The organism is Deinococcus koreensis, from assembly GCF_002901445.1.
GTDB classification, from domain to species: Bacteria; Deinococcota; Deinococci; order Deinococcales; family Deinococcaceae; genus Deinococcus; species Deinococcus koreensis.
Window position 1 is genome coordinate 112755 of sequence record NZ_PPPD01000004.1, and the last position, 42358, is coordinate 155112.

The 42358-nt window shown below is 68.5% G+C and carries 36 protein-coding genes and 1 pseudogene; 17 read left to right on the top strand and 20 right to left on the bottom strand.

Annotation, left to right across the window (positions count from 1 at the left end; all coding sequences use genetic code 11):
• Positions 1–14 precede the first annotated feature (14 nt).
• Positions 15–956, bottom strand: a complete 942-nt coding sequence (locus tag CVO96_RS21735; RefSeq protein ID WP_165795462.1) for a response regulator — start codon at positions 954–956, stop codon at positions 15–17.
• A 298-nt stretch (positions 957–1254) separates the two neighbouring features.
• On the opposite strand from CVO96_RS21735, the gene CVO96_RS19845 reads away from it, so the two are divergent.
• Positions 1255–1812, top strand: a complete 558-nt coding sequence (locus CVO96_RS19845) for a chemotaxis protein CheB (protein WP_103314205.1) — start codon at positions 1255–1257, stop codon at positions 1810–1812.
• Positions 1809–4928, top strand: coding sequence for a PAS domain S-box protein (locus CVO96_RS19850; protein ID WP_133161886.1), 3120 nt, complete (start codon positions 1809–1811; stop codon positions 4926–4928). The genes CVO96_RS19845 and CVO96_RS19850 overlap by 4 nt, the downstream gene beginning before the upstream one ends.
• A gap of 226 nt (positions 4929–5154) precedes the next feature.
• Here CVO96_RS19850 and CVO96_RS19855 read toward each other — a convergent pair whose 3' ends face one another.
• Entirely contained in the window at positions 5155–5700 is a 546-nt protein-coding gene (locus CVO96_RS19855; RefSeq protein ID WP_103314207.1) for a TetR/AcrR family transcriptional regulator, read from the bottom strand.
• Between the two features lie 129 nt (positions 5701–5829).
• On the opposite strand from CVO96_RS19855, the gene CVO96_RS19860 reads away from it, so the two are divergent.
• From CVO96_RS19860 to CVO96_RS19885, 5 genes are all read left to right on the top strand, one after another.
• Positions 5830–6714, top strand: coding sequence for an alpha/beta fold hydrolase (locus tag CVO96_RS19860; protein ID WP_103314208.1), 885 nt, complete (start codon positions 5830–5832; stop codon positions 6712–6714).
• 10 nt (positions 6715–6724) lie between these two features.
• On the top strand, positions 6725–7018 hold the full coding sequence (locus tag CVO96_RS19865) for a hypothetical protein (RefSeq protein ID WP_165795463.1): 294 nt from the start codon (positions 6725–6727) through the stop codon (positions 7016–7018).
• A gap of 132 nt (positions 7019–7150) precedes the next feature.
• A complete protein-coding gene (locus CVO96_RS19870; protein WP_103314210.1) occupies positions 7151–7735 on the top strand; it encodes a DUF305 domain-containing protein in 585 nt (194 codons plus the stop codon).
• Positions 7736–8091: 356 nt separating this feature from the next.
• Positions 8092–8880, top strand: coding sequence for an alpha/beta fold hydrolase (locus CVO96_RS19875; RefSeq protein ID WP_103314211.1), 789 nt, complete (start codon positions 8092–8094; stop codon positions 8878–8880).
• Positions 8881–9288: 408 nt separating this feature from the next.
• Positions 9289–11805 (top strand): GAF domain-containing protein, encoded by a 2517-nt coding sequence (locus CVO96_RS19885; protein ID WP_103314213.1) that lies wholly within the window; start codon positions 9289–9291, stop codon positions 11803–11805.
• A 163-nt stretch (positions 11806–11968) separates the two neighbouring features.
• Here the strand turns inward: CVO96_RS19885 and CVO96_RS19890 are convergent, their stop codons facing one another.
• From CVO96_RS19890 to CVO96_RS19905, 4 genes are all read right to left on the bottom strand, one after another.
• Positions 11969–12679 (bottom strand): IS6 family transposase, encoded by a 711-nt coding sequence (locus CVO96_RS19890; protein WP_103314243.1) that lies wholly within the window; start codon positions 12677–12679, stop codon positions 11969–11971.
• 721 nt (positions 12680–13400) lie between these two features.
• Complete coding sequence (locus CVO96_RS19900) at positions 13401–14342, bottom strand: tyrosine-type recombinase/integrase (RefSeq protein ID WP_243398529.1); 942 nt, start codon at positions 14340–14342, stop codon at positions 13401–13403.
• Positions 14339–14599: a hypothetical protein gene (locus tag CVO96_RS20875; RefSeq protein ID WP_133161887.1), complete on the bottom strand. Its 261-nt coding sequence runs from the start codon at positions 14597–14599 to the stop codon at positions 14339–14341. The genes CVO96_RS19900 and CVO96_RS20875 overlap by 4 nt, the downstream gene beginning before the upstream one ends.
• A 143-nt stretch (positions 14600–14742) precedes the next feature.
• Entirely contained in the window at positions 14743–16932 is a 2190-nt protein-coding gene (locus tag CVO96_RS19905) for a KAP family P-loop NTPase fold protein (RefSeq protein ID WP_165795464.1), read from the bottom strand.
• Here CVO96_RS19905 and CVO96_RS21200 point away from each other — a divergent pair.
• Positions 16900–17265, top strand: a complete 366-nt coding sequence (locus tag CVO96_RS21200) for a hypothetical protein (protein ID WP_165795465.1) — start codon at positions 16900–16902, stop codon at positions 17263–17265. The two genes, CVO96_RS19905 and CVO96_RS21200, sit on opposite strands and share 33 nt — an antisense overlap.
• Positions 17266–17389: 124 nt before the next feature.
• On the opposite strand, the gene CVO96_RS19910 is transcribed toward CVO96_RS21200, so the two are convergent.
• The 3 genes from CVO96_RS19910 to CVO96_RS19920 form a co-directional block, all read right to left on the bottom strand.
• A complete protein-coding gene (locus CVO96_RS19910) occupies positions 17390–18088 on the bottom strand; it encodes a hypothetical protein (RefSeq protein ID WP_103314216.1) in 699 nt (232 codons plus the stop codon).
• Positions 18081–18392, bottom strand: coding sequence for a PadR family transcriptional regulator (locus CVO96_RS19915; protein WP_103314217.1), 312 nt, complete (start codon positions 18390–18392; stop codon positions 18081–18083). Before CVO96_RS19915 ends, CVO96_RS19910 begins: the two co-directional genes overlap by 8 nt.
• Positions 18393–18831: 439 nt before the next feature.
• Entirely contained in the window at positions 18832–19476 is a 645-nt protein-coding gene (locus CVO96_RS19920; RefSeq protein WP_133161888.1) for a winged helix-turn-helix domain-containing protein, read from the bottom strand.
• A gap of 72 nt (positions 19477–19548) precedes the next feature.
• On the opposite strand from CVO96_RS19920, the gene CVO96_RS19925 reads away from it, so the two are divergent.
• Positions 19549–20784 (top strand): MFS transporter, encoded by a 1236-nt coding sequence (locus tag CVO96_RS19925; protein ID WP_103314219.1) that lies wholly within the window; start codon positions 19549–19551, stop codon positions 20782–20784.
• Positions 20785–21358: 574 nt separating this feature from the next.
• Here the strand turns inward: CVO96_RS19925 and CVO96_RS19935 are convergent.
• The 5 genes from CVO96_RS19935 to lexA form a co-directional block, all read right to left on the bottom strand.
• Positions 21359–22423 (bottom strand): spore photoproduct lyase family protein, encoded by a 1065-nt coding sequence (locus CVO96_RS19935; RefSeq protein ID WP_103314221.1) that lies wholly within the window; start codon positions 22421–22423, stop codon positions 21359–21361.
• Positions 22424–22639: 216 nt separating this feature from the next.
• Positions 22640–25792 carry a DNA polymerase III subunit alpha gene (gene dnaE, locus CVO96_RS19940; protein WP_243398530.1) on the bottom strand — a complete coding sequence of 1051 codons (3153 nt, stop codon included), beginning with the start codon at positions 25790–25792 and terminating at the stop codon, positions 22640–22642.
• Positions 25792–26031 carry a hypothetical protein gene (locus tag CVO96_RS19945; RefSeq protein ID WP_103314223.1) on the bottom strand — a complete coding sequence of 80 codons (240 nt, stop codon included), beginning with the start codon at positions 26029–26031 and terminating at the stop codon, positions 25792–25794. Before CVO96_RS19945 ends, dnaE begins: the two co-directional genes overlap by 1 nt.
• Positions 26028–27272 (bottom strand): Y-family DNA polymerase, encoded by a 1245-nt coding sequence (locus CVO96_RS19950; protein WP_243398531.1) that lies wholly within the window; start codon positions 27270–27272, stop codon positions 26028–26030. The genes CVO96_RS19945 and CVO96_RS19950 overlap by 4 nt, the downstream gene beginning before the upstream one ends.
• Positions 27273–27274: 2 nt before the next feature.
• Positions 27275–27910 carry a transcriptional repressor LexA gene (lexA, locus tag CVO96_RS19955; protein ID WP_103314225.1) on the bottom strand — a complete coding sequence of 212 codons (636 nt, stop codon included), beginning with the start codon at positions 27908–27910 and terminating at the stop codon, positions 27275–27277.
• Between the two features lie 150 nt (positions 27911–28060).
• Between lexA and CVO96_RS19960 the strand changes: the two genes are divergently transcribed.
• The 4 genes from CVO96_RS19960 to CVO96_RS19975 all read left to right on the top strand — a co-directional run bounded on the left by CVO96_RS19960 (position 28061) and on the right by CVO96_RS19975 (position 33536).
• On the top strand, positions 28061–28324 hold the full coding sequence (locus CVO96_RS19960; RefSeq protein ID WP_103314226.1) for a hypothetical protein: 264 nt from the start codon (positions 28061–28063) through the stop codon (positions 28322–28324).
• 123 nt (positions 28325–28447) lie between these two features.
• Positions 28448–29215, top strand: a complete 768-nt coding sequence (locus tag CVO96_RS19965) for an endonuclease NucS domain-containing protein (RefSeq protein WP_103314227.1) — start codon at positions 28448–28450, stop codon at positions 29213–29215.
• Positions 29216–29394: 179 nt separating this feature from the next.
• Positions 29395–32169 carry a GAF domain-containing protein gene (locus CVO96_RS19970; RefSeq protein ID WP_103314228.1) on the top strand — a complete coding sequence of 925 codons (2775 nt, stop codon included), beginning with the start codon at positions 29395–29397 and terminating at the stop codon, positions 32167–32169.
• 392 nt (positions 32170–32561) lie between these two features.
• Positions 32562–33536 (top strand): ABC transporter substrate-binding protein, encoded by a 975-nt coding sequence (locus tag CVO96_RS19975; RefSeq protein ID WP_423739386.1) that lies wholly within the window; start codon positions 32562–32564, stop codon positions 33534–33536.
• A 460-nt stretch (positions 33537–33996) separates the two neighbouring features.
• Here the strand turns inward: CVO96_RS19975 and CVO96_RS19985 are convergent, their stop codons facing one another.
• The 5 genes and pseudogenes from CVO96_RS19985 to CVO96_RS20000 all read right to left on the bottom strand — a co-directional run bounded on the left by CVO96_RS19985 (position 33997) and on the right by CVO96_RS20000 (position 37471).
• Positions 33997–34326 (bottom strand): cyclic-di-AMP receptor, encoded by a 330-nt coding sequence (locus CVO96_RS19985; RefSeq protein ID WP_103314230.1) that lies wholly within the window; start codon positions 34324–34326, stop codon positions 33997–33999.
• A 9-nt stretch (positions 34327–34335) separates the two neighbouring features.
• On the bottom strand, positions 34336–34671 hold the full coding sequence (locus CVO96_RS21740) for a DUF1648 domain-containing protein (protein ID WP_423739387.1): 336 nt from the start codon (positions 34669–34671) through the stop codon (positions 34336–34338).
• A gap of 49 nt (positions 34672–34720) precedes the next feature.
• Positions 34721–35149 (bottom strand): NAD-binding protein, encoded by a 429-nt coding sequence (locus tag CVO96_RS21645; protein ID WP_279327029.1) that lies wholly within the window; start codon positions 35147–35149, stop codon positions 34721–34723.
• Positions 35150–35263: 114 nt separating this feature from the next.
• Positions 35264–35989, bottom strand: a pseudogene (locus tag CVO96_RS21650) (cation:proton antiporter domain-containing protein); the annotation flags it as partial.
• A gap of 108 nt (positions 35990–36097) precedes the next feature.
• Positions 36098–37471 (bottom strand): sensor histidine kinase, encoded by a 1374-nt coding sequence (locus CVO96_RS20000; RefSeq protein WP_103314232.1) that lies wholly within the window; start codon positions 37469–37471, stop codon positions 36098–36100.
• Between the two features lie 705 nt (positions 37472–38176).
• Between CVO96_RS20000 and CVO96_RS20880 the strand changes: the two genes are divergently transcribed.
• Both CVO96_RS20880 and CVO96_RS20010 read left to right on the top strand, forming a co-directional pair.
• Positions 38177–38629: a hypothetical protein gene (locus CVO96_RS20880; RefSeq protein ID WP_133161889.1), complete on the top strand. Its 453-nt coding sequence runs from the start codon at positions 38177–38179 to the stop codon at positions 38627–38629.
• A 365-nt stretch (positions 38630–38994) separates the two neighbouring features.
• Positions 38995–39903: an intradiol ring-cleavage dioxygenase gene (locus CVO96_RS20010; protein ID WP_243398532.1), complete on the top strand. Its 909-nt coding sequence runs from the start codon at positions 38995–38997 to the stop codon at positions 39901–39903.
• Positions 39904–40483: 580 nt separating this feature from the next.
• On the opposite strand, the gene CVO96_RS20015 is transcribed toward CVO96_RS20010, so the two are convergent.
• A complete protein-coding gene (locus CVO96_RS20015) occupies positions 40484–41167 on the bottom strand; it encodes a response regulator transcription factor (protein ID WP_103314234.1) in 684 nt (227 codons plus the stop codon).
• A 282-nt stretch (positions 41168–41449) separates the two neighbouring features.
• On the opposite strand from CVO96_RS20015, the gene CVO96_RS20020 reads away from it, so the two are divergent.
• Positions 41450–41866, top strand: coding sequence for a hypothetical protein (locus CVO96_RS20020; RefSeq protein WP_103314235.1), 417 nt, complete (start codon positions 41450–41452; stop codon positions 41864–41866).
• Positions 41867–41922: 56 nt separating this feature from the next.
• On the top strand, positions 41923–42358 hold a 436-nt coding region (locus CVO96_RS20025), incomplete at its 3' end, for a DUF3500 domain-containing protein (RefSeq protein ID WP_133161890.1).

The window sequence follows — 42358 nt, forward strand, 5'->3', positions numbered from 1 at the left end:
CTCCAGCCTCCGTTTTAGCTCGGGTTTGTGTAAGGCTCTCCACTCCTTCTTGTGCTGCTCACTGAGCATGTGCGGTGGCTGGAGCGTGCTGGTGCGGCCGGCTGGACTGGGGAATGGGCAGCCAAGGCGTTGCAGGTGATCACCTCCTTCTCCGGCACCGAGATCCCACAGTGCCCCACACCCACCTTCGCTCCTCCTTCCGCTGCTGCCCCCTGCGGGAGCTGAGGGTCAGGAGGGGAGGTTAGCCCCGGCTGGGAAGTCTGTTCGTCACGATGACGCTGGTGGCCAGGACGCCATCGCGCACGCTGGACGCTCTCCACATCCCCGACCGAACTGCGGCCAAGCCTCTGAAGCCCCACGTTTCGACGCTCAGGGAACGCCGGCCTGGGACGGCGGGGAAGAAGAACCTGGCTCGAGATCATCACGCCGTCTCCGCGTCCTGCGCCTGGCCGGGCTGCCGAGCTGGGCCGCTCCGCTTCTCCGCAGATCCCACGGCATCTGGCGTTTGGCAGCGCCCCAGGCGCTCCCGGGTTCCGGCCCTCAGGTGAGGGAAGTGGAGACGCCGAGCCAGGTGCGCACGACCTCGCGCATGGCCTGGATGTAGTCCGGAAGGGTGGTCGACTTCTGAACGAAGGCGTCCGCGCCGCCCCGCAGGCTGGCCTCCCGGTCACGGGGCTCCGCCGAGGTGTCAGGATCACGATCCGCAGCGCGGCCCAGCGCGGCGTGGCCCTGACCTGGGCCAGCACCGCCAGCCCGTCCACGCCGGGCATCTTGAGGTCGAGCAGCAGCAGTTCCGGCAGTTCGGCAGCCCGCAGGCTGCCGAGGTAGTCCAGTGCTTCCTGACCCCCCAGGGCGACGTGCACGGTCGAACTGAGCTTCTGGTCGTTCAGGGCCAGGCAGGTGAGTTCGGCGTCCAGAGGAGAATCATCGACGAGCAGGATGCGGTGGTGGGTCACGGGTGACCTCCGGAGCAGGAGTGCGGGTGCGCCGGGTCGCGGACGTGCGTGGCGGTCACGTTCGCGGTGGGGAGCAGAAGGGCAGTGTAGGCGTTGGAGGTCAAGGGGATGTCTGGGGGTGGGGGGGGAATGAGTGGAGGGGGCAGATAGCTTTCATATATCAAAAGATATACCTGAGGAATGCTGTGTTCCCTGACGCCACTGGCCCCTTTCATGCACCTCGCCAGTGCATGGTCGCTCACTGGTGTGGGTCAAGCCCCCCCCCGGACGGGGGAAACGCCTACACTGCCCTCACCCTATGCACCGCGCTGCCCCCTCCCAGGCTTTCGACGTCCTGGCGCTGACGGGTACCACGGCGCAACTGGACGTCCTCCAGGCGGTGCTGGACGAGTTGCCCCAGGCCCTGTCCGTGGCCTTGATCGTGACCGCGTCGCCCCTCCTGGTCGGCGCCCTTGGATCACGCCTGCGCTGGCCGCTGCGGCCGGTGGAAGCCGGCGAGGCCCCTGTGTCAGGCCACGTCTACCTCTGTCCCCCGGACACCGTGGTGGACGTCGGCCGGGATGGGTGCTGGGCGCGGCGGCCGGCCCGGGGGGAGGCCAGCCCCTCCGACCGCCTGCTGGCCTCCCTGGCAGCGCACTACGGCGCGCGGGCGCTGGCCGTGGTGCTTTCCAGTGCAGGAGACGATGGCGCCGCTGGCGCGCAGGCGATCATCGGGGCCGGCGGCACCGTGCTCGCCCAGCGTCCGGACGGCCCCACAGGCCAGCTCGGCCGCGCCGCGGCGGCCCTGATCGGCGGTCGGCTGGAGGGGATGCAGGACACCTCCCGCGCGCTGTTCGACGCCATCGACGAGGGGTGACCAGCCTTGAGTTGATCCTTGACGAGTCCGGGAGGGTGGTCGACTCCCACATCCTGGAGACCAACCCGGCCATGGAGCGGATGACTGGCCTGCGCACCGTGAGTGGCCGACGCATCCGGGACGTCCTGCCCGATCTGGAGAGCTCGTGGTTCGGGCGCCTGGAGCGTGTCTTCACGACCGGCAGGGCGGAGCGCTTCGAAGATCACATCGCCGCTCTCGACCGGTGGTTCGATGTGCATCTGGGCCGCCTCGGCGGCGAGGGCAGCCGGAGGATCGTCGGTGTCTACCGCGACATCACCGAGCGCAAACGGCGCGAGCACCACGCCGCCTTTCTGGACGAGCTGTCGCAGGCGCTGGCCTTGGATGACCGTCCGGACGAGATTGTCCGTGCCACCGGCGAGCGGCTGGGCGCGCATCTGGGGATCGAGTTCCTCAACGTCTGCGACGTGAAGCTGGCGGACGGGAACGATCCGGCTGAAGCGCGCTTCACCGTGGCCTACGCCTGGGAGCGCGAGGGGCTGCCGGGCCCGCGCAGCACCGACCGGGCGGGGGACGCCCTGAGCCCAGAATTCCTGCGCGCCGCCCGCGCGGGCGAGACCATCGTCATTCGCGACACGGACACCGACCCGCGCGTGGACGCGGGAACCTACCGCGTCATCGGCATGAGGGCCTTTGTGGCCGTGCCGATTCTGCAGGGCGGCGCGTGGCCGGGCCTGGTCTCGGCCTTCACGCCGACCCCGCGCGACTGGCGGCCCGACGAAGCCCAGCTCATCGCGGAGGTGGCCCACCGGGTCTTCCTCCGCATCGAACGCGCCCGCGCCGACGAAGCGCTGCGCCGGTTCGAAGCCCGACAGACCTATCTACTCACCCTCGGCGACGCGCTGCGGCCCCTGGACGATCCGCTGGACATTCAGCGAACGGCGATGCGCGTGTTGGGCGAGCATCTGGGGGCGGATCGCGTTCTTTACGCGGAAATCGCACCGGACGACCGGCAGTTCGTCATCGCCGACAATTACGCGCGCGCGAACGTGCCCAAAATGATCGGTCGGTTTCCCCTGAGCGATTATGACCACGCGCAGAATTCGCAGCGCCGGGGTGAAACGCTGGTGTTGCCCGACATCAGAAGCGCGGGCGAATCGGACGAACACGCCGCCTTTCTCGCCATCGGAGTGGAGGCGATCATCGGCATGCCGCTGCACAAGGGCGGGCGGTGGGTCGCCAGTCTGAGTGTGCATCACGGCCGCCCGCGCGCGTGGTCGCCCGAGGACACGGCGCTCGTCGGCGAAACCGCTGAACGCACCTGGGCGGCGGTCGAACGCGCGAGGGCCGAAGCCGCGTTGGCAAGGTCGGAAGCAGAGTACCGCACGCTGTTCAACTCGATGGACGAGGGCTTCACCGTGGTCGAGGTGCTGTTTCAAGAAGGACAGGCCAGCGATTATCGTTTTCTGGAGATCAACGCGGCTTTTGCACACCACACCGGATTTGTCGGCGCAAAAGGCAAAACCGCGCGCGAGTTGGTGCCCGATCTGGAAATGCACTGGATGAAAACGTACGAGCAGGTGGCTTTAAGCGGCAAGCCAGTGCGTTTTGAGAACACGGTCGACGCGATTGGACGTGTGCTGGATGTCAACGCTTTTCGCGTCGGCGCGGCGGGTGAACATCGCGTGGCGCTGTTGTTCACCGACATCACCGAGCGCAAGCAAGTCGAAACGGCCTTGCGCGAGAGCGAAGAACGACTGCGCGCCCTGATCGAGAACCTGCCGGGCGGCGCAGTCTTCGTGGTCGACCGCGACCTGCGGTATCAGGTGGCCGAGGGCGAGGCGCTGACCAGCGCCGGAATGAACGCTGGGCAGTACGTCGGACACACGGTGGCCGAGGTGGTGATTCCCGAACTGGCCAGGGTCTACGAGGCGCACTACCGGCAGGCCCTCGCGGGCCAGCCCTTTGAACTCGAACACGATCAGGGCGGGGCGTCGTATGTCACGCGCGGCGTGCCCCTGCGCGGCCCCGCGGGCGAGGTCACGGCGGCGCTGACCGTGTCGTACGACATCACCGATCGCAAGCGTGCCGAGGTGGCCCTGCGCGCCTCCGAGGAACGCTTCCGGGCCGTCGCCAACCTGGTGCCCGACCTGCTGTGGGAGAGTGAACCGGACGGCTCCACCACCTGGTACAACGGGCGCTGGCTGGCGTACACCGGGCAGACCGCCGAGCAGGCCACGGGCTGGGGCTGGGTGGACGCCATCCACCCAGGAGACCGGGACGCCTCGACCCAGCGGTACCGGCAGGCGGCCGCCGCAGGCCAGTCACTGCGGCAGGAGCACCGGCTCCGGCGCCGGGACGGCGAGTACCGCTGGTTTGCGGTCGACACCGTACCGGTCAAAGGCGAGCGCGGCGAGACCATCAAGTTCTACGGCGCGGCGACCGACGTGCACGAGCTGCACACGCTGAACACGCGGCTTGAAGCGCAAGTGGAGCGCCGCACCCGTCGCCTCGCCGACCTGAACAGCGAGCTGCGCGCGCTCGCCACCGCCTCCTCCCAGGAACTCATCGAGCCGCTGCGCCGCTTGCGCAGCGTGCTCGGCCTGCTCGAGCGCCGCATCTCCGCACACCTCGACGAGCCGGCACGCAAATGGCTGGCGATGATGCAGAACGAGGCCCAGCGCGCCGAGGTGCTGTCCGAGAACTTCCGCTCCCTGGCCCAGCTCGAGCAGCGCGACCTGAAGTGGGGGGTGGTGGCGCTGGCCCCGCTGGTGGTGCAGGTGCGCAGCGACCTGGCCCCGGGCCTGGGCCCACGCACCGGACGCTGGACGGTGGGCGAGCTGCCGGTGGTGAACGGGGACAGCCTGCTGCTGCGCCAGGCCTTCAGTGATCTGATCCACCACGCCCTGAGCGTCGTGCCCCCCGGCCGCGAGGCCCACGTGGAGGTCGCCGCCGCGGCTTCGGGCCTGCCCGTCACGGTCGATGTGTGGCCCCTGGCGCCGGGCACGGCCAACTTCGAGACCGACGGCGTGGTCAACGCGCGGCGCATCGTGCAGCGCCACGGCGGCACCCTGGGTGTGACGCTGCAGGGTGAGCGCGTGCGCTTTGAGCTGCACCTGCCCGGGCGCCAGCCGTAGGACGGCCCGATCACGGGGCAGGGTGACCGCGGCCAGGGGCCGGTACTGGGGAAACAGGCCAGACAGCCGGCACGTCATCTGTCCCTCCGCCCTACCTTCGCTTCTTGCCCCCCGCCCTGACCACGGCGGCGGCCGGGCCAGGCGGGGCACCCTGTGACGCGGCCAAGCCGTCTGCCCGTCACGGTGGCGCTGATGGCCAGGGCGCCGACTCCCGTCATCCTCGCCATCACGCTTCAGCCCCCAGTGTGCTGTCCCGCAACTCCTCCACACTGCGCCGGAAGAGCTCCGGGTCACCCAGCACCCGGGCGACGGTATACGCCCCCTGAATCTCCAGGAAGATGGAGCTCCGGATTCCGGCGGCGCTCGCCTGAGTGGCCACCGCGTCCTGATAGGCGAGCACGATCCCGGCGGCCCGGGGCGCGGCCGGGTCACCCAGGGCACGCAGTTCGGCCGCCAGGGTGCCGAAGGGACAGCCAGCGTCGGCGGCGCCAGCGGGATCTTCGAGCAGCCACGCAAAGTAGCCGGCCAGCCAGGTGCGGGGCTCCAGGGGTGCGAGCCGCCCGAGCAGCGCCCGCAACTCCCGCTCGCACTCGTCCAGCACTGCCAGTACGAGTTCCTCCCGGGTTTTGACGTGGTAGTAGAGGTTGCCCAGTCGGAGGCCGGCCTCCTGGGCGACATCCCTCAGGGTGGTGCCGCCGATGGCCCGCCGCCGGTAACACCGCAGGGCGGCCTGGATGATCTGCGCGCGTGTGCTGGGCTGGCCCGTCTCCATGGGCCAAGATGTCATGAAGTCCGGCAGAACCGCACGTCCCTCTGTCCCTCTACGCTCAGTCAGAAGGTTGACTGAATGGAGCAGTGAGGGGTTCGGCGCCGCATCTGAGCGCCGGGCAAGGGAGCACGCATGAAGCACGGCATCTTGGTGACAGTGATGGTGGGACTGGTCTCTGGACTCGCGCAGGCGGGGGGAGCACAGGGTGAGCGGTCGGAGGGGATGCTGGACGTGAACGGCGCCCGTATTCATTACGTCTCGCAGGGCAGCGGCACGCCGATCTTGCTGATCCACGGGTATCCCCTCTCCGGCGAGCTGTTCGCCCGCAACCGTGACGCCCTGGCGGCCGCCGGTTACCGCGTCATCACCATCGACCTGCGAGGGTTTGGCCAGAGCAGCGCCCCAGCAGGCGATCCCGGCAGCCTGTCCACCTACGCCAAGGACGCCCTGGCCGTGCTGGATCAGCTGAACGTGCCCAGGGCGATTATCGGCGGCATGAGCATGGGCGGCCCGATCACCTTCGAGCTGTGGCGCACGGCGCCCGAGCGTTTCCTGGGCATGATCCTGATCAATACGCTGGCCAACCCCGCCGGGATCGTGGAGCAGAACATCTGGAAGGGCATGGCGCAAAAAGCCAGCACCTTCGGCCCGCAGTCGCTGGCGCCCGAACTGCTCAAGGACATGCTCACGGGCGAGACCCGTGTGCGCCGCCCGGCCGACGCGGCCTTCCTGACCGGCATCGTGAGTCAGGCCAGTGTGGCCGGGGACGTGGCGGGCGCGAACGTGCTGGCGACCCGGCCGGACTCCATCCCTACCCTGAAGACCATCACGGTGCCCACCCTGATCCTGGAGGGCCTGGAGGACACGGTATACCCGCCGGAATTCAGTCAGAAGATGCAGCAGAACATCGCGGGCTCCAAGCTGGTGATCGTTCCGGGCACGGCGCATGCGGCCATCTTCGAGAAGGCGGACGCCATGAATGCCGCGATCATCGCCTGGGCGAAGACCATCCGCTAGGGTGATGGCCATGGGGGCGCTTCCTGTCCCTGATCCGGTGCCCACACGCTGGGCTGGACAGGAGGACGCCGCCGTCCTGGGTGGGCTGGCCCAGCAGGATGAGGCCGCCATGCGCGAACTGCACCGGCGCTACGCCCCCGCACTCTATGCCCTGGCTCACCGGGCCCAGGTCATTGATCCCGATCGGTGCGTTCAAGACGCCTTCATGGCGATCTGGCGGCACGCGGAGTGCCACTCCCGGAGCCGTTTCGACGGCCGCACCTGGATGCTGATCCTGGCCCACCAATCGCTGCGCACCGGCTGAACGGCGAATGGCGCCTCAGCATCCCCTCCAGACCCTCATCCGCCTTCCTTCATCACCCGTCCGTCCGCCGGGGCTGTGTCCTCACTTTCCCACGTCGTCCTGCACCCTGTCGGACACGTTTCAAAGGACACCATGACCAAGCCTGAATCTGCCAATGACACCACCGATCGCCGCACCGTTTTAGGACGCCTGACCGCCGCCGGTTTGGGCCTGGGCCTGCTGGGTCTGGGCACGTCCGCGCGGGCCGGCGGCGCCGGCACGGCCATGAAGACCGGGATGACGGAAAAGGACTTCCGCATGGGCGTCATCGGGCCGGCCACCCTCTCCAGGATGGTCAGTCAGCTGGCGGTGGAGCGGGCCACCAACGCGAACGCCCGCGAGTTCGCCCGCTTCGAGCTGCGCGAGGCCATCGCCGTGACCACGGTGCTCAGGGAACTGAAGACCCCGGTGCTGCCGATGAACGCTCAGGCGCGGGCCACCCTGACAAAGATTGAAACGGCGGCGCCGGGACTGGACTTCGACCGGGCCTACATCACGGCCCAGTATGAGAACCACGTCTTCCTGCGTGACCTGGCCACCGCGTACCTGGCCAACACCACCCCGAGCGAGCCGACCTTTCCCGAGCAGCAGGGGCGGCACCTGGCCACGCTGGCCCTCAACCAGTTCACCGAACACGTCGAGCTGACGGCCCGCATCCTGCGCGAACTCGGGAGCTGAGCGGCGTCTGAGGGTTCTCCCGGATTGACCCGCCCCTCGCTGCTCTCCGCATCGTCCAGCGCCCCCCTCTGTGCCGGAGCCAGCCCCGTCTGCCGCGTTCCCGGGACAAGGTCAACGAGAAGACCGCGCCCTCGCCCGCTGAGGGGTAACGGCAATCATGCGCCCAATCCCTAAAGAGAGAGGCGAGCAGTGGTCGGGGTCAACCGCGTCTGCCCTCCTGGTACAGCCCAAGTTCACCAGACATCACACCCGACGTGACCACCGACCCGGGCGACGGCCCGCCGGAACCCTCCTCTTCTGAACCTGACCACGGTTCCGGCCTGGCACCTGAACACCCTGTTTTCAAGGAGCGTCCCATGCGCATATCCCCCGTTCTGCTCGGCATTATCGGTGCCCTGACCCTCTCCAGCTGCGCCCTGAGCGCCTCCCCCAAGCGCACCTCGCAGACCTATGTGCTCGTTCACGGCGCGCTGCTGGGTGAATTCTCCTGGAACCGCGTCGAGCGCCGTCTGGTCGCCAACGGCCACACCGTCATCACGCTCGATCTGCCCGGTCACGGCGCCGATCAGACGCCCGTGGAGCAGCTCAGCCTGAACGGCTACCGCGACGCCGTGGTAAAGGCCATCGGAGACCAGACGAACGTCGTGCTGGTCGGTCACAGCTTTGGTGGCATGGTCGTGTCCCAGGTCGCCGAGGCCATTCCCAGCAAGATCTCTAAGCTGGTGTACCTCGCGGCCCTGATTCCCCAAAGCGGCGAGAGCGCCAACGACCTCGCCGGCCGCGACAAGGACTCGCTGTTCGGCAAGTACGTGATGCCCACGCCGACGGCGCTGGTGTTCAGCCCGGACGGCCTCGGGCCGGTGTTCTGCAACGACTGCAGTGCCGACGACGTGGTCATGCTCCGGGCCAAGTTGCGCCCCGAGCCGCTGGCTCCCTTTGCCACCCCCGTGACCCTGACGGCGGCGAACTACGGCTCGGTGCGCAAGTACGATGTCCTGACAAAGCAGGACAGAGCAGTCAGTTACGCCTTCCAGAAGACCCTGCAGGCGCGGCTGAACTTCGTCAAGAGCGTGGAACTGGACACCGGGCACCTGCCCTTCTTCTCGCGGCCCGATGAACTTGCAAAGGTGCTCGAAGGGCTCTGAGCTGGGGTGGGGCTCCCATTCCCTCCTCATGGGGTATGAGGTCAGCGCCCGAGAAACCGGGGCATCAACGCCTGGCTCGCCGCTCGGGTGGGCGAGGGTCAGGCGGCTGGAGCCGTGACCGTCAACTCCTCAGCTCGGAAAGCGTCGCATCTACCGGAACGGGAAGCCGCTCAAGTGCACGCTCCTGTCACTCCCCCACGTCCAGATTTCGCGAACGCACCACGTGTGGCGGCCCAGCCAGCCACGTTTCAAAGCTCGCACTGAACACGCGGTAGTGCCCACTCTGCCCATGGGCCTGCATCGCCGCGTCGTCCACAAAACGCAGGCGCTGACTGGGCCGCCAGCACTCTGTCGCCCCGCGTCCGGTCACCGCCTCCAGCCCTGCTACGATGTGGGGCAGGTTCATCCATGCTCCCGTCCCCTCACCCCGCTGCTGCGCTGACCCTGCTGGACGCGCTGCCCGATCCCCTGATCACGGTGGACGGGGCTGGCCGCGTCGTGACAGTGAATCAGGCGGGGGCGAAGCTGCTGGGTGAGGCGTCTGCGGCCCTCGTGCACCGCCCGCTGCTGGACGTGCTGCTGGCCGCTGGACTGGTGTTTCTGCGCCCAGACGGCGCCGCCACCGGACAGCCGCTCCCCCCTGAGTTCGAGCTGCGCGACCGGGCGGCGCAGCGCTGGTGGTCGGGACGCACGTTTCCCCATGGCGATGGTCTCGCGGTGCAGCTGCAGGACATCACGGAACGCCGGCGGGCGCGGGGCCGGCGCGAGGCCCTCCTGAGCGTCACGCTGGCGCTGGGGGGGACGACCACGGGTGAGGAGGTCGTCCGGGCCGCGCTGCAGGTCGCCCTGCCGGCCGTGGGCGCGGCCGCCGGCGCGGTGCTGCGCCTGACCCCGGACGGCGAGGCGCTGGAGATCATGGGCGCGCAGGGCTACCCGGGCGACGTGCTCGCCCGCTGGAAGCGGATTGGGCTGGATCACCCCTTCCCCGCGCTGGAGGCCTGGCGCCGCCAGACGCCAGTGTACCTGCGAATCGCCGACCAGCCGGCCCCCTTCCCGGTGCCGCCGGAAGACCGCCGTCCCACCACCCGGGCACTGGCCGCCCTGCCGCTGCGCTCGGAAGGGGCCATGGTGGGCGTGCTGGCCCTGTCATTTGACTTCGAACCCACCTTCAATGAGTCCGAACGGGATTTTCTCGAACTGCTCGCCGGCCAGGTCGCGCAGGCGCTCGGACGGGCCCAGTGGCTGGGCGAACGCGAGGGGCTGGCCCGGCAGCGCGAGCGCGCCTTGAACGAGCTGACCCGGGAACGCGCCCGGCTCGCGGCCATCCTCGACCAGATGCCGGTGGCGCTGTGGGTGGCCGAGCTGCCCGGCGGCCGCTTAATCGGCGGGAACGCGGCCATCGACCGCGAGCTGGGGTTGAGCTTCCTCCCCGCCGAGAGCACCGAGGAGTACGCGGTATACACCGGCTTTCATCCTGACGGGCGACCGTACGCCGCTCACGAGTGGCCGATGGCCCGCACCCTCCGTACCGGCGAGGCGGTGACGGGCGAGGAGATCGAGATGGAGCGCAAGGATGGGACTCGTCTGCGCGCCCGCTTCTCCACCGCCATCATCCACGACGCGGACGGCACGCCGGCGCTGGCGGTGGTCAGCGGCACGGACATCACCCAGCTTCACGATCTGAACGTGCGCCTGGAGGCGCTGGTGGAGCACCGCACCGCCGCGCTGGACGCCTTTGTGCAGTTCACCGAGGCGGCCGCGACGACCACCGATGGCCTGACCCTGGCCGGGGTGGCGGTGGGGGTGCTGCGGGCCGCGCTGGGGGAGGTCAGCGTGGCGTACTACCTCCGCTCGGGCGACCTCTGGCAGGCCCGGGTGCTCTCCGACGACTTTGCCCCGGAGGTGGCGGCGGCGCTGCGCGCGGGCGTCTCCGTGGACAGCCCCAGCTATGCCCAGGCTGCGCGTTCGGGCGAGCCCGTCTTCGTGGCCGGCTGGGACGCCGCCGCGCAGGGCGTGGCGGTCACAGAGTCCTACAGCGCCGGCGCCTTCTTCCCCTGCGTGGTGGCCGGTCAGACAGTTGGGCTCCTGGCTGTGGGCAGCCAGCAGGCGCAGGCCTTCACCGAGCGGGAGTGCGGGGTCATTCGCGCGGTGGGTCGCTCGCTGACCCTGGCGCTGGATCGCGCCGAGCAGGCTGGGGCGCTGCGCTCACAGCGCGACGCCCTGGACGAGCGCGCCCGGGCCCTGAGTGCGGCCAACGAGCAGCTCGACGCCTTCGCGCTCTCGGTCTCGCACGACCTGCGCACCCCCGTGCGCCACATCCTGGGCTTCACCGAGTTGCTGAGCCGGAATCTGGGCGGGAGTCTGGACGGGCGCGACCGGCGGCATCTGGGCGTGATCGGGGAGGCGGCCGGGCGGATGAACGCCCTGATCGACGCGTTGCTGGCCTTCTCGCGCACCGCCCGGCATCCCCTGACGCGCCAGGCGGTCAATCTGGGCGCGCTGGTGGCCAGCGTCCAGGCGGAGGTGTCGCAAGATCAGACAGGGCAGGCGGCGCAGTGGCTGATCGGAGATCTGCCCACCGTGCCCGGTGACGCGGCCCTCCTGCGCCAGGTGCTGGTGAACCTGCTGGGAAACGCCCTGAAGTACAGCCGTACGCGCGCCCCGGCCCGCATCGAGGTCTGGGCGGAAAGGCAGCCGGAGCACTGGCTGATCGGTGTCCGGGACAACGGCGTCGGCTTTGACCCCCAGTATGGAGGTCGGCTCTTCGGGGTCTTCCAGCGGCTGCATCCCGAGTCGGAATTCGAGGGTATCGGCGTCGGACTTGCCAACGTGCGCCGCATCGTCGAGCGGCACGGCGGTGAGGTCTGGGCGCAAGGGGTGCCTGGCGAGGGCGCCACCCTGCGGTTTACCCTCCCCCGGACGTGAGGGAGGGATCAGCGCGGATGTTGAAACAACCGGGGTCGGGATGCGTGGCGCTCACCCCCGGCGCCGTGGCCGGCCGGGCCGCCCCCCTGTCTGTGCGGGAGTTGTGGCAAGTTATTGACGTCAGGGCTATGAAAGTGCCTCAGTGACGCAGGCGGCCTGAACTTCAGGCCGCTTCCTGTACCACTGTGCGCCAGACGTCGAACGCCTGTTTCTGGTGGTGACGACGGTGATGAGCAGGAACAGTACAGCGGGCCGGGTGGTGCAGATTCGTGATGCGGGCGTGCAGGTCGAGGAATCCTTGTGCTCGTCGTCTTGACCTGAACCCGCGTTGCTGACGCTCCTGTCGGCGTGTGGGACGATGGGACTGCTCCATCAGGTTGTTGCAACGGGCCGTGGACACGACTTGGATGTGCTCCACACCGTGAAGCACGGGAATTGTGCGCAGGGCAGCACCGTAACTCCACAGCTTGTCGGTGTGCACCGTGACGGGGACGCCATATTCACCCAGCAGCCGGACGAAGAAGGACTTGGCCGCTTCAGTGTCCCGGTGACGCTGCAGGAAAACGTCCAGCACAACGCCGTGCTCATCGACGGCCCGCCACAACCAGTGGGTGACGCCACCGACATCCACGTGCATTTCGTCGAGATGCCACCGGGAACCCCGTCGGGGTTCCCGGTGGCGCAGTCCCTGGGCAAACAGGTCGCTGAACTTGATGCACCACGTGCGAATGGATTCGCGGGTGACGGCAATTCCGCGCTCCAGTAAGAGGTTCTCAACGTCCCGATAACTCAGCGTGAATCGGTGGTAGAGCCAGACGGCATACCCGATGACCTCAAGCGGGAACCGGTAGCCGGGAAGCTTGTGACCACTCAACACCGCGCCACCCTACCAAACCAACTTGCCACAACCGTGTCGGTACTTTCCGGCCCGAACCACGCAAAGGTGTCGGTAGTCGACGCCTGAACCGCGAGATGCCGGAATACGCGAGTGACACAGTATTTTTTGCCATATTTCGAACTGGAGCCCAGCCGGGTCACGCAAAGGTGTCGGTAGTCGAAACCGCCCGGATTCGGCTTTCAAGGTGGCGCGTCACGAAAAACTGGCAGACGTCCCAGGCCACCTCCACCTTCAGTCGGCCGGAGATTTTGTGGCGGGTACCCATGACCTGGATGGCGTAGTCCTCCAACCTCTCGGGATGGGGGAAGGCCGAGAAGGTCAGGGCTGGGGTGTCTGCGAGTCCGCTTTTGGCGGGGAAACGCTCGTACAGCAGTGGGAGTACCACGCTCGCATAGCAGGTCTGTGAGCTGTAAACACAGTCGAGAACGGCGTACACGCCACTGGGTCAGGGCTGTCACTCTGGATCGGGTTGAATGGCCTCGGTGCGCACGAACTCACGTAGGTCATGCACGAGCGGCTCAAAAGCGGGGCAGGTCATGCATCAGCTGGGGTGGCCGCCTGCACCTGCCGCCCGACACGGTCGTACCCGGCATGTGGAAGGTGGAGCATCAATAGTCGCCAGGTACCGGTCGCTATGCGGCGTAAGCACGCTCAAGGCTGGCTGGGACGATGGCGGCAGATGTATCAGCAGATCCTCTTACCACCCCTTTAGGGCGTCCTTGAGCGACGTGTCGGCCCATTTGGCGTAGACCCTGGTGGTTTCGATGCTGGCGTGGCCGAGGTGCTGCGCTGCAGTTTCCAATCCGAGTTGGGCGGCAGCCCGGGTGCCGGCGTAGTGCCGGAGCGCATGCCAGCCCTTGTAGGTCACGCTGGCCCTGACACACAGCCGCCGCAGCCGTTCCCGCGCCGCCGTCTGCGTGCTTCCTATCACCGCCCCGTCCACGGTTTCCTCCCGCCACGCCGCCAACGCCGCCCTCAGCGACCCAGAGACTGCCACACGCCGGAGTTTCCCGCCCTTGCCGTGCTGCACGATCAGCAAATCCCCCTCGCAGTCGGCCCACGTGAGCGCGAGCGCCTCACTGATCCGCAGGCCCCCGTGCGCGCACAGCAGGAGCAGCACGCGGTCACGTGGCCCAGCCGCCGTGAGGAGCGCCTGCACTTCCGCGTGGCTGTACGGCTGCCGCTTGTCCCACGCGGCCGTCCTGTCCTTCGCAGCCTTTGTGTCGCTGAAAGGATCCAGGGCAGTGACGCCGGCCCAGCGCAGCGCCCGGTAGAGTGCCCGCGCAGCGGCCAGGTTCACGCGGACGCTCGATGGCGTGAGGCCCTGGGTTTCGAGGGTGCGGGCGTAAAGAGGCCCGTCATCCCGGTCGGGGCGGATGACGCTTACCCCAGCGTGTTCCGCATGCTGCAGGAACTTACCGACGCCCTCGCGGTACGCCCGGGCGGTACGGGGCGAGAGGGCTCCTCCGGCGGCACCATATAAATAGGTGTGCGCTTCTGTCAGTGACCACAGGCTGGCCGCGTCCAAGTGCTGGGCGGCGAGCAGGGCCCGGCGCCGGCGTTCCTCGGGATTGAGGTCAGCCCACTGGCGGGCGCCGTCGAGCGCCCCGGCCCGGAATACGTCGAGAGCGAGGGTCACTTGGTTACCGGGCGTTTAAAATAGTAATTTGTTGCATCTCCAAACTGAGAGCTTCCATTCACGGAAACCAATTCCCAGCCCAGATTGCCCCAATAGTTGAGGAAAAGATTCAAGTTTAAATTTTCCTTGGAAGTTTTTCTATCCCAAGTCTTTTTAGTTACGTACTGCCAGAAATCGTCCATATCATTGGCAGTCACTGCCCTGCCGGGTTCAACCCAATAGAATGTCCTACCATCACTTGCGGTGACTATCGTCATAGTTCCGTACTCCCACCGGGCTGCTCCTGCGCCTCCAGAGCCCAACACCACGACCAGTAGAGCTCCCCTAGCTATTCGCTTCACACCCTTACGCTAACACCGATTAGCGTAAGGGGCGGGAAGGTTTGAGACGCACTGTGCGGCTACTCCTTGCCTACTCTTAAGACTCCGGCGGCCGCTCGCCGCGTCAAGATCTCCTGCGCATCCGGCTGCAGTTCCTGAAGGCGTTCCAACATGATCCTGGCGATCGCAGCGTCGTCAAACCGCATACCCTCCACATGAGGTACCAGCGGCTCCAGCTGGGTCAGGAGGGCGTCCATGTCAACCACCCGGGTCAGCTCCAGATATTGCTCGATGCCAAACTGGGACGGCAGAGGCCCACGTTCCCCCCGCACCTGTCTGGCCAGCGTGAGCAGCCACGCCTGAGCCCGCGCCGGCCGGTCGCCGACGAAGTCGAGCACGAGCGAGTTCGTCAGAGCCTCGCCACGGTGGTCAGCGAGCAGGAGCAGACCGGTGACCGCCTTCGCACGGGGTTCCGCCAGAAGTTCCGACTGGTGTGTCTCCAACACGTCGGCCAGCCAGGCCCGCGATTGCTGGGCTGGTACGGCACCACCCGACCGGGCCTCCCGGATGAAGAGAGAGGACGAAGCCCGGTACAGGTCGAGCATCATCCACCACGCCGGCAGAATCTCGAGCACCCGCTGCAACACGACGCCACGCCCATCGGTGGATCCACCGCTGACGTGCTGCTCCAGCAGATCGACGACCGTCGACCGCATCTCCTCCAGCACGGCCGGCAAGCCATCCGGCCCGTACTGATCGTAGAGGAAACGCGCCAGAAAGCGCATGAGGGCCACCCGCTCGTCCACATCCAGTCGGCGTGCGTAGTGCTTGACCTTGCTCAAGAGCCGGCGCCGCCGCCGATCGTCCAGGCTCCGCAACAGGGCGTCGGCCGCACCCTCATCAGCGGCCGTATTCCGGATAAAGGCCTGCACGGCGGCGTCCTCGACATCTTCACTGCCGATGGCGTACTGCACGTACCGCCTCAAGTATTCCGGCTGCGCCGCGGCGAACTGACCACTGTAAGGGTCTGGTTCACGCCGGCCAAACTCGGCAGCGACGTTCGGAAAGGTGATGGCCAGCAGTTCCAGGGCCGGCCCGGTCACGTCCTTGAACACGTCGTAGACCGCGCTCCGGGGTTTGGGTGGCAGCGCCCCACCCAGCTGATTGATGCCGCCTTGACGTTCATAATGTTTCCGGACAACGATCTGCGTAGCGATGGCCGGAGAGGTCAGGTCATCCGCATGGCGCACCACCAGATCGAAGATGTCGGGAAACAGCACCCGCATCGCCTCGATGCGGCATACGTCGACCGGGTTGGTCTCCCCCCGCAGGATCGGCAGGGCGAACCGCACGGCGTTCCCCAGTCGGCGGATCTCGCGTGGCGTGGTGATGTGTGCCGACAGCACCCTGGCCAGCTGCCGCACGCCCACCAGTTCGTCGGCATCTGGCGGCAGGTCGTTCTCCGTGAAAGCCCGAGTGAGGTTCTCGAAAAGATCCTCCTCCAGGTCGATCTGGTCGAGGGCCGGTAAGGCCAGGGGCAGCTGGACGATCTTTTCGAGATAGCGGCGGCCCGAAGGCCTTCCGCGCGCCTCGAAGTGCGTTTCCAGGGCCGACGCGATGATGGCGGGGTCGTACGCGAGAATGTACGTGAAGGACGGCAGGTCGAACACCGCCTTGAGCAGCCGGAACACCGTGCGGATCGCCTCGTGATCGAGCCGGTCGAGGTCGTCCACTAGCACGACCACCTGCACGCCGGCCTCGTTGAGCTTCCTCTCCAGGGAAGCCTTCTGCTTCGAGAAACTGGCCTCCTGTCTAAGCGCCCCAGCCACGGCCTTTCCCGCAGTGCCAGCGTCTTTGAGATGCCCCAGACCGGTCGCCGTACCGGCCCATTCAGCGGCACTGCCGACAAGGTGCAGGATTCCTGCGGCCACATCCTTGACAGACGGAACCTTGCTGTCCTCCAGCGCTTCTGCCACGACCCTGACCAAGCCGAGCATCATCTGCTCCTGCGACGGGTATGCCCAGGGATTGAACCGCACCAGGATCACGTCTTTGTGATGCTCGGCAAGTTCCTGTGCCATGTACTCCAGGACGGTGCTCTTCCCCTCGCCCCAGGTGCCCTCGATGCCGATGATGAACGGTGAAGTCTCGACACGGGCGGCGACGGCCTGAGTGAGTCGCCGGACGAACAGCCGGCGGTGATACCGGTCTTCACTTAAGGTGCTGGGACGGTCGGCATGCAGCGCAATTCGCCGGTGGGTTTCGGACATACACCATCGTCGCAGGGAGACAGGCCTCATGGATGGCGACATAACGACCCGACCGCCACCGTGTCTGCTGAATCCAGAAATATTCCCGTCCCAATTGATGCACCAGATGCGGTCTGCCAGCAGGCCATCCCGATGTACGGTGGCGGGATGGACAACGGGGCATTGGAAGAGACGCATATCGCGCACCAGCAGGCGAACGCTGAACTGATCGAGGTGCTGGCCGGGCAGTTGCGCGCCACAGGTGTCGCCCTGCCGGACGAACACAGGACACCACAACCTGTACTTGAGATACCCAATGAAGAAAGCGGCCTTGCGGCCGCTTTGACTCCTTAATTGTAGCCTGGTATGCACGGAAACGCAACCGAAATCAACTGTCCCGCTCAACGACGTTCCAGACGACATTTTAGCCTGGCTATCTCAATAGGATGCATAACCCCTGACGCTGGAGCACGGGCGATTACTGACGCGCCTTCCTCCAGCCCAGCAGGCCGCGTCTGGGCAGGGGACGGGTCGTCGCCCAGTAGCCCTCCCACGCCCAGAGGACGTACAGCGTGACCACCCAGATTTCACCGAGCAGCGTTGACGTCGCCTGCCCGACGAAGGGCACCACAAACAGCGGCCAGGTGCTCAGGACGAGCAGGATCCCCGCACCTGGCGGCGTGGTGCGCAGCCAGGGCCAGTCGACCCCCAGTCCCCGCCAGTTGAGCCAGTACAGGAATACGGCCAGCACGTGGAATCCCAGCAACCCCAGTACGGGCGGCGTGGAGGCGCTGAACAGGCCGAACAGCAGCCACGTGCCGTCGACGAAGGCGACGGCACCAAACACCACGAGGGCCTGCAGTCTCGTGAAGCCGAGCAGGAACCGCATGCTCCGGGACACGCGCGGTGCTGCGATGGCCTGCGCCGGCGTGTGCCGCCGGATGGCGATCACGGCGGGCACGAAGGTCAGGGCACGAAACAGCTTGCTCCACTGCCCCGGTGTGGCCTCCAGGGTGGCCAGCCACTCGTGTTCGCGGCGAGCGGCACGGGTGGGAAGCTGGTGGGCCAGCGTCCGTACCAGCCACTCCGACAGCCGCGGGATCCACCCCCCGAGTTCCGAGGCGATTGCGGCCAGCACGAGCGCAACCAACACTTCCGGCCAGTTGATGTCAGGCATGGCGCACCGCCCCAGCCTCCGGGAACAGCAGGGCGCGTTCCGCCTCGTACCGGCGGACGCCTTCGCCGGTAAGGTGGTAGTACCAGCGGGGACGGCGGCCCTCGCCGCTGGGGGGCTCCTGCTCGGCCGCGATCAGACCCCAGGTCTCGAGCTTGTCGAGGATGGGGTAGAGGGTGCCGTTGCCCAGCTGGAGTTCCTGGCCGATGCTCAGGCCGTAGTGCTGCCGCGCCGTGTCGTGGTACAGCAGCCCCATCACGCGGAGGGCGTTGCGATTAAGCTGGGCGGTCGGCGGCATTGGTCGCATTTTCGACTATTGAGAGTGAGCTGTCAAGCGGAGGTACACCGAAGCGCCAGATGCCTGAGGAAGAGACAGGAGAGCGCCGCTGTCCGCGAGTGTCGGCATTTCAGGCGGGGAAGCGGCCTCCACCGTCGAAACCGCGATGAACCCGAAAACCCCTCCTGGCAAGCGCCCGCTCAAGGTGCAGTCGTCTTACATCCGGAAGTAGGCGGCTGTAAAGCCCGCCATGGAACATCCTCCCGAAACCCACACCGCCTACAGCAATTCCAAGACAGGCTGCTTCATTTCTGGCGCCACTGCTGCTCGCAACCCCTCCACGATCGTGAAGGAAGCCGTTATTCGACCGAGTTCTTCGAAAAGAGAGCCTGCAAAGGTCATGAAGTCCACCAAGACCGGCGCCAAGAAGCGTTGATCAACAACCTCGGTTCGTCGGCTCCCTGCACGGTCACTCCACTTCGCCCCGCACGAGCAGCACCGCCACGCTGTAGCACTCCCCCCCGACCTCCGGCGGCTCAACTTCATTGAACAGCGCGATCACGCGCGCCTTGAGCGCCTGCGCCTGGCGGGCCGTCAGCGTCAGGGTGCCGATATTCGCCATCAGCGGAGAAGGGCCTCCGAACAGTTCGCTGGCCTGTCCGCGCTCGTCGCCCAGCCGCAGGTTGCTGCCGGTCTCGTCATGCTGCTCCAGCCAGTACCCCCAGGTGTCCGCGTGGGCCCGCATCTGCGCGGCCGTCAGGGCCATCATCCGCGTCACGCGCGGCACGAGTTGCGCGGCCAGGAAGGCGTCCAGGGTCTCGGCGCCGGTCACCTCGAAGGGAATGAACCAGCGCGGCGTCACGCCGTAGCGGCGCATGCCCCGGCCCGCCCGGGGCTGGGTGGCTGTGATGACGGCGATGTCGGCGCGATGCAGTTTGCCCACCAAGTACTGCGCCCGGTTCGGGGATATGTCCAGGGCGGCTGCCACTTCCGTCACCGTGCGCGGGGCGGTCATCAGCAGGCCCAGCAGCGCGCGTAGGCCGACGTCCAGCAGCAGGGCGGCCTGCGCCGCCGTCGCGTGGCGCAGTGGGGGCAGGGCGGGAGTGTCCGGCATGCCCTGACGATAGGTCACGTCAACCTGAGTGTTCCCGTCGTGTTTCAGATTGAGCGTCGTCACGCTGAGGCCATGACCCCTCCTCTGACCCTCTGGAACCGTTCCTTCCTGCTCTGGCTGCTCGGCAGCGCGCAGTCCCGGCTGGGCTCGGCGCTCTCCGGCATCGCGCTCAGCTTCCTGGTGCTCGCCCAGACCGGCTCGGCCGGCGCGACCGCCCTGACCCTGGCGTGCGCCCTGGCGCCGAACCTGTTGATGCCGCTGATGGGCGCGTGGGTCGACCGCGTGCCCCTGAAGGTGCCGCTGATCGGCGCGGCGCTCACCCAGGGGCTGCTGCAGGTCGCGGTGGGCGGCCTGGCCCTGGCCTGGGGGGAGGTGCCGCTGGGGCTGGTGAACGGCGCGGCGCTGCTCGCGGGGCTCGCGAACGCCTTCGCGCAGCCCGCCAGCAGCGCGGCCGTGCCGGCCCTGGTGCCCCCGGGTGAGCTCGCGCGGGCCAACGGCGTGCTCACGAGCGTCTCCCAGGGCGCGTGGCTGCTCGGCACGCTGGCGGGCGGCGCACTGGTGGCGGCCGTGTCGCCGGCGGTGGCGATCGCCCTGGACGGCGTGAGCTTCCTGGTGATGGCGGGCGTGCTGACGCAGGTTGCCCTGCCCCAGGCCAGGCCATTGAGCGCGGCGACGCCCGGTCTCCTCGCTGACCTGCGGGCAGGCCTGCGATTGATGGGGCGATCGAGGACGCTGTCGTTCACGCCGCTGATCGGCCTGCTGCTGAACGCCACCCTGGCCCCGCTGCTCGTCGTGGTGCCGAAGCTGATGGGGTCGCTGGGCGCCGGCGCCCAGGGGTACGGGGCGTTTCTCGCGCTGGAGGCGGCCGGCATGGTCGCGGCCGGCGCCCTGTTCGCGGTACTCGGCCACCGCCTGCCGGTGCGGCGGGCGACGGCGGCCGGCCTGCTGCTGACAGCGGCGACCTACGGCGTGATGTGGGCCTGGCCGGTGCTGCCGGTGGTGCTGGTGGGTTCAGCGGTGCTAGGCTTCGGCTTTGGGATCCTGAACGCACCCCTGAATACCCTGTTGCAGCAACTGGTGCCGGCCGCGTACCGGGGGCGGGTGTTCAGTGTATTGGGGATGGCCTCGAGCCTTGGGATGCCGCTGAGTCTGCTGGTGGTCTCGCCCTGGCTCGACCGGGTGGCCGCGCCCGTATGGTTTGGGGCGGCGGCGTGCCTGCAGGGACTGGGGGCGGTGGCGTGGGTGCTGGTGGTGCGCTCGGAGCGGCAGCTGCCGAACCTTCAGGATCTGGATGTCGCCACGGCGTGAGGAGGAATGCACTCGATCACCTGGGGAGCGCCCATGAGCCCGACGAGGCCGAGCGGACTGACAGGGGACTTAACTCAAGGGGTCAACAGCACGGTGGCCAGCGTGTCCCCCGAGAGCGCATGGATGAAAACTCCGTTGCCCAGGGGCCGTTGATCAAGCTGTGTCCCATACGGCGTGAACGGCGGTGGCGCAGGTGTACGGTGAAGTCTACGTCGCTGAAGCTCACCGCTCAGCAGCAGGCACACGCGCACGCCAACAGCGCGCAGGTGAAGGGGCTGACCGAGCACCTCTATCAGGTCGGCGCAATCCCACTCGACGACTCGGCAGCCCCGGTTCATGCCGAGGGGCCGTCTGAGTCAGGCGGCAGCGAGAACCCGGGGTTCAGGCCGAGCGGTTCGGTGGCCGATGTCCTCCGCCCGTCGAGTAGAGATACGTTTCAGCTTGCGGAGGACTAGAAATCTCTGGTGCGGGGGGGCGAACTGTGACAGGTTCTATGAACCTTGTAAGGCCGCCCGGGCTTACGGCCCCGTTCCCGGCCAATCGCAGCGTGGGGCTCAAAAGGGTACGTCCCGCTTCAAAAGGCGTAGCGAACGGTGCAGTACGGCAATTCCTCGCGCAGCAGCGCCGTGAAGCGGCTCACCGCCTGCCCCTTGAGGCCCCGCCGGTAGCGCAGGTTGGTGCCGCCGTACTCGGAAGTCTTCGTCTCCTGCCACTGCGGCGTCCACAGCAGCCCCTCCGCCTTCGGATGCCAGCCCAGGTTGACCTCGTGCAGGCCCGCGTTGTGGGTCAGGAAGATGACCTCGGCGGCCAGTTGCGCCTTGGCCGCGGGCGTGAGCGCCGCGTCCACCTGCCCGAAGAGTTCCCGGTAGGCCTGCGTCCAGCCCTCGAAGATGATCACGGGCGAGAAGTTCAGGTGCACCTCGTACCCGGCCTCCACGAACTCGTTGATGGCGGCGAGCCGTTCGGGGATGGACGACGTGCCGATGTCCACCGTGCGCGCCGTGGCCGCCGGCATCAGCGAGAAGCGGACGCGCGTGCGGCCCTGCGGGTCGTAGCCCAGCAGGTCGCGGTTGACATACTTAGTGGCGAAGGAGGCCTTGGCGTGGGGCAGGGCGCGGAACAGCGCGATCTGGTCGCGCACGTTGTCCGAGATCAGCGCGTCCACGCTCAGGTCGCTGTTCTCGCCCAGGTCGTAGACCCAGGCGGCCGGATCGACGGAGTTCGGGGTCAGCTTCTGGCCCTGCTTCGCGGCATGCCGGCCCAGGGCCGAGAGCACGTCCTCGATATTGGCGAACGTCGTGACAGGGTTGGCGTAGCCCTTGTGGCGGGGCACGTAGCAGTAGGCACACGACAGCGCGCAGCCGTTGGCCATCCCGGGGGCGATGAAGTCGGCGCTGCGGCCGTTGGGCCGCAGGGTCAGGGTCTTGCGTACGCCCAGCACCAGCACCTGCCGCTTGATGCGCAGCCAGTCCTTCACGAGCCCTGCGTTGCCGTGCAGGCCGGGGATGTTCTGGTGCGAGGTGACCTGGAGGTGCTCGGCCTGAGGGAAGCGGTTCAGGATCTCCTGGCCCCGGGGCAGCGCGGCGGCCCGGGGATCGACATAGATCTGCCGGATGTCGAGGGGAAAGCGCGTCGCCACGCCGCAGTAGAGCGCTCCTGGTTGTGGGACACCGCGAGCGGACAGACGATGTGGCCCGAACGGCCGTGACTCTCCCAGATTGCTGGCTACAGCCGTTGCGGGATGAGGAATCTGGTTGCCGCCTGATTGCCGGATGTCGGCCTCTTCCAGGGAGGCGCGGATGGTGGGGCGTGAGGAGGGCCGAGTCTCGATTCCCGGCACGGCATTCACGCGGAGTCAATCCGCCGCGTCGGCCGGCTGGACGCGGCCCAGCGGCACCTCGGCCAGCCGACTGACCCTGACCGTCACCGCGCGCCCCGTGCGCGTGACCACGCCCTGCACCAGCAGCGCCCGCGCGTCCCGGAGGAGTACCCGGTGCGCTTCCCACAGATCCGGGGAGATGATTGCCTGAATTCGGGCGGTGGCGTCCTCCAGCACGTAGAACGCGAAGCCTTTCGCGGTCGGTGGGCGCTGCTTCGCGACCACCACGCCCGCCGCCCAGACGGTCTCGCCATGCTTCAACCCACCCAGGGGGAGACAGCCCAGGTCCCGGAGTCGGCCCCGGTGGGCGTCCAGGGGGTGCCGGCCGGTCTCGCTCAGCCCCTTGGTGGCGAGGTCGAGGAACAGCACTTCATCCGGGGAGAGCTCGACCAATTCCGGCGACTCGGACTTCGGGGTCAGCACCCCGTGCGTGCCCGGGGGCTTCGCGTTCGCCACCGTGTGCAGCACGTAGTACGCCTCCCGGCGGTTCTTCTGAAGATCCACCCCATCGAAGGCCCCCGCCTTCACCAGGGCTTCTAGGGTGTCCCTCTTCAGTTCCACCCGGTCGTAGAAGTCCTCGACCGACCTGAACTTCCCGTTCACCAGGCGCTCCTGCACGATCCGCCGCGCGCTCTCCAGACTCAGCCCCTCGACGGCGGTCAACGGGACACGGACACCACGCGCCGTTTCCGCCCGGTAGCTGATTCCGGAGCGATTCACATCGACCGGGCTGAGTCGCACGCCTCTCCTGGCAAAGTCCGACGCGATCACCCCCTCCGGCCACATCCCCGGCGCTTCCGTGAGCAGCCCCGCCAGAAACGCCGCCGGGTGATGCCGGCGCATGTATGCTGAAGCGTAAGCGTGCTGGGCGAACGCGTGCGCGTGACTCTCCGCAAAGCCGTACCCCCGAAAGGCTGCGCAGGTCGTGAAAACCGCCTCCGCCTCCCACGGGAACGCCCCACAGGTCAGGCCCGCGCCCGCCACGAAGAGGGTTTTCAGCTCCTCCAGTTCCGCTGGATCCTCGACCTTCCCCAGCCGACTTCTGAAGCGATCCGCCTCCGGCCACGAATACCCCGCGTAGTGCACCGCAATCCGCAGGATCTGCTCCTGGAACATCAGCGTGCCATAAGTTGCTGCCAGGATGGACTTCAGCGGCTCCGGCTGGTCGGGAACGGGCTCCTCGCCCCGGGCCCGCCGGACGTACGGATGCACGGTGCCGGACTGGATCGGCCCCGGCCGCACCAGCGCGATCTGGTGCGCCAGCGACGTCATATCCCTCGGCTGTAGCCTCGCCGTCATCTGCACCTGGGCCGGGGACTCGATCTGGAAGAGCCCCATGGTATCCCCGGACTGGATCTCCTGCCAGACACCGGGGTCGTCGGGCAGCTCGCCGTACGGCACCCACTCGCCGGTCAACCGCAGCACTTCCTCCCGGGCCCGTTCCAACGCCGCCAGCATGCGGAGCCCCAGCAGATCAAGCTTGATCAGGCCAAGCTTCTCCACGTCATCCTTGTCGAAGGCGAGCATCCGGATGCCCCCCGAGGAGCGGCTCAGCGGGCTGTGATGGGTCAGGGTGTCGCCGCTCAGCACCACGCCCCCGGAGTGCGGCGCGAGGTGCCGCACGAACCCCGGCTCGATGCGCGAGAGCAGGGTAAGCAGCGCGTCCTTGACCGGGGCGTCCCCCAGCACCTCGCTGAAGACGACCTCCGCTGCTCTCGCCCGGTGCGGCCGGTGGTGGCGGAAGTCGCGCCCCAACGCCCGACTCAGCCGGTCGCGCAGCTCCGGGGGCAGGCCTAAGGCGCGGCCGAGATCCTGCACGGCGCTCGGCAGCCGGTACGTGATGCGGTTGGCGACCATCGCCTCCCCCGCCCCGTCCTGGCCCCAGCGCTCCTCCACCCAGGCGAGCACCTGATCCCGCCGGGAACTCGCGATGTCGATGTCCACGTCTGGCATGGACGTGCGCCCGGTGTGCAGGAAGCGCTCGAAGAGGAGGTTGTGCTTGATGGGGTCGGACAGGGTGATGCCCAGCAGGTAGCAGAGGACGGAACCTGCAGCCGAGCCTCTCCCGGCCGCGAGGATGCCGTGCTCCCGGCAGTAATCGGTGACCTCGGCGGCGGTGAGGAAGAAGCCCGCCATGTCGAGGCTGCGCACCGTCGCGAGTTCCTGCCGCAGGCGGGTGTCCGCCTGCACGAGCACGTCCGGGGCGTATTTTTCCCGCAGCGCGGTGAACGCCCGCTCCTCCAGCACGCCGATCGGGGTCTGGAAGGGTTTCAGCCGGGGCTCCGGTGAAGCCAGACGTTCGGGCAGGAGGTCGAGGGCACCGCGCTCAGCCAGTCTCCTCGCGTTCTCCAGGGCGTCCGGGAAGGGCAGCAGCCGGCCCCACTCGGCCGGCGTGCTGACGTGACGGGCGTCGTTGCGCGGCCGCTCCGCATGGGGCGTCTGGACGTCGATGCCGAGCCGCGCACAGGTCAGCGCGTCGAGCAGCGGGAAGTCGGCCGCCTCGGCCATGCTGACCTCGGGGGCCGCCACCACGGGCAGTTCGAGATCCCGCGCGAGGCCGCGCAGGTACTCCAGCCGCCGGCGTTCATTGGGGGCCGCCCCGTGGTACAGCTGCACGTACAGGTTGAACGGGAAGATCGCTCGCAGGGTGCGCAGGAGCTGCGCCGCCCGCGCGAGTTCCCGCCGCTCCCCGAGCACCGTCGGAAAGCCGAGCCGGCCCCCCGTCAGGCAGACGAGATCGCCCCGTCCCTTCCCCGCCACGGCCTGCAGGACGGCCAGGGGCACGCCCTCCGGGCTCTGGAGGTGCACGTGCGTGATCAGCTCGCAGAGGTGGGCGTAGCCCTCCCGGCTCTGCGCCAGCAGCACCAGGGGGAAGGCCTCGTTCGCCGCCTTCGAGCGGGGCGGGGCCGGGAACAGGACAGGCAGGGTCACGCCGATCAGGGCCTGCAGTCCGGCGTCCCTTGCGGCCTCGCACAGTTCCACCGCCCCAGAGACCGAGCACCAGTCCACCAGGCCGACCGCGCTGTATCCCCGCTGAGCCGCAAGCTGCACGAGCTTCCTCGGGCTCACGGTGGAGCGCCCCTCACTGAAAAACGACTGGCACGCCAGCAGCACCCCGAGTTGCGCCATCAGTCCTGCAGCCTCGCGAGCCACCAGCGGCCGGAGGCGTCCTCCTGGTGCAGCTCCGCGGTCAGCGGCCCGAGATCGACGAGGAAGCAGTCACGGGCACTCTCGCCCAGCCACCAGCGTCCTCCAGCGCGCCACTCGTCGTGCAGAGCCGTGACGGGGTACAGGCGGTCATTCCAGGTGACGCGGTGAGGTCGGCTGTTCCTCACCTCCACCGTCACCAGGGCCTGCGTCGCCTTCACGGGGACACCGCCTCGAAGAAAGCCAGCACGCCCTGCACCGCGCGGTCATGCCGCTGGGCGCGGGTGGGCATGACCCTCGGCGGCGTCATGGGCGTGGCCCTGACCTCACCGGTGAGCCAGTCCACCCACTCGTACTGCGCGTCCGTGACGTACGAGAACGGGTCGAGCCAGTGCACCCTGACCAGCGCGTCCGGGAAGCGACCGAGAACATCTTTGGTCACCTCCAGCTCCGCGAGCCCCGCCCAGAGGCCAACCATCCGCGAAGGCTGCGCCAGGCCGCTGAACCCCACCGTCAGGCGGTCGATGCCCAGGGAGAGGGCGTCCGTCTCGGTCAGAGCCAGGGCCGCGAGGCGCTGCAGGGCCTCCTCGTCCAGCGGCCACTTCAGCTTGCGGGTCGCGGAGAGGGCGCCCAGGGCGGTCTCGGCCTTGACGTGCAGGTACGCGGCGGTTCGGCCACGCAGCTCCGTCCAGAGGCCAGGAAGAACCTCAACGAGCGCCGCGTCCAGCTCACCCGGTTCATGCACGGGCGCGTCCACGCTCAGGCGGGCCTCGATCATCTGGCCGGGAACGTACCGGGCGACCGCCGTCGTCCTCTCTCCCCTCAGGAAGCGGTTGAGCGCCTTCCCCACGTCCACCCCGAGGAAGGCCTCCCGCTGGGCGGGGCTCCACTTCACCAGGTCGGCCAGTCCACGCAGGCCCAGGAAGCGCAGCCGCTCCAGGTGGGCCGGGGTGAGGCCGAGCACCTCCAGGTGCCCGATCGGCGTCAGGGCGAGGAAGGCGGCCTCCGCCTGGCCCGCGCCGGCCGCTTCCTTCACCTCGCCCGGCTTCGCCCGCAGCGCCGCGAGCTGGGCGACCTCCAGGCTGGTTCCCAGGCCGACCGGGGCATGCAGGGCCACCGCGAGTTCCCGGGCCGCTGGGGCGGTGAGGGTGAGGAAGGCGGTGCCGGGCGTCCGGCCCTCCACCCGGTCGGCGTACCGGGCATAGAGTTCCTCCAGAAGTTCATTCCAGGCCGTCTGTGCAGCGGGGGCGGTGATCACCTCCGCGTGCAGGTCGGGGCAGCGGGAGAGGGCCGCCGTTTCGCGCATGCCGACCGTGACCCCAGCCAGCGCCGCCTCCGGACTCACGTGCACCACCTTCCGGGCCTCACTTAGCACCGCGACCGGCACCCCGGGATGCCCGCGCTGCACCAGCGTCAGGGCCCACGGCGCAAGGTGCACGCAGGCGATGAACGTGCGCGCCACCCTCATCGCCTCCGGGAACTTCGCTTGGGTGCCCCGACGCCCAGCCGGCCGATCATGCGCCCCTGCACGACCACCTGATCGGCGGGAAAGCTCAGCCTCGCCATCGCCGGGTTCTCGGACTCCAGCACGATCTCATCCAGCAGGCGGTAGAGCCGTTTGAGGGTGGCCGTGTTCTCGTCGGGGAGCAGCACCACGGCGATCTCGCCGTCCATCACGTCACTGGCCGGCCGCACGAGCACGAGGTCGCCGTCCATCAGGCCGATGCCGGTCATGCTCTCCCCGCGCACTTCCAGGAGGTAGTCCCCCTCCTGCACGCCGAGCAGCGCGTCCAGGCTGGGCGTGCGGCGATCCGGGGCCTGCTCGGCGAGGGTAGGCGGCCCGGCGGCAATCTGGCCGTAGATCGGGATGCCCGTCTCAAGGAGGGCGTGCGCTTCGTCGGTGAGCTGCAGCCGACCCCGGGCGCCGGGTCGGTGGATCAGTCCGAGGGCGGTGAGGGCGGCGAGGTGGGTGGAGATGGTGGCTTCGGTGAGGCCGAGGAGGCGGGCGAGTTCGGCGGCGGTGGGCGGGGCGCCGCCCTGGATGAGGCGAGCGATGGTGCGCAGGAGGTTGAGGCGCAGGGCGGTCAGGCGGGGGGGCATGGGGTCACCTCGGAGAACAAGCTAAGAATTCTTAGCTAGTTGGATTGTGATCGTGAGCAGGGAACCCGTCAAGCCCCGCCAGGCGCGAGAGCTTTGAACTTGGGCGCTTCAGTCCTTGCCAGAGGCGTATTCAGATGACATGATTACGCGGTGAGCGAATCGCCCCCCGAACTGATCCTGCTGGTGCCCGACGGGTATGACGCGCTCCCCGAGGCGTACGAGGAACTCGAACTCCACGTCGACGGGTGGTACGGGGCCACCGTACGGCTGATCCCATCGCCCTCCGCCTTCCCGTGCGTGATGCCGCTGTATGCCGGGCCGTGGGCGTGGCACGATCGCCTGCATGATGACCTTTGGCCGCGTATCCGACGGGCGTTTTACACCCTGGACTGGATGGACGGCGTGGGCGCCTGAGTCGCTGGGCGTGCGTCCAGGGCGGCGGCAGGATCACTCTGGAGCGACACACCTGAGCGCTCAGGGCGGCGGTGCTCGCCCCTCCATGACCAATGGGCGGCATACTCTCTGCACGGTGGCCAGGTGATCCGCGAGCAGCTCACCCTTCCCGCGCCAGAGGCTCTGGCCGCGTTCCTCAACCGGCACACCCGCACACGCGATTGCCTCGTGCAGGTCGCCGGGCTCGCCGAAGTCACCTACCGTGGTCGAGCCGCGAGCACAGCCGACGTCGGTACCTACCTCGTCCTCGTCAAGCAGGACGGCAGCCTGCAGATCCACCACCCGACCGGCATCAAACCCATGAACTGGCAGCCGAAGACCGATGAACTCCTGGCGCGGGTGGACGAGGACGTGTGCATGCTGCTCGCGTCCCGGCGCAGCCCCCTGGAGCTCGTGCAGGTGGTGTTCCTGCTCCCGCAGGTGGCGCTCGCCCTCGAACTGCAGGAGGCGGGCGCCTTCGTGCTCTCGGGCTCGGAAGCGCAGATGCAGGAGACGCTCGCGAGGACGCCGGAACTGATCGAGCCCGGGCTGCGGGTGCTGGATCGGGAGTTGCTGGTGGAGTCTGGGGGCATTGACCTGTACGCGCAGGACGGGCAGGGGCGGTTCGTGGTGGTGGAACTCAAGCGGGCGCGGGCGACGCAGCACGCGGTGTCCCAGCTGGGGCGGTACGTGCGCTCCGTGCAGGGAACGCTGCCGGTGGGAGCGGTGGTGCGGGGCATCCTGGCGGCGCCGTCGATTACTGGGCCAGCGCGGGTGGAGCTGGAGCGCCGGGGGCTGGAGTTCAGGGAGATCTCGGCGATTCCGACGCTGGCTACCCACCGGGAGGGGACGCAACCGTCGTTGTTCGACTGACGGTGATTGGGACTTCGCGCCTGTCGGTTCAGACTGAGCTGCCCACAACCTGCACCTTGGCTCATCTCATCCAGTTCCATCCAGGCCAGAGCGAGGAATGCCCACTCAACGGCGGGCAGCAGCCTCGGTTTAGCGTGCTGACGTTCCCAGCGCGGCAGCGACCAGTTATTCTGCCCTTCGTGTCGAGTTCGTCCCCAGCGCCACTCTCCCTGAGTGAACACCTGCAGCAGGTGACCGAACATCTCGCTGCGGCCCGCACGCCGCGGGACGTATTTGGGGTGGTGCTGACACCCGCCCTGGAGGCTTTAAATGCCGTCGCTGGCGCTGTTTTGCTGGCGAACGAGGCGGCGACGACCCTGGAACTCATCGTCACGCAGGGGTATGAGGAGGGGGCGCAGACCCTCTGGCAGGACGGCCCGCTGACCGGGAACGTGCCGGCCGGCGACGCCCTGAACCGCCGTGAGGGGCTCTTCTTCGAGGCGCAGGGCGACCTCGTGCGCGCCTATCCCGAGCTCGAGGCCCGCACGGGCGCCGTCGCGGCGGTCGCCACGGCCGTGCTGCCGATGTTCCTCGACGACCGGCCCCTGGGGACGATCATCCTCGATTTCAGGGAGCCCCATCACTTCACCGCGGAGGAAGTCCGCTTCCTGCGCACCCTCGCGGCCCAGTGCGCGCTCGCCCTGGGACGGGCCCGGCTGGGTCAGACCCTGGAGGCGCGGGTCGCGGCCCGCACGGCGGAACTCGAGGAGCAGCGCGCCGCGCTGGACGCCTTCGTGACGTACAAGGAGGCGGTGGGGGGCGAGAGCGACGTGCTGACCCTGGCCCGTCAGGCCATCGGGGTGGTGCGCACCACGCTGGCGCACGTCAGCGCCGTCTACTACGAACTCGACGGCGGCTATTGGATGGCGCGGGTATGGTCGGACGACCTTCCCCCGGAGGTCGTCGCCCAGATTACGGCCGGGGTGCCCCAGGACGCCCCGAATTTTGCCGAGGCGATCGGGCTGGGAGCGCCGCTGTTCGTGAATGGCTGGGACGCGCTGGCCAACGGGGTGCCCAGCAGCAGTTCGTACGGGGCCGTCGCCCTGCTGCCCCTCGTGATCCGTGGGGAGACGCGCAGCCTCTTCAGTGTCGGCACTCGCGAGGCCCGCGCCTGGAGTGAGCGGGAGAGGGCGCTCACGCGCGCGGTCGCGCGGGGTCTGGGCGTCACCCTGGAACGCACTGAGCACCTGCGGGCGCTCGACGAGGAGCGTGCGGCGCTCTCGGCCTTCGCGCGCTTCACCGAGCAGTCCACCCAGGCCAGCGACGAACTCACGCTGGCCGGGCTGGCGCGGGACGTCTTGCAGGCCACCCTGGATGTGCAGGTCGGCTACCTGGAACTGGAGGACGGTCGCTGGGTCGGCCGGGTCTTTTCCGAGGCCACACCCGGGGATGTCACCGATCAGGCGCGGGCAGGCGTGCCGGCTGGGTCGCCCACGTTCTCGCGCCCATTCGAGGAGCGTGGGGTGGTGTTCGTGGACGGGTGGGACGCCTCAGGTGAGGAGGCCGGGAGCGGGATGTCCGGGGCGGCGGCGCTGTATCCCTACACGGAGGACGGGCAGCCGCGCGCGCTGCTGACCATGGGGACGCCGAAGGCGCGGGGGTGGACGGAGCGTGAACGCACGGTCTTCCGCGCGGTGGGGCACAGCCTGGCGCTGGCCTTCGAACGCCTGGGGCAGACGAGGCGCGTGGAGCACCAGCGCTCGGAGCTGGAGGCCCGCACCCGGGCACTGGAGGGCTTCGCGGAGCTGACGCGCGACCTGATGGTCGAGGACGACCCGTATGCCTTCGTGCGCCGGGCCCAGGAGGTCGTGCTGTCCCTGCTGCCGCCCGGCTACGCCCTGTATTACGAGCGGGACGGGGATCGCTGGCGGAACCGCGTGCAGACCGGGCAGGTGGGCCACGAGGAGCTGCAGGCTTTTATCAATGCCGGGCCGCTGACGGGCGTGACCCCCAGTGTGGACACGCCCTGGACGACGGGGGAGCCCCTGTACCAGAACGCCTATGCCCGCGGCAGCGACACCCCGCCGCAGATGGTGCAGCACGTCGGCGCCGCTGCCTCGCTGCCCGTGTTCCGGCGGGGAGAGGTGGTGGGCGTGCTGATCGCCGTGTTATTTGGGGCGCGGCCCTGGACGCCGACCGACCGAGTGGTGCTGGAGACGGTGGTGCGGAGCCTGGGCCAGGCCCTGGAGCGCGCTGAAGGCCTGGCTCACCTCGCGCAGCGCACCGAGGAGTTGCGCCGCAGCAACGCGGAGTTGGAGCAGTTCGCGTACATCGCCTCGCACGATCTCCAGGCCCCGATCCGCGCGGTGAACAGCTTCAGCGAAATCCTAGCGACGAGGTACGGGGCGCAGCTCGACGGGCGGGGCGTGCGCTATCTGGGCTTCATCCGCGAGAGCGGGCAGCACATGAAGCAACTGGTGGATGACCTGCTGACCTTCTCGCGGGTCGCCACCGAGCAGCGACCGCCGTCGCCCGCCGACAGCGGCGCGGTGGTGGATCAGGTGCGGCGTCGCCTGATGCCGGAGGTGGAGGCGCTGGGCGCCAGCGTCACCCGGGATGAGCTCCCCACGGTGCGGGTGGATCGGCAGCAGCTCGACCAGCTGCTGCAGAACCTGATCGGCAACGCGCTGAAGTACCACCGGCTCGGCGTGCCGCCGCGTGTGCAGGTGGCGGCCGAACTCGAGGGTGACGTCTGGCGCTTCACGGTGGCGGACAACGGGTTGGGTATTGAGCCGCAGTATTTCGAGAAGATTTTCGTGATCTTCCAGCGGCTGCACGGCCAGGGAGCCTATCCGGGCACGGGGATCGGCTTGGCGGTGTGCAAGAAGATCGTGGAGCGCCACGGTGGCCAGTTGTGGGTGGAGAGCACGCCGGGCGAGGGCAGTACCTTCCTGTTTACCCTGCCTGCAGGCTGAGGCCACGGCTGGTGCCATCGTGACGATGGGGTGCCGACCAGTCTGCCCGAGGGTCAGACCCCGGGGCCAACCAGGAACAACGTCAGGTGCGAGCTTGGCATCTCAAGCGAATTCGACCGGAGGCGGCTCGGCTTTCTCCCGGTCGGAAAGGCCATACAGGGCGCCGGACTGGACTGAAAGGCGTCCGGTTCGCTGGTGCCCGGTTTCAGACCAAGCAGGTTGAGATGTTCGGCCGTGGCGAGGTGGGAGGGGGGTGGTTCGGGGATGCCCCAGGGTGAAGGGATACTGAAGGCAGCTGGGTCACGCCACATCCTCAGCAGCCTGTGACCGCTCACAATGCGGCACTCTTTTCCCTGGCCCCCAGTTTTCCCACTCTCCCCCTGGAGGACACCGTGCGACCCATCCCCACCCGTCTGCGCCGATTGTCCCGCGCCGTCAGCCTGCTGACGGCCCTGATCGCCACCCCCGCCCTCGCCCAACCGGCCACCACGGTTCGGCTGGGGTTTTTTCCCAACCTCACCCACGCGCCCGCACTGGTCGGGCTGGAGCGTGGCACCTTCCAGAAGGCGCTGGGCACCGTGAAGCTGGAGGCCAAGGAGTTCGTCTCGGGCACCACCCTCTCCGAGGCCTTCGCCGCCGGGCAGATCGACATTGCCTACATCGGCCCAGGCCCGGCCATCAACGCCGCCACGCGCGGGATGCCGGTGCAGTTCCTGGCCGGGGCCAGCGAGGCCGGCGCCGTGCTGGTCGCCCGCAAGGACAGCGCCATCAAGACCTATAAAGACCTCGCGGGGAAGGTCGTGTCGGTGCCCAGCCTGGGCAACACCCAGGACATCAGTCTGCGCCACATCCTGAGCGAACAGGGGTTGAAGTCGAAGGCGGACGGCGGCGACGTGACCATCGTGCCCATCCCGCCCGCCGACACCATCGCGGCCTTTGCAGGCAAGCGGGCCGACGCCACGCTCGTGCCCGAGCCCTGGGGCGCGGCCCTGGAGGCCCAGGGCCACCGGGTGATCGGCACGGAGAAGACCGTGTGGCAGGGCGGAAAGTATCCCACCACCATCGTGATCGTAAATACCAGGTTTGCCGAGGCGAACCCAGCCCTGGTGACGGCCTTCCTGAAGGCACACACGGAGGCTGTGACCTTCCTGACCAAGCAGCCGGCCGCCGCGCAGGCCTCCGTGAACAGCGAGTTGGAGAAGCTGACCGGCGCGAAGCTCGATCCACGGGTGCTGCAGCGCGCCTTCGCGCGCACGCGCTTCACGACCGCGCTCGACGCCGACGCGCTCAGAGAGTACGCCGCGCTGAACGTCGAGGCTGGCTACGCCCGTTCGGCACCTGACCTCGCGCCGTTCCTGAGGAAGTAGCCGGTGCTGGAAGTTGGCGTCTTCCCAGGGGCGCGATTCGAAGTCCGGCAACCTGGCAGTTCTGGCGCTCATCAGCGGTGGAACGGCCATGCTCATCACAGAGGCGGCCTCTGGACAGCAGGGGCCACGCCCTGCGACCCCCGACCCCCATGGTGAGTGAGGCGCACGCCCGGTTACTCCAGTGGATCCGTGTGGGGTCACTGCTGGAGCGCACGGACACCACCGGACGCGGGACGGTGGTCGAGTGCGTGATGGGCGGAACGGTGGTGACTCTGTCCGACCTCGACACGCTCGTGGCTCAGGAGCTCATCGAGCTCCTGAGCACGTGGAACATTGAGAACTACGGGTATGTCCGATACGGTCTGACCCCTCTGGGGCTGAGCGTCCTTCATGCCTATGAGCAACACGGCGTAGGGTGACGGGGTTCGGTGTCCCGGTAGGCGGAGCGGTATCTCCGGAATCAGACCTTGATGAACTCTTGCACACCCAGCACGAACAGCACCGCGCCGCCGACCGGCACCTCGATGGGCTGACTGCTCAGACCCTCGCTCTGCTCGCCCACCGGCACGTTCGGGGCGACCAGGCGGATGCGGGTGCGGCAGGTCTGGGCGACGTGCCGCTTGAGTTCGTCCAGGCGCGCGTCCTCCAGGCCGATCATCAGGGTGGTGTTGCCTTCCCTCAGGAAGCCGCCGGTGCTGGCCAGCTTGGTCACCTCGAAGGCGTGCTCGGACAGCACCCGCATCAGCGCGGACGCGTCGGCATCCTGAATGATGGCCAGCACGAGCTTCATGGAATCAGGTTACCAAAGGGCCCCTGAGGACTCTTGAGGCAGAGCGGTCGAGCGCTCCTTCGTGCCGGTCGTCCACGCCGAGCCCACTCCAACGGACGTTTGGGCCGCCATTCCGAACAGGGCGATCAGGCCAAATCTGAACACCACCCTACGGACACGTGGGGCCGAGGCCTGCTGCGCGCGGGCGGCGGCCAGGATCAGCAGCGACACTGAGAGGAGCATGACGGGCGGAACGAACAGCCCCTCGGCCAGGCTGCCCCAGCGATCCGCCTCGTCTGCCCCCCAGTGCACGGGAACCCGCTCAGCCCGACGTGGGAGAGCCCAGACGCCCACGGCAAAGCTCACCGCGAGCGGAAGCAGGGGGAGTCCTGCGGGCCAGGGCCGGCCACGCCTCTCACGCCCCTCCTGGATCCAGGACAGGCCGCCGTCCCAGGGCGGTGACCGCCTGCACCCCGATGGCCTGACCGAATTCCTGCTCCCCGAACAGCACCTCGTCCGCGCCCAGTTCCTGCAGGCTCTGCTGGGTGTGCTCGTCATGCGTGCGCGCGATGACGTGTACCTGAGCACTCACGCGTCGGACGTGCTCCGTAATCAATTGCGCCTGCAGGGCGTCCGGCGTGGCGACGACCACCACGCCCGCCTGCGCCAGCCCCGCCTGACGCAGCACCTGCGTGCGGGCGGCGTCCCCGTAGATCACGCTCAGGCCCTGGGCGCGCAGCTCCTCGACCAGCGCGTCGTCCTGCTCCACGACCACGAAGGGCAACCGCCGGGCCTGCAGGGCCTGGCCCACGAGGCGGCCGACGCGTCCGTACCCCACGATCACGGCGTGCCCGTGCAGGAGGACAGGGGCGCCCCCCGGCGTCGGTGACGCGGCGTCAGGGGACGAGCGGCGTTCCAGCCAGGCCTGCAGCGGCGTGATCAGGCGGAACAGGAAGGGATTGAGGGTGATGGAGAGGATGGCGCCCGCCAGGATCAGGTTCTGGCCCTGCGCACTCAGCAGCCCCAGGTCGCGGCCCAGCGCGGCGAGGATGAAGGAGAACTCCCCGATCTGGGCGAGCGAGAACGCCACGGTCAGCGCAGTGCCTGCCCCGTACCGCAGCAGCCGGACGATCAGGAAGGACGCGATGGTCTTGCCGACGATGATGATCAGCGCGGTGGCCAGCACCAGCAGCGGGGCCGTGACGAGGATGGCGGGGTTGAAGAGCATCCCGACCGAGACGAAGAACAGCACCGCGAAGGCGTCCTGGAAGGGCAGGGCGTCCTCGGCCGCCTGATGGCTGAACTTGCTCTCGCTCACGACCACACCGGCGAAGAACGCGCCCAGCGCGAAGGACACGTCGAAGAGCACCCCGGCGCCGTACGCGATGCCCAGGGCGGTGGCCAGCACCGCCAGGGTGAACAACTCCCGGGAGCCCAGCCGGGCGACGCGCGCCAGCATCCAGGGAATGAAGCGCCGGCCCGCGATCATCATCAGCGCCACGAACACGGCGACCTTGCCGACGGTCAGCAGCAGCGAGGTCAGCAGGCTGCCCGCATTCAGACCGCCCTCAGCCGCGCCAGTCAGCAGCGGGGCGATGGCCGGCAGGAGCACCAGGGTCAGCACCATCACGAGATCCTCGACGACCAGCCAGCCGACGGCGATCTTGCCCTTCTCGGTGTCGAGCGTGCCCCGCTCCGAACCACCGTCAGGATGTCGACGGGCTTGGGGGTCAGGCTATCGCCTGGGACGGAGTGGGAACAGCCTCGGGGAGTTGCAGCCTCACGTGCCCCTTCACGCCGCCAGCGGCAGACGCACCGTCACCGTCGTGCCCACCCCCAGCTGGCTTGCCAGGCCTACCTCTCCCCCATGGGCCTCCACGATCTTGCGCACGATGCTCAGGCCCAGCCCGCTCCCGCCCCCACTGCGCGCGGCCTGGGCGCGGTACAGCCGGTCGAAGACGTGCGGCAGGTGCTCGGGCGCGATGCCGCTCCCGGTGTCCCGTACTTCCAGCATGAGCATTTCCCCCTCTGGGACGGCCGAGACACACACCCGCCCACCGTGTGGGGTGTGGGCCAAGGCGTTGCTCAGCAGGTTGTGCAGCACCTGCCGGATGCGCTGCGGATCCACATGCGCCTGCAGGCCGTCCGTGCGCACGTCCGTCTCCAGCGCGACGCCCTGGCGCGCCGCGACCGCCTGCAGGGGGGTCACGGCGTCGTGCACCAGCCCGGCCACCGGCACGGCGCGGCGGTGGATCTGCAGCTCGCCCGCGTCCGCGAGCGCCAGGAAGCGCAGGTCACCGACCAGGCCCGCCATGTGCTGGGTCTCCTGATGCAGCCGCTCCAGGCGCTCGGGCGTGACCCGGAAGGTGCCGTCCCGCATGCCCTCGAGCGTGCCGGAGATCACGGAGAGCGGCGTGTTCAGGTCGTGCGCGATGTCCGCCGTCAGTTGCCGCCTGGCCTGCTGGCTCCGCACGACGTCCCCGTGCATCTCGTCGAACGCCGTGAGCACTGTGCCGAACTCGTCCCGACGCACCGGGGATGGCCCGGGCTCCTCGCCGCGCTGCAGGGCCCGGATGCGCGAGAGCAGGTCGTGCAGGGGGCGCAGCAGCGTGCCTGAGACGAGCACGCCCATCAGCACCGCCAGCGCGGTCGCGCCCAGCATCGCCCACCCGATCGCGCGCAGGGTGCGGTCGAGGAATTCCTGCCCCCGGCGGTCGGGGCGGAGCTGCATGCCCGAGGGCACGAGGTACCCCACCGTGCGCCCGGCGGCCACGACGGAAACCTCTCGCCGTCCCGTCACGGTCTGCCCCGACCGGACGTCGGGCATGGCGTACACGGCGCGCCGGCCGGCGTCCAGCACCAGCCAGGCCCCGAACACCTCGCCGGAGTCGCCGCGCGGGGAGCCGCGGGACGGCCCGCGGTGGTCGTCGCCACCCGAATCGGGCAGGGCGCTGGGCCGGAATCCGCTCAGGGTGCCGCGCTGCTCCGCATACGCCTGCGCCTGCGCCAGCACCGCCGCTCTCGCCTGCTCGCCCAGCAGGGCGCCCAGCTGCGAGCGGGTCGAGGCATACGCGATGTATCCCACCACGCCCAGGGCCACCGCGCTCACGAGGGCGAACGCGAGCGTCAGGCGCCACGCGAGCGTGCGCCAGAAGGCGGGCCTCATGGCCGCCGACCCGGACGAAGCCAGGAATCCCTCCAGACGAAATTGACCCGCCCCGGCCTGACCGGTTCCCCCCCGATCTGCCGGTGGCGCAGGCGGCCCTTTATACGGCCCAGCGGGCGCCATGTTCCCTGCTCAAGAGGGCGGCTGAGCGCACCCCAACCGGGATCCCCTCCTTGGGTTCGCAGCCCCACGGCCCGGCAGGCAGCGGCTGTCTGCCCGCCCTGCACCGGATGGAGGCGCGCGACCGGGTTCGGTTGTCCGGGATGCCGGTGACCCTGTGATCCGGTGAGACGTCCGCCCAGCGAGAAAGGCCAGGTCAGGTCGTCGGTTCCCGAGTCCAGCGGGTCGAATGTGGAAGCGGTCACGGTGGCCCGGTCAGCAGCGCGCAAACGGCGAAAGTGCTTCAGGCCGTCCATACCCGGCATCATACCTTTCAGCAGTGCGGCCTCCGGGCGATGGTGCCGGCCGGCGAGGAGACGCCGTGGGCGCTCCAGGGTCGCCCGCGGCCGGCCGCCCCGCTCGCCAGGGGGCCCGCGCACGACACCACCGTTCCTGGCGCAGCCAGAACCGCGCCAGAGCAAGGACAGACGGAGGCTCGCACAGCTGTGGACTGGAGCACGCCGGGGATGCGGAGCCTGACCGACGGTCTGCACCCCCACCGCCTCAGCGCCGTCTGGGGCCCTGAGGAGCCGTCGGCGCCGCCTCTTGGTTCGGCCGCGCCGAGCCGCTGAGTTCAACGATCACCCGCTCGCCAGGCCGCTCGACCACGGCGAACGCCGCGCCCTGTGCCGCCTCAGTCAGCGGCGCCTGCTGGTTGGCCACGGCTCCGCTCAGAGAGACGCTGCGGAGAATCCGGCCACCCTGAAGGGGGTCAGCACTGTAGAAGGTCACGCGGGTGGCCCCGCGCAGCGCCGCCCCCAGGGTTCCCCGATCCTCGCTTGCCCGTCCAGCCGGGTGTGCGCCCTGCGGGCCAGTGCGTTGGCCTACGGCTGGGGCCGTGTCCGGGGTGCTCCCGGCCTGGTCACGGCGAACGTCGCCAGACCGATTGCCCCGGCCCTCGGGGCGCGGCTGAGCCTGAGCGCTCTGATTCACCTGCTGCCCGGCGCGGGTGGCGCCCTGAGCGGCTACTGGAGCGGCGACGGCGCCTCCAGCGAGTGAGGCGACCAGCAGGGGCAGCAGCATGGTTGATTTGTTCCGCATAGTGTCTCTCCTTGGGTGGGCGGGTCTCCGCTCACCTGGCCTGAAGTCTGCGGGCGTCCTGTTCAGACGCCGGGTGGGCCATGTTCAGGAGGTGTGTACTGCTCCGCGGCCGTGCCTCACCACGATCTGAACGCCCGCCTCACTTGCCGGGTGCTCGCCCTGACTGGCACTGCCACAGTTCACCGCCAGCGGCTGGCGCCACAGCGACCGTCTTCTCGCCGGCACAGACCCAGCCTTGAGAGCCGGACACAGGCTGTTCACCGCGCTTGAACAAGTCGTGAATACGTCTGGGCTAGCGTTTCGCTCAGCAGGAGGTTCAGACCATGCAGATCGCCGTGACCACTGCCCAGGAGATTCCTATGACGCACATCCCACCCCTCGCGCCCTACCCCGCTGACGACCACGACCACCACAACGACCTGAACAACCTCGGACTGACGGCCGACCTGAACATGCTCACGCGTCCGGTCATGGATCGGCGCCGCGTGCTCTCCCTGGGTCTGCTGGGGGCCGGACTGCTCGTGGGCTGCCGCGCCGCGAGCCTCGCCGGCGCCGTCCCGGGTACCGGCACCGGCACGGGAGCGGCCGACTGCCCGGCGCCCATCCCTTCAGAAACCGCCGGGCCCTATCCGGCCAACGGCTCGGGGGCCTCGGGGCAGTCCCTGAACGTGCTGACCCGCTCGGGCATCGTTCGCCGGAACCTGCGAAAGAGCCTGGGGAGCGGGAACGTGGCCGCGGGTATCCCCCTGACCCTGACCCTCGCACTGGTGAATACGGGCGCGAGTTGCGCCGCGCTCTCGGGCTACGCCGTCTACCTGTGGCACTGCACGGCGGACGGCCAGTACTCGATGTACTCCGCGGACATCGTCGGCGAGGACTACCTGCGCGGGGTGCAGGCGTCGGGCGCAGATGGCACAGTCACGTTCACGACCGTCGTGCCCGGCTGCTACGCGGGGCGCTGGCCGCACATCCACTTCGAGGTATACCCCACCCTGGCTTCGGCCACGTCGGCGAGCAACAAGATTCAGACCTCCCAGCTCGCCCTGCCGGAAGCCACCTGCCGCGAGGTGTACGCCACGCCCGCCTATTCGGCCAGCCTGGGCAACCTGAGCCGCATCTCGCTGGCCCGCGACAACGTCTTCAGTGACGGCTCCACCGCCCAGATGGCGACCATGTCGGGCAGCGCGTCAGCCGGCTACGTGGCCACGCTGACCGTCGGCCTGGCCCGCTGATCCCACGGAACCCCTGCTCCGGGTCACCTGTGCGCCGGCGTGAACGCGCCATCATCCGTATCGGAGGAAACCGCCTTCTGGGAGGGGCAGCCGACCACGTCGTCCACCGTCGGCTGCCTCCAGGGCGTACCGAGGCTTTGACCCTGAACATCCGCCGCGCCGACGAGCACCGAGCCGCTTACCGACACGCTCCAGTGGGCCTCTGCACGAGCGCCCGACGGGGCACGGCGAGCGCGTCCATCGCGGACACATGACAGCGTGATCCAGCTGTGGAGACCGGGTGCGGGAGAGGAATGTCAGGTCTGGGTTGAATGGAACTTTCCGTCAGATTCGACCGCCCATTCTGGGCAGGTCGTTCCGTGGCGCTGCCTGGCCTTCTTGACGCCTTCAGCGACGCTCACTCAGATCCGGAGCTTCTGGTGAGCCACCTCGGGGCGGCGGACGATTCGGACGGGGATCGGGAGGACGGTGCCGCCTGGGGGCGAGTCAGATCCGTTTCCCGGACTTCTCGATCAGCTGACCGGAGGTCAATTCCCTCGACACGGTTCAGATCCTCACCCGGACAACGGCTCGAGAACGGTCACGGGGCCAGATCCGGATTGAGGCGGTAGCCCACCCCGAAGACCGTCTCGATCAGCCGCGGCCGCGCCGGCTCCGCCTCGATCTTCGTCCGCAGGTTGCGGACGTGCACGTCGATCGTGCGCTCTGAGCCCAGCGCCTCTTCCTGCAGCTGCTCGAGCAGTTCCAGGCGGTTATAGACCCGCCCCGGAGCGCGCATCAGGGTATGGAGCAGTTCGAATTCGGAGCGGGTCAGATCCACCCGTCCTCCGCGCACGTGCACGGTGCGCGCGTCCGAGTCCAGCGCCAGCTCATCCAGCCGGATCACCCCGTTCTGAGCGGGCTCCTGACCGCGGCGCAGGTGCGCCCGCACCCGCGCGAGCAGCTCGGCCATGGAAAAGGGTTTGGTCACGTAATCGTCGGCACCCAGTTCCAGGCCCAGCACCTTGTCGAGTTCGGCGTCCCGGGCGGTCAGGAAGATCACGGGCGCCGCGTCGACCGCACGGAAGCGCCGCAGGAATTCCAGGCCGTCCATGCCCGGCATCATGACGTCGAGCAGCACGAGGTCTGGGCGGTGGTGACGCGCCTCTAGCAGGCCCTCCTGCCCGTTGCCGGCCACACGCACAGCGAAGCCGTGCTCGGTGAGGTATTCGCGCACCATGTCGCGCACGCCCGCGTTGTCCTCCACGATCAGGATGGTCTTCATGGCGTGCCCCCCGGCACAGCGCTCAGGCAGGAGGGCAGGATCCAGCAGGGCAGGGGTGCGCGGAGACTCATGCGTCCAGTCTGCGCCCCCCATACCGGCACCGAACAAGTGCAGTGTTCAGATTTGGTGTAGATGGGGCCGCCCAGGGGGCGCGGCTGCGGATCCTCCCACCTACGTTTCCAGTGAACATCCCCTACTCCGCATGTGAACAGTGTGGCCCCAGGCTGTGCAGCAGATCAGGGACGCCCACCGGGGGCGCCCCACCCCCACAAGGAGACCACCATGCTCAAGAAGACCCTGCTGACCCTCGCCGCCGCCCTGACCCTGGGTACCCCCGCCTTCGCCGCCCCCACTATTCCCACTGTTGCCGCCACCAGTGAGGGTTCGGGATATCAGGAGTACAGCGCCCTGTACACCGAGAGCTCGTGGATGGCGCTGGAGTTGCCGCTGAACCTGCTGGACACCGGCAACAGCGTGATGGACACCCTGTCGATCGACGACAGCGGCTTGCCCGCCGGGGTGCATATCGCGCTCGACAGCGTGAGCATGATGGGCGAAATCGCCCTGCTGCACGTGACTGTGACCCGCGACGACACCGCCATTGCGGGCAACGGCATGGCGGCGCTGACGGTGCGCTCGAACGGTCAGCCGGTAGCGACCCTGACGATTCCCGTGCTTGGCGCCGCCCAGGACGAGTGAGCGCCCAGCCCCCGCCCAGCCCCCTGCGGGGGGCCGTTTCCTGCCCTGAGGTTGCCATGAAGAAGACTCTGCTGTTCACCGTGCCCCTGCTCGTCACCCTGGCCGGCCCCACGGCCCTGCCCGCCCTGGCCCAGACCGCCACCAGTAAGACCCTGAGCGCCGACGCGCAGACCACGCGGGTGGTCAAGGCCGCCACTGCGTTCCTGAACACGCTGAGTGCCGCCCAGAAGAAGGCGGTTCAATTCGCCTCAACGGACAGTGCACAGCGCGCCCGCTGGTCGAATTTTCCCACCGGCATTTTCCAGCGCGCCGGGGTGCGCTACGGCGACCTCAGCACGGCCCAGCGCTCCGCCCTGACGGCGTTGCTCGGCACCGTGCTCAGCGCCGACGGTCTGAAGATGGTGCAGCAGCAGATGGCCGCTGACGAGGTCTTGAAGACCACCGATGGCGGTGGGGGTGGACGCCTGATCTTCGGCAGCGCCGAGTACTACG

Coding starts and splice junctions, on each gene's coding strand:
- CVO96_RS19845 (WP_103314205.1), top strand. CDS start 1,255: ATGCACCGCGCTGCCCCCTCCCAGGCTTTCGACGTCCTGGCGCTGACG.
- CVO96_RS19855 (WP_103314207.1), bottom strand. CDS start 5,700: ATGGAGACGGGCCAGCCCAGCACACGCGCGCAGATCATCCAGGCCGCC.
- CVO96_RS19860 (WP_103314208.1), top strand. CDS start 5,830: ATGAAGCACGGCATCTTGGTGACAGTGATGGTGGGACTGGTCTCTGGA.
- CVO96_RS19865 (WP_165795463.1), top strand. CDS start 6,725: ATGGGGGCGCTTCCTGTCCCTGATCCGGTGCCCACACGCTGGGCTGGA.
- CVO96_RS19870 (WP_103314210.1), top strand. CDS start 7,151: ATGACCAAGCCTGAATCTGCCAATGACACCACCGATCGCCGCACCGTT.
- CVO96_RS19875 (WP_103314211.1), top strand. CDS start 8,092: ATGCGCATATCCCCCGTTCTGCTCGGCATTATCGGTGCCCTGACCCTC.
- CVO96_RS19885 (WP_103314213.1), top strand. CDS start 9,289: ATGCTCCCGTCCCCTCACCCCGCTGCTGCGCTGACCCTGCTGGACGCG.
- CVO96_RS20875 (WP_133161887.1), bottom strand. CDS start 14,599: ATGACGATAGTCACCGCAAGTGATGGTAGGACATTCTATTGGGTTGAA.
- CVO96_RS21200 (WP_165795465.1), top strand. CDS start 16,900: ATGCAGCGCAATTCGCCGGTGGGTTTCGGACATACACCATCGTCGCAG.
- CVO96_RS19905 (WP_165795464.1), bottom strand. CDS start 16,932: ATGTCCGAAACCCACCGGCGAATTGCGCTGCATGCCGACCGTCCCAGC.
- CVO96_RS19910 (WP_103314216.1), bottom strand. CDS start 18,088: ATGCCTGACATCAACTGGCCGGAAGTGTTGGTTGCGCTCGTGCTGGCC.
- CVO96_RS19915 (WP_103314217.1), bottom strand. CDS start 18,392: ATGCGACCAATGCCGCCGACCGCCCAGCTTAATCGCAACGCCCTCCGC.
- CVO96_RS19920 (WP_133161888.1), bottom strand. CDS start 19,476: ATGCCGGACACTCCCGCCCTGCCCCCACTGCGCCACGCGACGGCGGCG.
- CVO96_RS19925 (WP_103314219.1), top strand. CDS start 19,549: ATGACCCCTCCTCTGACCCTCTGGAACCGTTCCTTCCTGCTCTGGCTG.
- dnaE (WP_243398530.1), bottom strand. CDS start 25,792: ATGGCGCAACTCGGGGTGCTGCTGGCGTGCCAGTCGTTTTTCAGTGAG.
- lexA (WP_103314225.1), bottom strand. CDS start 27,910: ATGCCCCCCCGCCTGACCGCCCTGCGCCTCAACCTCCTGCGCACCATC.
- CVO96_RS19985 (WP_103314230.1), bottom strand. CDS start 34,326: ATGAAGCTCGTGCTGGCCATCATTCAGGATGCCGACGCGTCCGCGCTG.
- CVO96_RS20000 (WP_103314232.1), bottom strand. CDS start 37,471: ATGAGGCCCGCCTTCTGGCGCACGCTCGCGTGGCGCCTGACGCTCGCG.
- CVO96_RS20010 (WP_243398532.1), top strand. CDS start 38,995: ATGCAGATCGCCGTGACCACTGCCCAGGAGATTCCTATGACGCACATC.
- CVO96_RS20015 (WP_103314234.1), bottom strand. CDS start 41,167: ATGAAGACCATCCTGATCGTGGAGGACAACGCGGGCGTGCGCGACATG.
- CVO96_RS20020 (WP_103314235.1), top strand. CDS start 41,450: ATGCTCAAGAAGACCCTGCTGACCCTCGCCGCCGCCCTGACCCTGGGT.